The organism is Rhizobium sp. AC44/96 (assembly GCF_001692185.1).
Taxonomy (GTDB): Bacteria; Pseudomonadota; Alphaproteobacteria; order Rhizobiales; family Rhizobiaceae; genus Rhizobium.
Window position 1 is genome coordinate 56,628 of sequence record NZ_LXKO01000008.1, and the last position, 55,935, is coordinate 112,562.

The window sequence follows — 55,935 nt, forward strand, 5'->3', positions numbered from 1 at the left end:
TCTAGTGTGCCTTCGTGCCCATCAACCGGTGGCGCAACGCGTTCGAGGCCATGTCGAAGAGGAAGACGACAATCAGGATCAGCAGCACCATGTAGGCGACGTTTTCCCAGTTGGCGTTGGTGCGCATTGCTTCCCACAGCTTCAGACCAATACCGCCGGCGCCGACAGCACCGATGATGGTGGCGCCGCGAACATTCGATTCCCACTGGTAGAGAGTCTGGCTGACGAACACAGGGACGATCTGCGGGATGATACCGTAGCGATGGGTGAGTACGGTGGACGCACCCGTCGACTTGATGCCTTCGCGCGGCTTGTTATCGACGTTTTCCAGGCCTTCGGAATAGAGCTTGCCGAGCGTGCCGGTTTCCGTGAGGAAGATCGCGCCGGAGCCAGCCAGGGGGCCCGGGCCGAAGGCGCGCGTCAGGAAGAGCGCCCAGATCAGCATGTCCACCGAGCGCAGGAAGTCAAAGAAGCGCTTCAGAACCTGATTGAGCACCTTGTTGGGCGTGATGTTGCGCGCGGCCAGAAAGGCCAGCGGGAAAGCGAGCAATGCACCGAGCAACGTTCCCAGGAAGGCCATGACGATGGTCTGGAACAGCTTGGTCCAGACGTCGCCATGCTGCCAGGCGCTGTTGTGCCAGATGTTGTCGAAGGCGAGCGACAGGTTGGACTGGCCAGGCTTCAGCTCCGGTCCCGAAACGATCAGGCTGATGACCTCGCTCGCCGGCTTATCGAAGAACGGCGACTGTGTGTCGAAGACGAAATTCGCCCAGCCGAGGAAACGCTTGCGGACCTTCACGCGATCGACCGAGATGCTGACATCGCCGGCAAAACCGAGATCGGCAAGAACGTTGTCGTCATAGACGGTCATCCAGGCGGGAACCGGGCCGACGACCTTCGGAGCGCCGCTCGATACGTCCACCGGCACGCTGATGCCGTGAGCGGTGACCACCGTTTCCTTGCTGGAGACAGTGACCGTGCGGCTTGTGCCCCTGACGGAGGCCGTGACGCTGCCATCGGCATTGCTGATGACCCAGTCGGGATGGGGATCGTCGCCCAGCGGCGAGAAGCGCGGATACTTGACGGTGATCTCGCCGGTGTCGCCGATGCGGAACTCCGGCTGCACGTCGTAGCTCACCCACTGACTGAGATAGAGGCCAACGCGCTCCCAGTGAGCGTCCGCCAGCAGCTTCGGGAGGTCGAAGAACCAGGAGGCGTAGATGGCGTAGACAAGCGCGCCGATCACGATCATCAGGCCGCCGAAGCGCTGCTTGAAGGAACGTTTGAAATATTCCGGGTAGCGCTGCTCGATCTCGTGCATCCGGTTGGCGTCGATCACCGTCATGGCGGACCTCAATGCTGCAAAAGGAAGGCGTGCTCGCCGACGAGGCGGCGGCGCAGCCATGCGGAGAACTGGTCGACCGCAACGATGGTGATGAAAAGCAGGAGAACGAGCGCCACCGTCTTGGCGCCGAAACCACGCGAGATGGAGAGCTTCAGCTCCTCGCCGATACCGCCGCCGCCGACGGCACCGATGATGGTGGAGGCGCGGACGTTAATCTCGAGACGTAGCAGCGCATAGGAGACGAAGTTCGGCATGACCTGCGGCAGGGCGGCGAAGCGGACACGCTCCGACCAGCTGGCGCCGACGGCCTTCATGCCTTCGTCCGGCTTCATGTCGATGTTTTCGACGACTTCGTAGAAGAGTTTGCCGAGCGCGCCGATGGTGTGCAGGCTGACGGCAATGATCGCGGCAACCGGACCGATCGACAGTATGGCCGAAAACAGGCCGGCAATGACGATCTCGGGAAAGGCGCGCAGGAACTCGGTCAGACGCTTGGCGACAATCCGCAGCGGATTGGACGGCGCCAGATTGCGGGCCACGAGGAAGCTCAGCGGCACGGCGAAGATAAAGCCGATCAGGGTGGAGACGAGCGCCACGTTGATCGTGATGATCATCAGCTCGAAATATTCGGGGATATAGAAACCGCCCCAGACATAGACCCGGCCCTCGGCGAAGTTGTACTCCTCGCCGGTCTTCTGGATCGGGCTTGCGATATCGAACAGGGCACGCCAGACGTCATTCCAATCCTTGGGAATGAGCCAGCTCAGAAAATCGAAGAGATGCGGCAGGCGGTCGAAGAAGTGGCCGGCGTTGCTTTCGTCCGCGAACCGTACCGACGCAACAAAGGCAGCCAGCAGGATCACCAGCCCGAGACCAGTATAGAGGCGGCGGCGAGCCACCATCTTGCTCCAGGCATCACCGATTTCTTGGGCGCTTTGCGGCGCAGCCGGCGCGTGGGCGTTGGGATCGGCAAAAGTCATGAACGATGTCCGCTTTCTTCGCAGGAAAAAGGGCGGCTTGTTACGGCCGCCCTCCAACTATCAGGATCGATCAACCGCCGATGGCAGCCTTGCGAGCGTCGATAATGGCGTTGTAGAAATCGGCCTGAACCTTGGTGTAGCCGTGGTAGTCGCCGCCTTCGATGGCTGCGAAGCACTTGGCGTCGGTCTCAGGCAGCTTCATGAAGAAGTCGGTGAGCTTTGCCTGCCACTCGGTGCCGAGTTCGTTGCGAACAACCAGCGGGCCGTTCGGGATCAGCGGCGAGCGCCAGACTTCAACCAGCTTGTTCGGGTCAACGGTGCCCTTGTCGACAGCCTTGCGGAAGGTGCCGGAGGTGTAGCCGTCCTTGAAATCGCCGATGCCCGAGGAGTCGTCAACAGCGATGTCGACCTTGCCGTCGTAGGCAGCGAGCAGGTTGTTTTCGTGGCCGCCGTTGAACTGCGTGGAAGCGAAGTACTGGTCATTCGGCATGCCAGTGTCCTTCGGAATCTGCGTCAGCGGAATGAGGTAGCCCGAGGTGGAGTCCGGATCAGCGTAACCGAGCTTCTTGCCCTTGGCGTCCTTGATGTCCTTGATGCCGGAGGACTTCAGGGCGAGACCGATCGAGTGGTAACCGGTCGAACCGTCCTTCTGAACGGTCGTCAGGATCGGGGTAACGGCCTTCTCGTCCTTGATGGCGATAGCAGCGTAGCCGGAAGCGCCGAGTTCGGCGAAGTCGAGCGTGCCGCCGAGGAGACCCTGGATAACGCCGTCATAGTCAGCAGCCGGGAAGAGCGAAACCTTCTCGAAGCCGAATTCGGTCTTCAGGTGGTCAGCCAGGCAAGCGTAGTTGCGCAGGCGGTCGGCTTCGTTTTCGCCGCCGAGAATACCAACGCGGAATTCCTTGAGGTCTGCAGCATGCGAGACGCCGGCCAGCGCAAACAGCGCCGTCGCGGCAAAGAGTGCTTTCTTCAACATGGTTCTCTCCTGATTGACCGGTGTCCCCGGCGATCTTTGCTTAAAGAAGAAGTGCGCCCATAACGCGGGCTTACGATCCGAGGCCGCCCCTCTCAGAGACCGGCCAGCGCCAGCGGTTGCAAGCCGGCGGATTGATTGGCGGCAACAGCCGCGGGAATGTTGATCGAGGTCGAGGTCATCGTCTCGTCGATGCCGGCGCCGTCCTTGTCGGTGCCGTAGATCTGCTTGACGGCATCGGCGGTCAGTTCGGACGGCTTGCCATCGAACACCACCCGACCGGCGGCCATGCCGACAATACGTTCGCAATAGTTGCGCGCCGTATCGAGCGTATGAAGGTTGGTGATGACGGTGATGCCTTCGCGCTCGTTGATGTCGCGCAGCGCGTCCATGACGATCTTGGCGTTGAGCGGGTCGAGCGAGGCGATCGGCTCGTCGGCAAGCACCATCTTCGGGGTCTGCATCAGGGCGCGGGCAATCGCCACGCGCTGCTGCTGGCCACCCGACAGCGTGCCGGCCATCTGCAAAGCCGTCTGTTCGATGCCGAGGCGCTCAAGGGCGGCAATCGCGTGGATGCGCTCTTCGCGGGTGAAAAGGCCGAGCAGGCTCATCGTGGTCGAGCGATGATTGAGGCGGCCGAGCATCACGTTGGTCAGCACGTCGAGGCGCGGAACGAGATTGAACTGCTGGAAGATCATGGCGCAATCGCGCTGCCAGTTGCGCAGCGCCTGACCGCGCAGCCTCGAGACTTCGACGCCGGCGAAATGGATCGAGCCCGATGTCGGCTCCTGCAGGCGGTTGATCATACGCAGAAGCGTGGACTTGCCGGCGCCGGAACGGCCGATGATGCCGACCATCTGGCCCTGAGGAATGTCGAGCGTCACGGAATCAACGGCTGTCTTCTTTCCGAAACGGCGGGTGACATTCTTCAGTTCGAACATCATGCTCTTCCTCATAGTCCAGATGCGATATGAGGGAGTGCATTAGTCCTGCTTCATGAAGCTCCAATGTCAGTTTTGTGTAACCTCTGTCACAATCGGGCTGGGTCAAATTTCATTTGTGACAGCGCACAGATGCCCTTTGTATCGCGCCGACGAGACAGTTCCGATCTATAGGAGACGCTGGAACTTGGTGTAGTGTCATGCAACGACCACAACGGACATCGAAATGGCTTCGCTTACGCCCCCACCCAAGATCGAACTTTCGAGATTGCGCGACATTGGCTGGTCTATTTGGGACCCTATCGGGCTTTTGCCTAAAGGAAGCAAATGGGACGAAGGCGACAACCGATCATTCGCGGACGAATACGACGACTATCTGATCGAAGCTGCGGGACGATTGCGACGGGGTGCATCGGATATCGACGTCATCGGCTACCTTATGAGCATCGAAGCCGATCACATGGGTTTGGGAGCGCAGTCCGACGCCCATGCCAGGGCTCGGTCGCTCGTCACCGCTATCCGTGCAGATGCAGAGCTTTGGACGTACGAGAAGTAAGTCCTGTGCCGGTGTGCACCAAAGATCACATCGGGGGTGTTGCGCCATCGAGGCCGACGGCGAGGCGATCGGCGGCGAGCGCATTGTCTCCGCTGCTCGTTCCCTGGGCGGAGACGGCGGCGCCGGGCTTGAGGTCGTCCCGTGTGGCCGGCGCAAGCGCCACGATCTTGGTGCCGGCCGGGATATTGATCTTCCGTTCGCCACCCTTGTAAGCCAGCGTCACGGTTTGTCCGTTGACGTCCTTGACGGCGTTGGCCACCGTTGCGTTGGTCATGGAACCGTTCGGCTTCACGCTCCAGGGCCGGTCGCCTTCGCCGGTTCCCTTCATCGAAGCCGGGAAGATCACGACCTGGACCGCGCCATTGATGCCGCTGGCGGTCGGCTCGGAGCCGATACCGACGAAATCGCCGGTTTTTATATCGGCGGCGGCTGCGTTCTTGACACCGAGCACCGTCAAGCCAGACGCCATGGTCACGGCGATGTCGTGGCCATCCGGCCCCTTTATCTTCAGTGTGTCGCCATCGAGATTTTCGACGGTGCCGTGAACGCGAACCCTGTCGGCCGCATTGGCGCCATGCAGCGCCGACAGCCCGATCGCGGCGCCGGCGGCAAGCGAAAGAACGATCTTCGTGAGGTGATTGCGCGTCATGGTGCTCTCCCTGGGACTGCCGCTCGGCACGCAACTGGCGAAAATGCTGCCGAAGGGATGCGATCTTCGATTGGCCGCGACTTTATCGCCGGTGCGCGACAGCGGCCAATCAAAGAACGGTGAGAAACCCCGACTGGCAGGGGACATAGTGCTGCATGGCGATGCTTGAGATCGACGCCTCGCCTGCCCTCAGCGCTTCTTCTGAAGGATCTTGTTGCCGCGCGGTCCGGTCATCTGCGGCGTGTTCTTGCGGTTTTCCGCAAGCAGGGTGCGCCAGCGCGCCAGACGCTCGGCCGGCAAGGCGCCGGCGTCGACAGCCGCCTGCACAGCGCAGCCGGGCTCGTGGTCATGGGTGCAATCGCGAAAACGACACTGCGGGGCGAGCTCGGTGATCTCCGAGAACACCAGATCGATACCCTCGGCCACATCGCTGACATGCAGCGTGCGCATTCCCGGCGTGTCGATGACCCAGCCGCCGCCGGCCATGGCATGCAGCGAGCGCGCCGTGGTGGTGTGGCGTCCCTTGGCATCGCGCTCACGGATGCCGCCGGTTTCCTGCGAGCCCTCGCCCGACAATCCTGCGAGCGTGTTGACCAAAGTCGATTTCCCGACGCCGGAGGAGCCGATCAGCGCGATGGTCTGGCCGAACTGGCACCAGGGCGCCAGTGCGGCCACGGCATCCTCATTCTTGGCGTTGAGCACGACCACCGGAAGGTCTCGCTGCAACGCCTTTGCCTGATCCTCGTATGTCTCGGCGTCAGACACCAGATCAGCCTTGGTCAGCACGATGACCGGCGCCGTCCCCGCCTGATTGGCGAGCGCCATGTAGCGCTCCAACCGGGCCACGTTGAAATCGGCATTGCAGGAGGTGACGATCAGCAGCGTATCGACATTGGCGGCGCCGAGTTGTTGGTGCTGTCGACCTTCGGTGCGGCGCTGCAGCAGCGTCCTGCGTTCAAGCCGGCGAACGAGGGCATGATCATGCGGCTTGGCGAGCACCCAGTCGCCGACCGCGAACTCGCCGGTGTTGACCTGATGCGAAATACCAAGCCGGATCAGGCCGGTCGGCGATGCGACGCTGAGGCGGCTGCGATGCACCTCGGCAATGCGCCGCGGCACGAGATCTTCTTCGCCTGGCTGCAGCTGCTCAGCAAAGAACTCCGACCACCCCAGAGATTCCAAGAATGCCGCTTCGGTCGCTGTTGTCAAAGGGTCACCAAGGCGTACGGCGTTTCGTTCACTGTCTTTTCTCCATCCAGGAATGGTCATGCGTTTGCGGCGGACAATGACATTATCTGCAGATAAGCGGAACCTTGGAATTTGAGATATTCGCGTTGTTGGGCGTCTCGAACACCAGTCGTTCACGTCAGAATCCCGGAAAGGCGGGTTGAGATGGCACCCGGCAACGGCTATCAGGTCGCCAATCGAAGCGGATCCCACCGCGAGCAACGAGGCGCCTAGCTGCATGATCCCAGATTTTCTCGTCACCCATTCCGGTGGCTTCCATGCCGATGAACTGTTGTCCAGCGTCATCCTCACCCGGCTTTTCCCGCAGGCACGGCTGGTGCGCAGCAGGGCGCCGGAGTGGATCACGGCAGGCGCAGACCGCATCATCTACGACGTCGGCGGCGGGTATGACGCTGCCGCACAGATATTCGATCACCATCAGCGCGGCGCGCCGCTACGCGAAGACGGCCAGCCGTACAGCTCGTTCGGATTGATCTGGAAGCACTATGGCCGTGACTATCTGGCCGCCTCCAATCTTCCGGAAGCGGATATCGAGGCGGTCCATGCCGGCTTCGATGCCGGTTTCGTGCTGCCGATCGATCTGGTGGACAATGGGGCGCTGAGCCCGTCCGGCCCGTTGGCGGCGTTGACGCTGCCGGCCTTGCTGGAGACGCTGAAGCCCGCATTCGACGAGACCGATCCGGACGCCGACGACCGCGCCTTCCACGCCGCGCTGGCGGTCGCCCGCAGCTTCGTCGAGGCGAGTATCGGCAAGCGCGCCGCAAAGCTGCGTGCCGAAGCGCTTGTGCTCCGTGCCATTGAGGAAACCGGCGAAGGCCGCGTTCTCGAGTTGCCGATGGGAATGCCCTTCCGGCCCGCCATCGTGAAGGCAGGCGCCGATCACTTGCTGTTTGTTGTCCATCCCCGCGACAAGGACTGGTGCCTGACCGGTATCCGCCGTGGCGACGAAGGGTTCGAGTTGCGGGCGGATCTTCCTGCCGCCTGGGCCGGTTTGACCAATGGGGATCTGGAAGCGGTTTGCGGCGTCGCGGGTGCGAGCTTCTGCCACAACGGCCGCTTCATCGCCGCCGCCAAGACCCGCGAGGCTGCGCTCGCCATGGCCGAGCTGGCGGTCACAGAGGCTACCGCCGCCTAGGTCTATCGAGCGCAAGAAACGGGTTGAATTCGAAACGCGGGCGTAGGAGTCTTGAGGTCGGTCGAACATGGAGACCAGCCTCATGGCCCAGACGGTACACCAGTATCTCATCTTCGAAACCGCTGCCGGCTTTTGCGGCATTGCGTGGAACGATGTCGGGATCACGCGCTTTCAATTGCCCACCAAGGCAGCGGACGCCACCGAGCGCCTGCTGGTTCGCCGCATCCCTGGCGCTGAGAGCGGCAACCCGCCACCCGATGTCGCCGACGCGATCCTTGCTGTGAAGCACTATTTTGACGGCGAAGAGACCGATTTCACCGGGATTACGCTCGATCTTGAAGAGCAGGACGCGTTTTTCAGGCGGATCTACGACGCCGCCCGCAAGATCGGATGGGGCCATACCACCACCTACGGAGCGCTCGCGAAGGAGCTCGGCGCCGGCCCGGAAGCGGCGCGTGATGTCGGGCAGGCGATGGCGAAAAATCCGGTCGCGCTGATCATTCCCTGCCATCGCGTGTTGGCCGCTGGCGGCAAGATCGGCGGCTTTTCGGCCCCAGGCGGATCGACGTCCAAGGCGCGGATGCTGGAACTCGAAGGCGTTCACCTTGCGCCGCCGGCGCCTGCACAGCAATCCCTTGATTTCTGATAGGTCGTCAGAGGCTCGCCGCACCGCGTGCGGCCTGGTCATATTGACCTGAGAGGACGCGCATGAGTCCTGCAAGCCGGCTAATATCCGCCTCGTCGAGATGCAATGTCCTCGCGTCGGCGATGAGCAACGCTTCGCGCATTTCGCCATAGCGGCGGCAAGCGGCCGCGCCCTTCTCGGTCACCTTCAGGGTCTTTTCCTTGCCACGCCGGCCGGTCATGATCAGCCCGTTGCCCTGCAGCTTCTTGGCCGCGTAGGTGACGATGTGGGTGTCCTCGATGTTGAGCATCACGCAGAGGTCCGACAGCGATTTTTCACGCTGGCGATGGTTGGTCGCATGCAGGATGAGCACCTCCATGTGACCAAGGCCAGGATAGCCCGCGGCCGTCATGCATCGAACAATCCAGCTGTGAAAGGCATTGCCCATCACCGTCAGCGCGAATTCGAGTTCGGACAATGCCGGCATTGCACCTTCGGCAAGGTGCGACGACGAAACGATCGGGCCGATTGAAAGCTGCGGGTCCTTCATGACATCCTTCACTGACAGAATATCGATAATTTATTGACATAATGACCGCAAAAGCCGCCTATGTCATCCGAGCATCGGATTTTAAAAACAGGATGGCTGAGATGAGCGGCAAGTGGGACTTCTGGATCGATCGCGGCGGAACCTTCACGGATGTCATCGGCCGCGCCCCAGATGGGGCGCTGCATCCGGTCAAGCTGCTGTCCGAGAATCCTGAGGTCTACCGGGACGCGGCAATCCAGGGCATTCGCACGCTCATGGGGCTCCAGACCGGCGAACCGATCCCCGCCGGCCGCATCGGCGACGTCAAGATGGGCACCACGGTCGCCACCAACGCCCTGCTGGAGCGCAAGGGCGATCGCGTTCTGCTGCTCATCACCCGGGGTTTTCGCGATGCGCTTCGCATTGCCTATCAGGCACGCCCGGACATTTTTGCCAAGGAGATCATTCTCCCCGAGCAGCTCTACGACCGCGTCATTGAGGTGGACGAGCGGGTTTGCGCGGACGGCCGCATCGAACGGCCGCTCGACCTCGCCTCGGTCGAGGCCGAAGTGGCCCGGGCGAAGGCCGACGGCATCGACGCGGTGGCGATTGTCTTCATGCACGCCTGGAAATTTCCAGAGCACGAATTGCAGATGGCGGCCCTCTGCCGCAACGCCGGCTTCGGACAGGTGTCCGTGAGCCACGAGGTTTCGCCGCTGGTCAAGCTCGTCGGCCGGGGAGATACGACTGTTGTCGATGCCTATCTCTCGCCGATCCTCGGCCGCTACGTGCGACGGGTGGCCGAGGAACTGGGCGTCGATGTCGAGCGGCTGGATGGCGACGGCGAAACGTCGCCGCGCCTGATGTTCATGATGTCCTCCGGAGGACTGACGGCGGCCGAGCTGTTCAAGGGCAAGGATGCACTGCTATCCGGGCCCGCGGGCGGTGTGGTCGGCATGGTGGAAACGGCAAAGCTTGCCGGCTATCAACGCGTCATCGGCTTCGACATGGGCGGGACGTCGACCGACGTGGCGCATTATGATGGCGAGTACGAGCGCGCCTTCGACACCGAGGTCGCGGGTGTTCGCGTCCGCGCGCCGATGATGCGCATTCATACGGTTGCGGCGGGCGGCGGCTCCATCCTTCATTTCGAGGCGGGGCGTTTTCGCGCCGGGCCGGATTCGGCGGGCGCCAATCCGGGACCTGCCTGCTATCGTCGCGGCGGCCCCTTGGCCGTCACCGACGCTAACGTCATGCTCGGAAAGCTGCAACCGGATCTTTTTCCGGCGATTTTCGGTCCGGAGCAGGACGAACGGCTCGACATTCAAGTCGTGCGCGACAGGTTCGAAGCCCTGGCAGACGAGATCGGCGATGGCCGCAGCCCTGAAAGCGTAGCGGAGGGCTACATCACCGTCGCGGTCGAGAACATGGCGAATGCCATCAAGAAGATCTCGGTTCAGCGCGGCTACGATGTCACGGAGTACCTGTTGAACTGCTTCGGCGGAGCAGGTGGCCAGCACGCCTGCCTGGTCGCCGATGCGCTCGGCATGGAGGCGGTGCTGGTTCATCCGTTCTCGGGCCTGCTTTCAGCTTATGGGATCGGCTTGTCCTCGGTCTTCGCGACGCGCCAGCAGGCGTTGATAAAGCCGCTCGTGCCGGAGACACTGACGGCGATCGAGGTATTGATTGGCGAATTGCGCGAGAACGTCCACGCGGAGCTCGCGAGCCAGGGTGTGCCGGAAGCCGAGACGCGCACCCGCCCGATCCTGCACCTGCGCTATGACGGAACCGATACCGCGCTTCCGGTCGGCTTCGAGAGCGGCTCTCTGAAACAGGCGCGTCTCGACTTCGAGGCAGTCCACAAGGCGCAATTCGGCTTCATCTACGACGACAAGGCGATGATCGTCGAACTGGTGGCCGTCGAGGGGCAGGACAGTCGCGAGCGAGGCTTGAGTGAACGCGATGCGCCGATCGAGGATATCGAGGCAGCGGCTTCAGAAACGCGGCCGCTCTTCACCGAGGGCGCCTGGCATCAGGCTGGCATCTTCATGCGCGGTTCCCTTCGGCCCGGACATCGCCTCAACGGCCCGGCGCTTATCGTCGAGAAGAACCAGACCATCGTGGTCGAGCCCGGCTGGCAGGCTAAGATCAGCGCCAAAGACCACGTCGTCATGCGGCGGGTGGAAAAGAAGCGCAGACAGGCCGCCCTCGGCACCGAGGCCGATCCCGTCATGCTCGAGGTATTCAACAATCTCTTTATGTCGATCGCCGAGCAGATGGGCGTGACGCTGCAGAACACCGCCTATTCGGTCAACATCAAGGAACGGCTCGACTTCTCCTGTGCTGTCTTCGACCATACCGGCGCGCTGGTGGCCAATGCACCGCACATGCCCGTCCACCTCGGTTCGATGGACCGGTCGGTCGAGACGATCATCCGTCTGAACGCGGGCAATATCCGACCGGGCGACGTATTCGCGCTCAATGCGCCGTACAATGGCGGCACGCATCTTCCTGACATCACGGTCGTCACTCCGGTTTTCGACGACGCCGACAAGGACATCCTGTTCTACGTTGCCTCACGTGGACATCACGCCGATATCGGCGGCACTGCGCCCGGCTCGATGACGCCGCTGGCGACGACGGTCAATGAGGAGGGTGTGCTGTTCGACAATTTCCAGCTGGTCGAACAGGGCAAATTCCGCGAAGCCGAGCTTCGCCACCTGCTACAGGATCATCCGTTTCCAGCGCGCAACCCGCACCAGAACGTTGCGGATCTGAAAGCGCAGATTGCCGCCAACGAGAAGGGCGTTGCCGAGCTGCGCAAGGTGGTCTCGCACTTCGGCCTGGATGTCGTGCAGGCCTATATGGGTCATGTTCAGGACAACGCCGCCGAGAGCGTGCGGCGGGTCCTGTCGCTGTTGCCCGACGAAAGCGAATGCGAATACCCGACTGACACGGGACAGGTGATCAAGGTGAAGATCACCGTCGATCGCCAGAAACGCGAGGCGACAGTCGACTTCACCGGTACCTCGCCGGTGATGAAGAACAACTTCAATGCGCCGGAGCCGGTCGCGCGCGCCGCCGTTCTCTACGCCTTCCGCGTCATGGTCGAAGACATGATCCCGATGAACGCCGGTTGCCTGCGCCCGATCAACATCATCATACCCGATGGCTGCATGCTGAAGCCGGCCTACCCGGCGGCTGTGGTCGCGGGCAACGTCGAGACCTCGCAGCACGTTACGAATGCCTTGTTTTCGGCACTGGGCTCACTCGCCAATGCGCAAGGCACGATGAACAACCTCACCTTCGGCAACGAGAAGTACCAATATTATGAAACGATCTGCTCCGGATCGCCTGCGGGCCGCACGAATGCCGGGCGCGGGTTCGCGGGAACGTCGGGCGTCCATACGCACATGACCAATTCACGGCTTACCGATCCTGAGATTCTCGAACTCCGCTTCCCCGTGCTGCTCGAGGACTTTCACATCCGGCAGGGTTCGGGCGGCAAAGGCCGCTGGTCAGCGGGCGACGGCACCAGCCGAACGATCCGCTTCCTGAAAAAGATGGAGTGCGCCATCCTGTCGTCACACCGCTCACACCCACCACGCGGGCTGGACGGTGGCGAGGATGGTCAAACGGGGAGCACGGCAGTTCGCCGTGCGGACGGACAGGTGGAAATGCTGAAGGCTTGCGACCAGACGGTCCTTGAGGCCGGCGACGCGGTGATCGTGACAACGCCGACACCGGGCGGATACGGCAAGCGTTAGCGCGCGCGCCCGTGCGGGCGGGGCTGTCAACGCTTCATCAGGTACCTTTGCTGCGCAACGACAGGCGGCCGCGCTCGGCGAGTTCGTCGGCTCGCTCGTTGCCGGCAAGGCCCGAATGGCCCTTGCACCAGGCGATGGTCAGCAGGCGATTGCGAGACAGCTGACCGTCGATCGCCTTCCAGAGATCCGGATTTGCGATGGTTCGGCTTCGGACCTTTGTGTTGGCGCTTATCTTCTTCCAGCCGTTGTTCTTCCAGATGTGGCGCCACTGATTGCAGCCTCTGACGGCGTAAGCCGAATCGGACCAGACAATGGCTGTTTCCTCCGTGGCGTTGGCGTTGATCCACCTAACGGCTTCGAGCAGGGCGATCAGTTCGGTCGCATTGTTGGCAGTAACCTTGACGCCGCCAAAACCGGAGGCGACTTCCGCATCGTCGCGATAGACCACGAAGGCCCAGCCGCCTTCCCCGGATGCTGGTTCGTAGCAACCATCGGCGAAGACGTGGAGATCGTGCCCGGTCGCGATGCTTTCAGGAAACAGGATAGGGTCGGTGTTATCGGTCATTTGCGCCTTTTGACGTCCATCCGCCAGGGATGGATCGCGGGGGGCTCGGTCTTACACCGAACCACCGGGAACGCCAGACCTATTCGGCAGCAGCCAGAAACACCGTATTCTCAGAGGTAGATGCAAGAGCGCGAACCCTGGCTTCCGTCTTGGCGATCAACCGATAGAACTCTTCTTGCGCGTCGACATCGAGCTGGATGACGGCATTTACCTCGTCCGGGGTATCGCAGACGCAGGCGACTGCCGATATCGGACAGATGCCGCCCGGATAGCGCTTGCCGGTTCCCGTGTAGGCGCGACGGCCCCACTGTTCGGAATAGACTGTTTCCTCACGATCCAGCTCCAGGATCGTGCCCTTGCAGGCCGTCACGATCGCAGCCTTGCCGTAAGCGAACCAATGATAGTTCAGTTTGCGCAGAATATACTTGCCAGTGATATCTTCGCCGGCCAATTCCGCCGGATCTTCAATCATTCTGATCATGATGACTTCCTCAAGATCAGTCTAATATCCATGAAGTAGGTTTACGAGACAAGTCGGAAAAGGGTAGCTTTTGTAAATACTTAGTCACAATGTGTTTCCGATTCTTACAGAAATTGGCATTCGCGTAAGCTCATTCGCGGCCAAGACCCGTGGTTAACCTTGCGGCAAACAGGGGTCATCTCCTGTTCTTTCCTAGCAGAGACAGACGCGACTATTGTGACAATGGGGTGCGCCGATGCTTCGTCGGCTGCAAGTTTTTAGCTCCCGGGCGAGCCTCGAGTAACGGCGGTCGGCCGGCCGATTTTGAATGGCCAAGCTCCGGGGCGGGATGAGCGCCCCGTCCGGGACGCCCGATCATGCTTCGTAGCGGGCGAGGAAATCTTCGGCGCTCAGCGCCCGGAAGTCGGCCAGGGCGACGCGCAGGCGGTCGTGCTCCCAATCCCACCAGGCGAGCTTGTCCATGCGTTCGCCGACGTCCTTGGGGAAGCGTTCACGGATCAGCTTGGCAGGGACGCCGCCGACGATCGTGTAGGGGGCGACATCCTTGGAGACGACGGCGCCGGCGCCGATAACCGCACCGTTGCCGACCGTGACGCCGGGCAGGATGGTGACGCCGTGACCGATCCAGACGTCGTGGCCGATGACGACACGGTTGGAGCGGCGCCATTCGAAGAAGTCGGTCTCCATATCGGCATCCGGCCAGTAGTCGGCGGCGCGATAGGTGAAGTGGTGCAGCGTTGCGCGCCAGGTCGGGTGGTTGGTGGCGTTGATGCGCACCGAGGCGGCGATGTTGACGAACTTGCCGATCGTCGCGCACCAGATGGCGCCATCCTGCATGACATAGGAATAGTCGCCGAACTCGACTTCCTCGATGCGGCAACGCTCCGAGACCTCTGTGAAGCGGCCGAAGGTGGCGTTCTTCACGGATGCCGTTTCATGGAAATAGGGTTCGAGGCCAATCTTGCGGCTCATGCTGCGATTGCCTTTCGCGGCGAAAACTTCTGGACGTCGAGAATGCGGTCGGCGACGGCCTCGCGCACTTCCTCATCGTGGAAGATGCCGAGAAGCGCGACACCCGCCTTCTTCTTTTCCTCGATCATGCCGACGACGACGGCGCGGTTCCTGGCGTCGAGCGAGGCGGTCGGCTCGTCGAGCAGCAGGACCGTGTGATCGGTGATGAAGCCGCGGGCGATGTTGACGCGCTGCTGCTCGCCGCCCGAAAAGGTGGCCGGCGGAAGCTGCCAGAGTGCTTCCGGCAGGTTCAGCTTCGAGAGAAGGTCTGCGGCCTTCTCGCGCGCCGTTTCCGCCTTCTCGCCACGGGCGACCAGCGGCTCGGCAACAACGTCGATCGCCGCGACGCGCGGAACGGTGCGCAGGAACTGGCTGACATAGCCAAGCGTATCGCGGCGCACGGCGATGACCGTGCGCGGGTCGGCCGTTGCCAGATCGACGATCTTGTCGTGATGCTTGATGAGGATCTGGCCGCTATCGACGGCATAATTGCCGTAGATCATCTTCAGCAGCGAGCTCTTGCCGATGCCCGACGGACCGCCGAGGACGACGCATTCCCCTGAAGCCACGGAAAAGGACACATCCGAAACGACCGGCAGCTTGATGCCGTCGCGCAGGTGCATGGTGAAGCTCTTGACGACTTCAGAAACAACGAGTGGCGTTGCCATGATTTCTTTCCTTAGTTTCGCTTGCCACGGACACCGGTAGCCGGAGTCAGAATGGCATTCGCGATCAGACCTGCAGGATGGAGGAAACGAGGAGCTGCGTGTACGGCTCGCGCGGATCGTCGAGCACGCGATCGGTCAGCCCCTGCTCGATGACATGGCCATCCTTCATCACCATCATGCGGTGCGACAACAGGCGCGCGACGGCGAGGTCGTGGGTGACGATGATCGCGGCCAGGCCGAGATCGTTGACGAGGCCGCGAACGAGATCGAGCAGGCGGGCCTGCACCGACACATCGAGGCCGCCGGTCGGCTCGTCCATGAACACCAGACGCGGGCCGGTCACCAGATTGCGGGCGATCTGCAGGCGCTGCCGCATGCCGCCGGAGAAGGCGCGCGGCTGGTCGTCGATACGGCCTTCGTCGATCTCGACGCGCTGCAGCCAGTCGATGGCGGTGGAGCGGATATTGCCGTAGTGGCGGTCACCGATTGCCATCAGGCGTTCGCCGACGTTGGCACCGGCCGAGACCGTCATGCGCAGGCCGTCAGCCGGATTCTGATGCACGAAACCCCAGTCGGTGCGCATCAGGAAGCGGCGCTCCGCCTCGTTCATGCGGTAGAGGTCGCGATAGGCGCCGTCGCGCATGTGGTATTCGACGCTGCCGGTGGTCGGCATCAGACGGGTCGAGATGCAGTTGAGCAGCGTCGTCTTGCCTGAGCCGGATTCACCGACGATGGCGAGCACTTCGCCGGGCCAGAGCTCGAAGGAGACATTGCGGCAGCCAATGCGGTTGCCATAGAACTTCGAGACGTCATTGACTTTGAGAAGCGGGGTGTCGCTCATTCGGCGGCCTCCTGATTGGGTGCCAACATCTCGCCGGCATGCCCGTGGGCGCGGCGGTCTTCGCAATGGTCGGTATCGGAGCAAACGAACATGCGCCCGCCCTTGTCATCGAGGATGACTTCGTCGAGATAGACCTCTTCGGCGCCGCAGAGCGCGCAGGGCTTGCCGAAGCGCTGGATCTCGAAGGGGTAGTCGTCGAAATCGAGGCTGACGACTTCGGTATAGGGCGGAACGGCATAGATGCGCTTCTCGCGCCCTGCCCCGAAGAGCTGCAGCGCGTCCGACATGTGCATTTTCGGATTGTCGAACTTTGGCGTCGGCGACGGATCCATGACGTAGCGGCCGGCAACCTTGACCGGATAAGCATAGGTCTTCGAGATGCGGCCGTTGTGCGCGATGTCCTCGTAGAGCTTCACATGCATGAGGCCATATTCCTCAAGCGCGTGCATCTTGCGGGTTTCGGTCTCGCGCGGTTCGAGGAAGCGGAGCGGCTCGGGGATCGGCACCTGATAGACCAGCACCTGGTTCACCCCAAGCTTTTCTTCCGGGATGCGGTGGCGGGTCTGGATGATCGTTGCATCCTTGGTGTGCGTCGTCACCGCGACATTGGCAACCTTCTGGAAGAAGGCGCGGATGGAAACCGCGTTGGTCGTATCGTCGGCGCCCTGGTCGATGACCTTGAGTACATCATCCGGCCCGATGATCGAAGCCGTCACCTGGACGCCGCCGGTGCCCCAGCCATATGGCATCGGCATTTCGCGGGAGGCGAAGGGCACCTGATAGCCGGGGATGGCGATCGCCTTCAGGATCGCGCGGCGGATCATGCGCTTCGTCTGTTCGTCGAGATAGGCGAAATTGTACGTGGCCAGATCGGTCATTCCGCAGCCTCCTTGATGGTATCGTCGCCGCCGATGCGGTTGGCTTCGAATTCGTTGCGCATGCGACGGACCAGATCGAGTTCCGCCTGGAAGTCAACGTAATGCGGCAGCTTCAGGTGCTCGACGAAGCCGGTCGACTGAACGTTGTCGGCATGCGAGATGACGAATTCCTCGTCCTGCGCCGGGGCGGTGATGTCCTCGCCGAGTTCTTCGGCGCGCAGTGCACGGTCGACGAGCGACATGGACATAGCCTTGCGCTCGCTCTGGCCGAAGACCAGCCCGTAGCCACGGGTGAACTGCGGCGGCGCCTTGGACGAACCCTTGAACTGGTTGACCATCTGGCATTCGGTGACCTGGATGAGCCCAAGCGAAACGGCGAAGCCGAGTTCGGGAACATCGAATTCGACCTCGACCTCACCGATGCGGATTTCGCCGGTGAAGGGATGGTTGCGGCCGTAACCGCGCTGCGTGGAATAGCCGAGCGCCAGCAGGAAGCCTTCGTCGCCGCGGGCCAGCGCCTGCAGGCGCAGATCGCGGGTCATCGGGAATTCCATCGGCTCGCGCGTCAGGTCGCCGATCTCGTGATCTTCTGGCATTTCGCCATCGCCCTCGATCAGGCCTTCCTGCGCGAGGATTTCCGAAACGCGCATGACGCGACCGGATTCGGCGTCGCGGAGCGTCGGCTCCTCGACCGCTTCATCGGTAAGGAGCGACGGGTCGAGGAGGCGATGCGTATAGTCGAAGGTCGGGCCGAGCAGCTGGCCGCCGGGCAGATCCTTATAAGTGGCGGAGACGCGGCGCTCGATCTTCATGCGCACCGTGTCGATCGGCTGGCTATAGCCGAAGCGCGGCAGCGTCGTGCGGTAGGCGCGAAGCAGGAAGATCGCTTCGATCATGTCGCCACGCGACTGGCGGACGGCGAGAGCAGCAAGCGTGCGATCGTAAAGCGAGGCTTCGGCCATGACGCGATCGACGGCCAGCGCCAGCTGGGCCACGATCTGGTCGATACCGATAGCCGGCAACGAACGGTCGCCGCGACGGCGATCCGCCAGCAGGCGATGGGCGTTGGCAATGGCGGCCTCGCCCCCTTTGACAGCAACATACATGGGTCACATCTCCGTTGCGGTGATCTTGGTGGTGCGCGGCAGGCAGACGAACCGGCTGCCAGAGGTCAGCACGATGTCGATGCCGCGCGGGAAAAGGGCGCGGTTCTCCGTCCAGAGGCGCAGGAAGGTATCGGGCAGGCCAAGCGGCGCGATATCGGTCACCGTCTTGATGCCGGGGCCCATCAGCGCCAGCTTGCGGCCTGCCTCGAGATCCGCCAGTTCGATGACAAGCGTCGTCGAACGGTCCGGATATTCCTGGGTTCCGGCGGCAAAGAGACCGAAGGACGACAGCGGCGTTCCGGCTTCGACGAAGGCAAAGCGGGCTTCGGCCTTCTCGGGCGTGACCGGCGCACCGGTGTGGAAACCGAGCCATTGCGGCACGGCGGACTTTGCGAGCCCTGACGACAGCCAGACCGGGGTGTCATGATCGCAGAGCGTCAGCGCGATCGCGCCGGCAGCAACGCCGAGGGGTGCCGGCGGCAGGGCGTCGGGAGCGACCGTCTGGATCGTGCCTGGACGCGCCATCGCATCCATCATCAGCTTGAAGACGCTCTGGGCGTGGAAGACCGGCTCGGCAAAGCCGCCGGCCAACGCATCATTCTTGGGGGCTTCCGTCTTGAGGCTCATCAGTCGTCTCCGCGAACCATGGTGAAGAAATCAACGCGGGTTGCCGCAGTCTCATCGGCCTTGCGGCGATCGGCATCCGCCACACGTGCGGCGATCGGCTGCAGAAGCGCCTGCTCGACGAAGGATTGCGTCGCCTGCTCCTGCCAGAGTGCGTCGAAGATGGCGGAAAGCCGGGCCTTCTCGCGATCCGTGCCGAGCGCCTGGGCGTGACCGACGGTGCCCGATGCCAGGCGCACGGTGGCGCGGGTGACCGTCACCTCACCGAGGTTGAACGGCGCACCGCCGCCGCCCATGCGGCCCCGAACCATGACGAGGCCGGTTTCCGGTCCGCGCACCGGCTGGGCCGCGGGCTTTTCCGCCAGCTTGTCCCACGCCTCGACCAGCTCCTGCCGATCCGCACGCGCAAGCAGGTCGACGACGCGCTTGCGCCCTCCTGCCCCCGGCTCATTCTTTTCCGCTAAGGTCATCGCCACATCCTTTAAATGTCTATTGATATAGACAACTATACAAGATATGGTTACGCTTAAATCGGCGACATGACAAGCGTGTGACATCAAGGGGTAAAATGGCTGGGCAGGTACAAAGACAGACGGGCGTGGCGCTGTGGCGGCAGATCGCCGACCGCATTCGCCAGGCGATCAGCGCCGGCGCCTATGACGAGACCGGCATGGTGCCGCCGGAGACGGTGCTGGCGCTGCAGTTCGGCGTCAACCGGCATACGGTCAGAAGCGCGATCGCGGCGCTTGCCCAGGAAGGCATCGTACGCGCCGTGCAGGGACGCGGCACGCTGATCGAACGCAAGGAGCGGCTGAACTTTCCGATCACCAAACGCACCCGCTTTACATCAGGGATCGGCGAGCAGGCGCGCGAGATGCGCGGGCTACTGCTTTCCTATTCGGAAGAGAAGGCCGACGCGGAAGTGGCACGCGGGCTGAAGATCCGGCCGGGCGATCCGGTCATCCGCATGGAAACGGTTCGCAAGGCGGATGGCCGCCCGGTCTCCTGCGCGACGGCGTGGTTTCCGGCCGCGCGCTTCGGCGGCATGCCGGACGCCTACAAGCGGACCGAATCCATCACCAAGGCCTTTGCCGAGCTTGGACTATCAGACTACGTGCGCTCGACCACCGAGATCACCGCCGTCCATGCCGACGAGGCGGATACCGCAGCACTCGAACTGGCCCCCGGCGCGATCCTGCTGATCACCAAGGCCGTCAACACCGACCTCGAGGGCGTGCCAGTGCAATATGCGATCAGCCGGTTTGCGGCGGATCGGGTGCAGTTCACGATCGAGAACTAGGTCAGGCCGATGCCGGGAAAGGTCTCCGGCATCGATGACAGGGCCGGTCGTTATTTCCCGGCTTCCCACGGAAACTTTCCGGCACCGGCGCCGGGCTCGAAGTCTGTGGAAACACTGAGGTCGCGCCAAGCGGCATGCTCGCTGGCCCGTGCCGCGTCGTTCTGCTCGACGCCACGCACTGCATCGCTGCCGAGCAGCAGGCGTAGCGGCGGCTCAGCCACACCGGCGACATGGATGATCGCAGCGGCCGCCTTTGCGGGATCCCCCGGCTGTTTGCCGCTGTAGTCGCGCTGGTAGCGGGCCATCTTGCCGACCGTGCCTTCATATTCCGGGCGCCCTTCGCGGAGCGTGGTGGAGGCGCCGGCAAAATCGGTGCGGAAGCCGCCGGGCTCGATGATCGTCACCTTGATGCCGAGCGGGCCGACTTCCCGGGAGAGAGCCTCCGAGAAGCCTTCGACGCCCCACTTCGCCGCCGCATAAGGCGCGCGGCCGGCGGGGCCGATGCGGCCGCCGACAGAGGAAACCTGGATGATGTGGCCGGAGCCGTGCTCGCGCATCAGCGGCAGTGCGGCCTTGGTGACGATGATGGTTCCGAACAGGTTCGTTTCGATCTGGGCGCGGAAATCGGCAAGGGTGGTGTCCTCGATCGATCCGACATCGCCATAGCCTGCATTGTTGACCAGTACATCAAGGCGTCCGAACGTCTCCACGGCTGCCTTTACTGCATCGGCGGCCGATTGCTCGTCGGTCACGTCAAGAGGAATCGTCAAGACATTGCCGGCATAGCGCTGCTTGATGTCCTCGAGCTGCGAAGGATCGCGCGCGGTCGCGACCAGCTTGTACCCCGCGGCCAGCACCGCTTCCGCGAGCGCCCTGCCGAGGCCGCGCGAGGTGCCTGTAATCAACCAAACCTGTGACATCCGAAATCTCCTTGATCCGTCGCAAGACCATATAGGCAAGATGGTTTCATCTTGAAAGAAGGCACCCAAAGGAGCTATACATACCTAATGGTAACGTACATCGACGATGGTACATTCGATTTTTGCGAGACGCTGACCGACGCGCAGGATGCGCTGGCCCGCGAGATGCTGGAACGCGCCAGCGCCAAATGGCCGCTGCGAGTGATGCACATCCTGGCGGAGGCCAAGGGTCCCTTGCGCTTTTCGCGGGTTCTGGAGCGGGTCGAGGGGATCAGCCAGAAGGTGCTGACGCAGACGCTTCGGACGCTCGAAAGCGACGGCCTGGTGACGCGGACGCTCTATCCGCAGGTGCCCCCACGGGTCGAATATGAACTGACGCCGCTCGGCGGCGAGCTTCTCGTGGAGGTGGTGACGCTCTGGCAATGGATCGCCAATCGCCTGCCTGACTTCGAGGCGGCGCGGAAGAGGGCGCCTCAGGCTACTGACACGTCAAAAGGCTGAAAAGCCAATACCGTCAGGTTGGAAAAGCGCCGCGCAGCAAACGATGCGCGGCGCAATCGATGTTTAGTGCGCGCCTGACATGTCGCCGAGCACTTCCTTGGAAGCAACGGTGGAGTCGGCGTTGAGCTTGTAGACCATCGGAACGCCGGTCGCGAGGTTGACACCGAGGATCTGTTCCTTGGTGAGCTTGTCGAGGACCATGACCAGCGAGCGCAGCGAGTTGCCGTGGGCGGCGACCAGCACCTTTTCGCCACGCAGGACGCGGGGCAGGATTTCAGTCAGGTAGTACGGCCAGACGCGAGCGCCGGTGTCACGCAGGCTTTCACCACCAGGAGGCGGTACATCGTAGGAACGGCGCCAGATATGGACCTGCTCCTCGCCCCACTTGGCGCGGGCGTCGTCCTTGTTGAGGCCGGAGAGATCGCCGTAGTCGCGCTCGTTCAGGGCCTGATCCTTGATCGTCTGAAGGCCCGGCTGACCGACGTTGTCGAGGATAATCTTCAACGTGTCCTGGGCGCGCTTCAGATCGGAGGTGAAGGCGATGTCGAACTTGATGCCGTAATCTGCCAGCGCCTTGCCGCCGGTGTTGGCTTCCTGAACGCCGAGCTCGGTCAGTTCGGGGTTCTTCCAGCCGGTGAAAAGGTTCTTGAGGTTCCAGTCGCTCTGGCCGTGGCGAACGAGGACGAGGGTACCGCTCATGAAAGATGCCTCCAAAATAGATCAGTGTTGGGAAAGCCCGAGTACGTCGAGCATGGAATAGAGACCGGGTTTCTTGTCGCGCGCCCAAAGGGCGGCCTTGATGGCGCCGCGCGCAAAGATCGAACGATCGCCCGCGCTGTGCGACATGGTGACCAGCTCGCCTTCGCCGGCGAAAACGACCGAATGTTCGCCGATGACCGAGCCGCCGCGCAGCGTGGCAAAACCGATCGTGCCAGCTTCGCGCGGGCCTGTGTGGCCATCGCGGACGCGTACGGAATGGGTGGCGAGATCGATGCCGCGCCCCTTGGCAGCCGCTTCACCCAGAAGCAGCGCGGTGCCCGAGGGGGCATCGACCTTGCGCTTGTGGTGCATTTCGAGAACTTCGATATCCCAATCGGCGGGATCGAGCGCGCGCGCGGCCTGTTCGACCAGGACGCTCAAGAGATTGACGCCGAGGCCCATGTTGCCCGACTTGACGATGCGGGCGTGGCGTGCGGCAGCTGCGATCTTCGCCTCGTCCTCGGTCGAGCAGCCTGTCGTGCCGATGATATGGACGATGCGGGCCTGAGCCGCGAGTGCTGCAAATTCGTTGGTCGTTGCCGGCGTGGTGAAATCGAGAACACCGTCTGCATGCAGGAAAGCCGCCAGCGGATCGTCGCCAATGATGATGCCGTTCGGGCCGAGGCCCGCGATTTCGCCGGCATCCTTGCCGACGAAAGCCGAGCCCGGGCGGGCGACGGCGGCATGCAGCGTCACGCCATCGATCTCGTGGACCAACCGAATGAGCGCCTGCCCCATGCGACCTGCTGCACCAACCACCACCAGCTTCATCGCAGCATCGCTCATCTCAGGCTGTCCTAAATTTCTATCAGTTCGTATCCGAGGCCGCGGGCCTCTGCAGATTGTTGAGGCGAGCGTAGAGACCGTCACGGCGCTGCGCAAGCGCCTCATGATTGCCCTCTTCGACCACGCGGCCCTGCTGCATCACGACGATCTTGTCGGCGCGCACCACTGTCGACAGCCGGTGGGCGATGACGACCACGGTGCGGCCGGTCATGGCTTCGTCAAGCGCCTTCTGCACCGCCGCTTCCGATTCCGTATCGAGCGCCGAGGTGGCTTCGTCGAGCAGCAGGATCGGCGCATTGCGCACCAGCGCACGCGCGATTGACAGGCGCTGGCGCTGGCCGCCCGAGAGCGTCACGCCGTTCTCGCCGACCGGCGTGTCATAGCCTTCCGGCTGGGCGAGAATGAAATCATGCGCATAGGCGAGGCGTGCAGCCTCCTCGATTTCTGCGTCGGTCGCCGTCGGGCGGCCGTAGCGGATGTTGTCACGGATCGAGCCTTCGAACAGGTACGGCTGCTGCGAGACATAGGCCAGTTGCTCGCGTAGCGACTGCTTGGTCACATGCGCGATATCCTGACCGTCGATCATGATTTGCCCGGACTTCGGATCGTAGAAGCGCGGAATGAGATTGATGATCGTCGACTTGCCCGCACCAGACGGGCCGACCAGCGCGGTCGTCTTGCCGCCCTCGGCGACAAAATTGACGCCGTTCAGAACGTCGTCGTTGCCATAGGCAAAAGCCACGTCGCGCAGCTCGATCCGGGCTTCCGTCACCACCAGCGGCTTGGCATCCGGCAGGTCGCGCTGGCGTGGCTGCATGTCGAGGAGCTCGTAGATCATGCGCGCGTTGACAGCGGCGCGCTCCATCTGCACCTGCAGTTTCGCCAAGCGGCGGGCCGGGTCATAGGCAAGCAGCAGCGCCGTGACGAAGGAGAAGAACGCGCCCGGCGGCACGTTGTTATAGATCGCTCGGTACGCTGCATAAGCAAGCACGCTGGCGACGGCGAGGCCGGCAAAGCTCTCGGTCATCGGCGCGTTGCGCTCCGAAAGGCGCGCGATCTTGTTGGAGCGGCCTTCGGCAGCCGCGATGATCTTGTTGATCTTGCGTTCCAGCTCGGCTTCCATCGTAAACGCCTTGACGATGGAGATCCCCTGAATTGTCTCTTGCATCGCGCCAAGCACGTGGCTGTTCAGGTGGATCGACTCCTTGGTGACCTGACGCAGGCGCTTCGAAAGGTAGCGCAGTGCCAGCAACAGGGGCGGCGCAAGGACCAGCACGGCACAACTGAGCAACGGATCCTGGTAAACCATCACGCCGAGCAACGAGACGAAAGTCAACATGTCACGCGCGGTCGACGTGACTGTCAGGTTGAGGACGTCGCGGATACCGCTGACATTCTGGCTGACCTGTGCCGCGATCCGCGCCGATCTCGCTTCGGTAAAAAAACCGACGGATAGTGTCATCAGATGCGCATAGAGGCGCCGCTGGTAGCGCGCAACGATGTTGTTGCCGATCTTCGAAAGCGTCACCGCCTGGATGTAGCCAGCAAAGCCGCGCAGCACGAAGGCGACGAAGATCGACAGACAGATGATCCAGACGACATCGGCGCGGCGATTGGCGAAGGCTTCGTCAATAACCGACTTCATGATCCAGGCTGTAAACGACGTCGATAGCGCGACAATCACCAGGCAGACAATAGCGATCGCATAGCCCCAGATGTGGTCGCGGCCATTTTCAGCGATGACGCGTTTCAGAACAGCCGTGACCGTACTGCTATCAATATGGCTCGGCGAGGTGTCGGGTGAAGGCAAAAATCTGGCTTCCTGTCTCGGACAAGCAAGCCGCAATGCGGCCTGCGCTCGTGCGGCTCTATAGAGAATTGGCGCCGGTTTGGCTAGAGTAGCCTAGCGCTGCCAGCGGCGGCCGTCGGTTGATACACCAAAGCTCTCCGGTTTGCGGGCATAGGAAGACAAGCCGGCCAGCGCCGCGAGAGGATGGGTAACGACGTAGGTCGGGATGGTCGACAGTAGAGCGGAATGCGGCGCCTTGTCTTCGAAGGCGGCCCGGAACTCGGGCTTCATCAAGGCCGGCAAGATCTTCTGGGAGATGCCACCGGAGAGGAACACGCCGCCCCGCGCCATGAAAATCATGGCCATGTCGCCAGCGACACGGCCGAGATAGGTCGAAAACAGCGCGATCGTCTCAATGGCCACGTGATCGGTTCCGGCCAGCGCGTGTGACGTTATGTCTGCCGGATCGGTGTAAACCGGATCGATGCCATCGGCAATGCAGATGGCGCGATAGAGGTTGACGATACCGCGGCCGGAGAGGATCTGCTCGGCAGACACGCGACCCTCGATCGTCTCGACATGCGGAAATATCTGCAGATCGCGCCTGGTGCGCGGCCCCAGATCAACGTGCCCACCTTCCCCAGGAACAGGAATCCAGGTGTTTCGCGCGTGAATGAGGCTGCCGACCCCCAGGCCGGTGCCGGGCCCAAGCACGACGCGGGAGGCCACCATCTCGCCTGATGCATTGCCGAGACGCTGCCGGTTCTCGTCCGAGAGATCGGCGATCGCCAGGGCCTGAGCCTCGAAATCGTTGACAACAAGAACGTCCTCGAAGCCGAGGCCCTCGATCATCGTCTTAGGGCGAACGATCCAGTCACAGTTCGTCAGGGGAATTTCGTCATCGCTGATCGGGCCCGCGACTGCCAGAATGGCCGAGCGCGGCTTGACCGCGCTCTTTTCGAGAATGGTTACGCGGATGGCATCATCGATCGTTTCGAACTCGGCCGTGCGGACATTCGGGAAGTTGACCTGTTCCGCGCCAGCATCTGCAATGATGGCAAAGCGGGCGTTGGTCCCGCCGATATCGCCGATCAGGATCGGGAAAGGCATAGAGGCTTCGCTTTTGTCGAGCTGGTGCATGGCAGGTTCCGTTGATGCGCGCCGGTTAAGCGTGAAGATTTGCGATCAGCCTGTCGGCCGTCGCTTCGTTGAGTGCCATTGGAATATCATAGACGATGGCAAGTCGCATTAGCGCCTTGACGTCGACATCGTGGGGCATCGGGGTCAAAGGATCGACGAAGAAAATCAGCGCATCGACCTCACCGGTCGAAATCAAGGCGCCAATCTGCTGGTCGCCGCCGAGCGGGCCGCTCTTCAAGCGTGTCACGTCGAGGTCTGGGGCGGCGTCCAAGACGCGGCCGCCGGTCGTGCCAGTGGCGACGATTTTCCAGTTCGTCGCCAGCGTCTCGCGATTGCGGCGAGCGAACTCGGCCATGTCGTCCTTCTTCTGGTCATGCGCAATCAATGCGAGGCATTTGCCACTGGCCATAAAAGGAGACCTCCATTCGAAAATTCAATCGATTTGAGCGCTTCTATACGAAGAGACTTGGCTTTGAAAGAGTACCCAAAGCCAAGATTTCAACCTTACGGCTTGTCATCCGGCACAGGGCCGATCGCGGGCAGTGCATCGTCCGATGCGGCTGCGGGTTCGGCGGCGGGAGCAACGGTCAGCGCTTCTGCCGCGGACGCACCACCGTACGTTGCGGCCCGAACCGACGCGACCGATGGCGCGGCCAAAACGGCGGCGCATGCGTTCGGCAGGTCCGAGACCATCACCTCACGCGGCTTGACGGGTTTAGTGCCGGGCTTGGGCGGCTTCGGAGCGGCCCAGGGCTCCTTGGTGAACCACCACGCCAGCGATTTATCGCAACCGTCACCGGCGGCAACCGGCGCCTGGGCCTTGCATCCAGCGACGCCGGGCGGGCACTTCAAGCGGATATGGAAATGCGAGTCATGCCCGTATTCGGGGCGAAGCTTGCCGAGATTGGTGCGATCGCCAGTCCAGGTGTCGCACATCTTCTTCTTGATGGCCGGATTGACGAAGATGCGCTCGACCTGCGGATAGCTCGCCGCGCGCATGAGTAGACGGGCGCGTGAGTCACTCCAGACGTTCGGATTGATCGTCAGGAAGGCCTCCTTCTGCAGCATGGTGGTGAATGGCAAGGTTTCGCGTTCGTCGGCGCTCATCCGGTGCGACGGCATCGGCGTAAGCCAGATGTCGGCATCAAGACCAATCTGGTGGGAGGCGTGGCCATTGAACATCGGTCCGCCGCGCGGTTGGGAGATGTCGCCGACAAGGAGACCCGGCCAGCCGTCATACCTTGCGGCGTCGCGCGAAAGCTGCTCCAGCAAGGCAATGGTCGCGGGGTTCCCCCAGCGCCGGTTGCGCGAGAGGCGCATCGCCTGCCAGTTGGGCCCATCGGTCGGCAACGCCACAGCGCCGGCCATGCAGCCTTTGGCATAAAAGCCGTAAGGCTGCGCCGGGCCCTGCGTCGGCAACGCAACACCGCCAAAGATGGCCTTGGCGCTGCCCGGGCTCGGCTGCTTCTGTTGGGCGGCGACATCGCCGGCGATCAGGCTTGCGCCTATCGTGCCGGCGAGCGCCAATTTACCGATTGCGTGGAAAGTCTGGGCGATGCGGAAAGCCATGCCATGTCCTGAACTGCTGTCGACCGGGGTCGAGTGATTTGCCTTGGAATCTATCGTGAAAAGCAACTTTGGTGAATCGATGTTTTCAACGACGATCTCGCGCCGACAGAGTCAGGCAGCAGCTAGGTTTCAGTTATTGGCCAGAATTTCGGCCGTCTTTCGGACGCGGGCAAGGCGCGGGAATATCCGCTCGCAAGCAAAGGCGTGCATTTCGGCCGAGAAGGTCGTCGTCGCATCTTCGACGGCCAAAACCGCATAGTTGTGCGCAAACGCATCGCGGATCGTGGCCTCGACACCGAAATTCGTGGCGATCCCGGTTAGAATGACCGTCTTTATGCCGCGACGGCGAAGCTGGAGATCAAGCTCGGTGCCATAGAACGCGCTCCACTGATGCTTGGTAATGCGAACATCAGGGGTTAGCGCCGCAATTTCCGGTGGCTCGCGAAGGGCTTCAGGCGGCAGGCCACCTTGCGGGAAGGCGATCGGCTCGTCGGTCGGCTGGTTGACAGCATCCGCATAGTCCGTTGAGAATCCGATCGTGACGAAAATGGTCGTTCCGCCAGCAGCCTTGAGGGCCTTGGCGATCTCGGCTGTGTTGTCGATGACTTGCTGAGAGGAATGGGGCGCAACGGGTCTGGTGATGATAAAGCCCTGCAGATCGATAGAGATCAGGGCTGTTGTCTTGGGATCATAAAGGGACATGAAAGGCTCCGGGATAAACATGAGGATATCCTCACAATTGGAAATATGAGGATGCCCTCACAAAAATCAAGCGCTGACACTGCAAATCGTTCACCCAAACAGCAGAGGGGCCGTGAACGCGTGGCCATCCTGACGGAAGCCGCGGCCAAGGTCTTCGTCGAAAAAGGCTATGAAGCTGCGACGATGACGGAGATCGCCGCGGAGGCCAAGTCATCGATCGGCTCGCTCTATCAGTTCTTCCCGACCAAGGCGCTGCTGGCCGAAGCACTTCATATCGAACGGCTGCGCCAGCTCAACACGATCCTGCTGGACCTGCAGCACGATGTCGCCGGCAAGCGTGCGGCCGAGATCGGCGAAGAGATTTTCGCGCGGCTGGGCAATTTCCTCGGCGAGTTTCCGGAGTTCCCGGTGCTTGCAGCGCGCCGGGATATCCCCAAGGACCGCAAGGCCAAGTCGCGCGCCGAGCTCCGCGCCAACATTGCCGCGCTCCTCAGGACTGCGGTGCCATCGATCGAACAGGACGTGGATCTCCTGGCCGCCCTCGTGCTTGAACTTTTGCGCATTATCGTCACGGCGGCGTATGACCCCGATATCGCGGGCGACCCGCGCATGGTGACCGAGCTTCGCGGAATGCTGCGCAAGAGGCTGGATGAAGCGACCCCTTGAGCCACGATCGCGGCGGTCCCTCAGTCACGATTTCGCGAACGGGATAAAAACCTGAGCCTCACCTGTTTTTCGCCAGCTTTTCGCCTATTCTCGGCGAAAGCAAAACAATTGGGGCTGGCGAATGGTGCGTGCGTTGTCGAAACTTGGTTTGGTCTTTTCTCTTTTCGGCGCGATCGCCCTGCCTCTGCAAGCAGCGGCCCAGGAGCCTGATTTCCGCATTGGCAGCTCTGTCATCAGTGAACTGAAGTACAAGCCGGGCTTCACGCATTTCGACTACGTCAATCCCGATGCGCCCAAGGGCGGCAATCTCAACCTGTCGACGACAGGCACCTTCGACACGTTCAACCCGCTGCTCAGCAAGGGCGAAACCGTGACGGGGCTGACGCTCGTCTTCGAAACCCTGATGAAATCCGCCGACGACGAGCTTCTCGCCTCGTATGGACTGCTAGCGGAAGGCCTCTCCTACCCCGATGACATATCGAGCGCGACGTTCCGGCTGCGCAAGGAAGCCAAGTGGGCCGACGGGAGCCCGGTGACGCCGGAGGACGTTGTATTCAGCTTCGAGAAATCGAAAGAGCTCAACCCGCTGCTATCCAACTATTACGGGCACGTGGTCAAAGCCGAGAAAACAGGCGAGCGCGACGTGACGTTCACGTTCGATGAAAAGGGCAACAAGGAGCTGCCGAATATTCTTGGCCAGCTGCAGGTCGTGCCGAAGGCGTGGTGGGAAGCCAACGGGCCGGACGGCAAGCCGCGCGACATCACCAAGACGACGCTGGAACCGGTGATGGGGTCGGGACCCTACAAGATCGGCGCCTTCTCCGCAGGCTCCAAGATCAGCTACGAACTGCGTGACGACTATTGGGGCAAGGACGTCAACGTCAATGTTGGCCAGAACAATTTCAAGACCATCGCCTACACCTATTTCGGCGACCGAGACGTCGAGTTCGAGGGCTTCCGCGCGGGCAACGTCGATTTCTGGCAGGAAAACCAGGCGAGCCGCTGGGCCACCGGCTACAACTTCCCGGCCGTCAAGGACGGTCGCATCAAGCGCGAGGAATTGCCGAACTCGCTGCGGGCGACCGGCATCATGCAGGCGATGGTGCCGAACATGCGCCGCGAGATCTTCAAGGACGAGCGGGTACGCGAAGCGCTGAACTATGCCTTCGACTTCGAGGAAATGAACCGCACGGTGTTCTTCGGCGCCTACAAGCGTGTCGACAGCTTCTTCTTCGGCACCGAACTCGCTTCCTCGGGCCTGCCCGAGGGACGCGAGCTTGAGATCCTGCAGGGCCTGAAGGACAAGGTGCCGCCGGAAATCTTCACCACGCCTTACTCCAACCCGGTCGGCGGCGATCCGCAGAAGAGCCGTGACAACCTGCGCAAGGCGATCGCGTTGCTCAAGGAGGCGGGATACTCGATCCAGGGCAACAAGATGGTCAACACCAAGACGGGCAAGCCATTGTCCTTCGAGGTGCTCCTGAGCAGCCCGACCCTGGAACGCGTGGCCGTTCCCTACACCCAGGCGCTGCGCAAGATCGGCATCGACGCGCGCGTGCGCACCGTCGATCCCTCGCAATACACCAACCGCGTCCGCAGCTTCGACTACGACATGATCTGGAATGTCTGGGCCGAGACGATGAACCCCGGCAACGAGCAGGCCGATTACTGGGGCTCGGCCTCGGCCAATCAGCAGGGTTCGCGCAACTATGCCGGTATCGCCGATCCCGCCGTCGATGCCCTGATCAAGATGATCATCTTCGCGCCGAGCCGCGAGGACCAGATCGCGGCGATCAAGGCGATGGATCGCGTGATGCTGGCAAGGCACTATGTCGTGCCGCTCTATTATCGCTCCGACATCCCGATCGCCTATTGGGACAAGTTCGACAGGCCCGCCGAACTCCCGACCTACTCGACCGGTTTCCCCGACGTCTGGTGGTCGAAGACGGCAAAATGAGCGGGCTTGCATTGGCCTAATGGCTGGGCTCCAAATGAGCGATCCGAATCACTTCGGGACGAGATTGCAGAGCCGGGCGAACCGGCAAAGGAAGGCTGGCGGATTGAGCGGCGATAGACTGGACGGACGACACATGAACTCCCTGGAGGCCGCTCGCTGATGGGAGCCTATATTCTTCGCCGCCTGCTTTTGATGATCCCGACCATTATCGGCATCATGGCCATTTCCTTCACGGTCATCCAGTTCGCTCCGGGTGGCCCGGTCGAACAGGTGATCGCGCAGCTGACCGGCGATGCGCAAGGTGCGGACGCCCGGCTTTCCGGCGGTGGCGGCGACCTCATGGGCGGTGGCGGACTTGACGAAGGCGGCTCGAAATATCGTGGCGCCCAGGGGCTCGATCCGGAGCTGATCAAGAAGCTTGAGAAGCAGTTCGGTTTCGACAAGCCACCGCTGACGCGCTTCGGCGAGATGATGTGGAACTATATCCGCTTCGATTTCGGTGAGAGCTTCTTCCGCAACACCACCGTGCTTGCCCTGATCAAGGACAAGTTGCCGGTATCGGCGTCGCTTGGCGTCTGGATCATGATCTTCTCTTACGGGATCTCGATCCCGCTCGGCATCCGCAAGGCTGTGAAGGACGGCTCGACATTCGATGTTTGGACCTCGGGCATCATCATCATCGGTTACGCGGTTCCGAGCTTCCTGTTCGGCATCCTGTTGATCGTGCTCTTTGCCGGTGGATCGTTCTATGACTGGTTCCCGCTGCGCGGCCTCGTCTCCGACAATTTCGACCAGCTCGCCTGGTGGCAAAAGCCGCTCGACTATTTCTGGCACCTGGCACTGCCGCTGATCTCGCTGTCACTGGCCGCCTTCGCGACAACGACGTTGCTGACCAAGAACTCCTTCATCGAGGAGATCAAGAAGCAGTACGTCGTGACGGCGCGGGCGAAGGGGCTGAACGAGCGGCAGGTGCTCTATGGCCATGTCTTCCGCAACGCCATGCTGATCATCATTGCCGGCTTCCCCGGCGCCTTCATCTCCGCCTTCTTCACCGGTTCGCTGCTGATCGAGAACATCTTCTCGCTCGACGGTCTGGGGCGGCTTGGCTACCTCTCGGTGGTCAACCGCGACTATCCGATCGTGTTCGCGACGCTCTACATCTTCTCGCTGCTCGGCCTGTTCGTCAGCCTGATCTCCGACCTGATCTACACATGGATCGATCCGCGCATCGACTTCGAGCGGAGGGACGTGTGATGGACACCGCCGCAAACCCGACGACCGCAACGCCGGTCAAGCCGCCGCGCAAGGGGCTGCTGTCGCCTACCAACGTGCGCCGCTGGAAGAACTTCAAGGCGAACAGGCGTGGCTACTGGTCGCTCTGGCTGTTTCTCGTCCTTTTCGTGCTCACCCTCTTCGCCGAGTTCATTGCCAACGACCGACCGATCGTTGCCTCCTACAAGGGCGAGATCCTGTTTCCGGTGCTGGTCAACTATCCCGAGGAGAAGTTCGGCGGCTTCCTGGCCGAGACCGACTATCGCTCCGACGTGATATCGGACGAGATCAAGGCCAACGGCTGGATGATCTGGCCGCCGATCCGCTACTCCTACCGCTCGGTCAACTCCAACATCCCGCACTCGGCGCCGACCGCGCCTTTCTGGATGATGAGCAAGGAGAAGCGCTGCTCCGGCTATCCGCAAGGTGTCAACGATCCCGGCTGCAGCCTCAGCAATCTCAACTGGCTGGGCACGGACGACCAGGCACGCGATGTGCTTGCCCGCGTGATCTACGGCTTCCGCATTTCGGTGCTGTTCGGGCTGGTGCTGACGATCTGCTCGGCGGTCGTCGGCGTCACGGCTGGTGCGATCCAGGGATACTTCGGCGGCTGGACGGACCTCTTGCTGCAGCGCTTCATCGAGATCTGGTCGTCAATGCCAGTGCTCTACATCCTCTTGATCATCGCCGCGATCCTGCCGCCGGGCTTCTTCGTGCTGCTCGGGATCATGCTGCTCTTCTCATGGGTCGGCTTCGTCGGCGTCGTGCGTGCCGAATTCCTGCGGGCGCGCAATTTCGAATATGTCAGGGCGGCGCGGGCGCTCGGCGTCGGCAACCGCACGATCATGTGGCGGCACCTGCTTCCCAATGCGATGGTGGCGACACTGACCTTCCTGCCTTTCATCCTCTCCGGCTCGATCACCACGCTGACCTCGCTCGATTTCCTCGGCTTCGGCATGCCGCCCGGCTCGCCGTCGCTCGGTGAGATGATCGCCCAGGGCAAGGCCAACCTGCAGGCGCCGTGGCTGGGCCTCACGGCCTTCTTCACCATGTCGATCATGCTGTCGTTGCTGATCTTCATCGGCGAAGCCGTGCGTGATGCCTTCGACCCAAGGAAGACGTTTCAATGAGCGACAAGTCGGAACCATTGCTGTCCGTTCGCGATCTTTCGGTCGCCTTCCATCAGGGCGGAGAAACATCGCTGGCTGTCGATCACGTCTCCTTCGACATTCACAAGGGCGAAGTGGTCGCGCTGGTCGGAGAATCCGGATCGGGGAAATCCGTTTCGGCCAATTCGATCCTGCGTCTGCTCCCCTACCCCTCGGCGAGCCATCCATCGGGTGAGATCTTCTTCAAGGGCAAGGACCTTCTCAAGGCATCCGACAAGGCGTTGCGCGACGTGCGCGGCAACGACATCACGATGATCTTCCAGGAGCCAATGACCTCGCTCAATCCGCTGCACAGCATCGAGAAGCAGATCACCGAAATTCTGGAACTGCACCAGGGAGTGAGTGGTCAGGCGGCGCGAAAGCGGGTGCTCGAACTGCTGAACCAGGTCGGAATCCGCGAGCCGGAAAAGCGCCTGAAGGCCTACCCGCATGAACTATCCGGCGGGCAGCGGCAGCGTGTGATGATCGCCATGGCGCTTGCCAACCGCCCGGAACTTCTCATCGCCGACGAACCGACGACGGCGCTCGACGTAACGGTGCAGGCACAGATCCTCGAATTGCTGCGGCAGCTGAAGGGGCAGCATGGCATGTCCATGCTGTTCATCACCCACGATCTCGGCATCGTTCGGAAATTCGCGGACCGCGTCTGCGTGATGACCAAGGGGAAGATCGTCGAGAACGGATCGGTCGAAGCCGTCTTCAGCAACCCGCAACATGAATACACCCGCCATCTGCTGGCCTCGGAACCCCGCGGCGAACCGCCGCTCGCCGACGACACGAAACCGATCGTCATGCAGGGATCGGACATTCGCGTCTGGTTCCCGATCAAGGCTGGCCTGATGCGCAAGGTCGTCGACCATGTGAAGGCCGTGGACGGTATCGATCTTTCGTTGCGCGCAGGGCAAACGCTCGGCGTCGTCGGCGAATCCGGCTCCGGCAAGACGACGTTGGGGCTGGCGCTCACACGGCTCATTTCGTCCCAGGGACGGATCAGCTTCGTCGGCAAGGATATAAACAGCTATTCGTTCAGCGAGATGCGCCCCCTGCGCAACCAGCTGCAGGTCGTGTTCCAGGATCCCTATGGCTCCCTCAGCCCGCGCATGTCCGTCGGCGACATCATCGCCGAGGGCCTCAAGGTGCATGAGCGATCACTCTCCTACGAAGAGCGCGACCAGCGCGTCTGCTGGGCACTGGAAGAGGTTGGCCTCGATCCTCTCACCCGCTGGCGCTATCCGCACGAATTCTCTGGGGGCCAGCGCCAGCGTATTGCGATCGCGCGCGCGATGGTTCTGAAACCGCGCTTTGTCATGCTGGACGAGCCGACATCGGCGCTGGACATGAGCGTGCAGGCCCAGGTGGTCGATCTCCTGCGTGATCTGCAAAGGAAGCACGACCTCGCCTATCTCTTCATCAGCCACGATCTCAAGGTGGTGAAGGCGCTCGCCAACGACGTCATTGTCATGCGCGCCGGCAAGGTGGTGGAGCAGGGAACGTCCGCCGAAATCTTCCGTGCTCCCAGGGAAGACTATACGAAAGCCCTGATGGCCGCAGCCTTCCACATCGAAGCCGTACCGACCCCCGCGATTCATCAATAAAGAAGATCATGTCCGCAAAACTTCCCGTTCTCGTCGACCTCAAGTTCAATGCCGACGGCGTCGCCCGCATTCTGAAGACCGCGTTCGCGGATCGTGGCAGCATCAACATCGCAGATCCCGCGACGAAGAGGCGTGACCTGAGCGGGCTGGACTACGCGCTGCTGTGGAAGCCCGATGCCGATCTTTTCGAGCGCGCGCCCAATCTCAAGGTCATCTTCTCGGGCGGGGCCGGCGTCGACAGCTTCATGAACCTGCCGGGTCTTCCCGATGTGCCGATCGTCCGTTTCGTCGACCGCAGCCTGACGACGCGCATGAGCGAGTGGGTCGTCATGCAATGCCTGATGCACCTGCGGCAGCAGCACCAGCACGACAAGGATCAGCGCGCCCGCATCTGGGGCAAGCTTATCCCTCCGGAAGCTGCCGAAATTACCGTCGGCATCATGGGACTGGGCGTGCTTGGCCAGGATGCCCTGCACAAATTGAAGATGATGGGATTCAACGTCATCGGCTGGTCGCGCACGGCCAAGCAGATCGACGGCGTCGAGACGTTCGACGCTGCGGGGCTCGATGCCTTCCTGGCAAAGACGGATTTCCTCGTCGGCCTCCTGCCCCTGACGCCGGATACGACTGCGTTCTACAATTCCCAACTGTTTGCCAAACTTCGCCAAGGCGGCGCGCTCGGCAAGCCGATCTTCATCAATGCCGGGCGCGGAAAAAGCCAGGTGCAGGCCGACATCGTTTCTGCGATCGAGACCGGCATCCTCGGCGGCGCATCGCTTGATGTATTCGAGGTGGAGCCGCTTCCCTCGGACCACCCGCTCTGGACCTGCGAGAATGTTTTCATCACGCCACACGACGCGGCAGTCTCAGAAGAGACTGCGCTTTTCCGTCACGTCGAAAAGCAGATTTCGCGTTTTGAGCGCGGAGAAACCCTGCAATTTGTCGTGGACCGCGAGGCAGGCTACTAAACATCCCCTGCCCGAGGTTTCGGATGGCGGTTGATTTGCACTAGACATTATCAACCGTTTTTTCGATAAGAAGGCAAACGAGCCGGTTGCCGTTCGCCGGTTGCCGGCGCACCCCCAATCGGTTTGGGGATGGGTGGAGTTCATGGCAAAGACGGATATTGCACGGCGCGTTTACAATCATGCCTGGAAGCTTGATCCGATCGTCCGTAGCCTGATCGACACCGACTTCTACAAATTGCTGATGCTGCAGATGATCTGGAAGCTCTATCCCGACGTGGATGCGACCTTCACGGTGATCAATCGCACCAAACGCGTGCTTCTCGCCGAAGAGATCGACGAAGGCGAACTGCGCGAACAGCTCGATCACGCGCGCACGCTCAAGCTCTCCAAGAAAGAAACGATCTGGCTGGCGGGTAACAGCTTCTACGGGCGCGCGCAGATTTTCGAGCCGGAGTTTCTCGCCTGGTTCTCGCACTTCCAGCTGCCGGAATACGAACTGTCCAAGCGGGACGGACAGTATGTCCTGGATTTTCACGGCTCGTGGAAAGAGACCACGATGTGGGAGATCCCGGCGCTCGCCATCATCAATGAACTGCGGTCTCGTTCCGCGATGCGCGCCCTTGGCCCCTTCACGCTTGATGTGCTCTACGCCCGCGCCAAGGCGAAGATGTGGGAGAAGGTCGAGCGTCTGCGCGAGCTTCCCGGGCTGCGGATTTCCGATTTCGGTACGCGGCGCCGCCATAGCTTCCTATGGCAGCGCTGGTGCGTGGAAGCGCTGAAGGAAGGGATCGGCCACGCCTTCACGGGCACCAGCAACGTGCTGCTGGCCATGGATTCCGATCTCGAAGCCGTCGGCACCAACGCTCACGAATTGCCGATGGTGGCCGCGGCCCTGGCGCAAACGGACGCGGAGCTTCGCAACGCCCCCTACAAGGTCCTGCGGGACTGGAACAAGCTTTACGGCGGCAATCTTCTGATTGTCCTGCCCGACGCCTTCGGCACGGCCGCATTCCTGCGCGACGCGCCGGAATGGGTGGCGGACTGGACCGGCTTCCGGCCCGATAGCGCTCCGCCGATCGAAGGCGGCGAGAAGATCATCGAATGGTGGAAGAAGATGGGCCGCGATCCCCGTCAAAAGCTTCTGATCTTCTCCGACGGCCTCGACGTCGATGCGATTATCGACACCTACAAGCATTTCGAAGGCCGGGCTCGCATGAGCTTCGGCTGGGGAACCAACCTGACCAACGATTTCGCCGGTTGCGCACCGACGGAGATTTCCGGCCTGAACCCGATTTCGATCGTCTGCAAGGTGAGCGACGCCAACGGCCGGCCGGCGGTCAAGCTTTCCGACAATCCACAGAAGGCCACAGGCGACTCAGCCGAAGTGCAGCGTTACCTGAAGTTCTTCGGCACCGAGGATCGGGTGGACCAGGACGTGCTCGTCTGAGCAGGCCTTCGTGGTGGCGGCCAAAAGGATAATATAATGAGTCGGATGGCAGCCTTGCGGGCAGTATATATTGTAGAATAACGTCCCTATAAAGTATTCGCCCGTATGGGGTCGCACATGCCTGGCCATGTTCTTGATTATTTCGAACGAATCTATGTCATCAACCTTCGATCGAGGCCCGACAGAAAACGCGATCTCATGCGCGAATTCACCGCGATCGGGTTCTCTGCACAGAATGTGAGATGGTTCGAAGCGATCAAGCCGGATGATCGCGGGCCTTTCATGAGCATCGGCGTGCGTGGCTGCTTTCTTAGCCACCTCGGCATTCTCAAGCTTGCGGAGGCAGAAGCCGTCGGCAGCGTTCTCATCCTGGAAGACGACGTGAGTTTCGTAAACGGGTTTTCAGAGCGTCTGACCGGCGTGGTGGAAACGCTTCAATCCGGCGACTGGGACGTTTTCTACGGCGGCGGCGGTACCGAAAGGCAGCATCCTGTTGCGCCCGGACTGGCGCTTGTCGAGCCGCAGGATGGCGTCGGGTGTGCCCACTTCATCGCGTTGCGCGGTTCGGCGATCGGCCCGGTTCGGCAGTACATCGCGGCACAGCTGGCTCGCCCTCACGGAGATCCGGCCGGTGGACCCATGCCTGTCGACGGTTCATACAGCTGGGCACGACGCGCACTCGGCTTGCGCACGCTGATCGCGGCGCCAGAACTTTGCTTCCAGCGTTCGTCCCGCAGCGACATCACCCCCCGTGCGTGGGACAGGATTGGCGGTCTGCGCAACCTGGCAACGCTTTGGCGAAACGTGAAGCAGCGGCTGGACTTGGGCGCCAGAAAGCGCATTGTCTGAGCGGCAGGGCAACGCCCATCCGTGGCCGTTGCGTGTCTGCAGCCTTGGACAAGGCTATATCTGAGGGCATTTCGGCACTTACCCGGAGACAGGATTGCGTCGTGTAGCGTGGGCCATTGTGACTGTTGCCGTCGCACTCCTCATCGCCTTGGGAGTTGCCTGGGCGAGCCTCGCATTGTGGTATCGGCTGCCGGCCCCCGCATTCGGGCGAGGCGTCGCCGCCGGGCTGTTCGCCCTCTTCGGTGCCTTCACAATCACCGCACTCTTCGGCCCGTGGCGCTTCAAGGCGTTTCTCACATTCGCGGCGGTGTTCGGGCTGATTCTGGTCTGGTGGAACACTCTCAAGCCAGTAGAGGAAGCGGCGTGGGCGCCGGATGTCGCCCGTCAAGTGACGGGTGAGTTCAACGGCGACATGCTGACCCTGACCAATGTCCGGGACTTCGACTGGCGCAGCAAGACCGATTTCACCGAACGCTGGGCGACGCGGACCTACGACCTGAGGAAGCTCCGGACGCTCGACATGTTCATGTCCTATTGGGCCGGACCCGAGATGGCCCATGTCATCTTCAGCTTCGGCTTCGAAGACGGCACGCAACTGCCATGGTCGATCGAAGTCCGGCGGCGGGTCGGAGGTGCCTTCTCGCCGCTCGCTGACCTTTTCAAGAGCAACCCGCTGGTGATCATCGCCGCAGACGAGCGCGACGTCGTCGGCGTCCGCTCAAACTTCCGTGGCGAAGATGTTCAGCTCTATCGGCTCGCGGCAACGCCGGATCGGGCACGGGCGCTGCTGCGGGAGTACGTGTCTCAGGCCAACGAGCTTGCCAAGACGCCAAGGTTCTACAATTCGATCACCACCAACTGCACCACGACCGTCGTGAAGATGGCGCGCCTAGTCGGAGATGCCCTGCCGTTCGACTGGCGCCTGATCGTCAATGGCTACTTGCCGGACTACGCTTATGACCACGGCGCACTGGACACATCGGTACCGCTCTCCGCCCTGAAGGCCGCTGCTCATATCGACCAGCGCGCTCGTGACGACGGCCTTTCCGCGAACTTCTCGAAGGCGATACGCGTCGGTGTACCGTCGCCTCTGGCGCCTGAAGGGCCCTGAAATCCACGGGAGACACCCCACTGCCTCAAACGAGGTCCAGTGTGCCGCTGCACGCTATTTGGGAGTAGTCACGCATAAAATCCAACCGCTGGATTTAGGCCAACCCCTCGCCATGACCTCAGAAACGACCATAGGAGGCGCATTGCCGCTGCGACCTGCAATACCGCATTTGGGTTAATCCAAATATATAGTTTGCTAATGTATGATTAACTAAATAAAAAAGTGGACAGGTTTAGTACACATAATGTAGCGATCGCCCACGGATGAACAATCAAAATGCTCAAGCCGAAAGACGTTGCTGGAAAGACATGTGTTGTTGTCACCGACGCTAACCAGATGGCGGAATTAGAGTCGGAGTGGAACGAGTTGTGGCTGAAAGCCAAGGGCTCTTTCTATCAAAGCTACTCGACCGCCTATCACAGCTGGAACGAGATTGCCCGGCCGGCCGGCCGCTCGCTCTTCTGCATCGTTATTCGCGACAACGGCAGATTGACCCTTGTCTTTCCGCTGTTGAAATACCGCAAGGGGCCACTGTGGATGCTCCGTCCTCTTGGCCCCAACGCAGCGGAAGTAACAGACATCCTCGTCGATCCCGATTCCGATTTTCGCGGGAACGTCGGGCTTGCGTGGCAGACGATCGCGCGCGACTCAAAGGCCGACATAATCCATATGCCATTCGTCAAGATCGGATCGCCGCTTGATGAATTCGTCCACACAAGCCACAGCAGCGATGGCGAGATGGACATCGCACCTTTTGCCGACTTGCAGGACCATACGGAATGGGAGGCGTATACGAAAGAAATATTCAGCGCGAATTCCCGGCAACAACTCAAGCGCAAGCGCAAGAAGCTTTCCGAACTCGGCAATCTGGAGTTCGAGGCAGTGAACCCGGTAACCGATCCGGATCACGCGGTCGACTTGATGGACTGGATGTTCAGCCAAAAGAAAGTCTGGGCGGATACGGTCGGCAAGCACGGTGAGTGGCTGTCATCAGAGGCCTACCGGAATTTCATCGCGCGCTGGATTACGGATCCGAAAAACGTCCAAACGATGCGAATCTATGCCGTGCTGATCGACAAGAAGCCAGTGGCAATCACTCTATTTGCCCACGGCGTCTCTCATATGGAATTGATCATCGCCGGCTTCCACTCGGATCCTCAATTCGCCAAATACTCACCGGGGATCGTGCTCGACGAGTTCTGGATGAAGATCGCGTTCGAAAGGCGTCAGGACGTTGATTTCGGCGTGGGAAGCGAGCGGTACAAGCTGTTCTGGTCGCGAAATAACAAAGTTGACGTCGCCAGCTACCATATTCCGCAAACGCTGGTCGGAAACATAACCACGCAATTGTGGCACCTCAATCGTCGCGCCGCTCCCTATGTGGCGAGACATATGAGGCCCATTGTCGATCCAGGGAAAAATCCGTCGGCGCCTCCATCTTGATCCTTCAAGATCCGTGCATAAAACCTTATGCCGCGTTTGGGCGTGAGCCCTCCTAGACGGAGAACGCAGCACGGAAGGCTTCGAGCGCCGCCTCCGGATCGCCGGATGCGAAGGCTTCCATTCCTACCGGGCCGGCATAGCCCATGGCCTTCAACGCGGTCGCAATCCCTTGCCAATTGACCTCGCCTGTCCCTGGTTCCTTGCGCCCCGGAACGTCGGCAACCTGTATCTCGCCTATCCATGGAAGGCATTTCCGGCACAGTTCTATCAGGTTTCCCTCGCCGATCTGCGCGTGGTAGAGGTCGAGATTGAGCCGCAGGCGCTCATGGTCCACGCTGGAGACCAGGGCAAGCGTATCTTCGGCGCGCCCGAAGGGCACGCCCGGATGATCGACGGGCAGGTTGAGGTTCTCGAGAGTGAACGTGACATTCTCTTCGTCGGCCAATTCAACGATGCGGCACAGCGTCTCGCGCGCCTTCAGCCACATCGGCCCGGTGACCACTTCAACGGGCTGAACCGGCAGACCACCCTCGCCAAGACCCGTTCCATGGAGATTGAGGCGTTGGACACCCAGCCGCTTGCCGACCCGCGCCGTTTCGCGTGCCGTCTTCAGCAGTTGGGCGGCGCCTTCATCATCGGTGAGGCTGCCCTGGAGATACCCGTTCATGATCGTGAAGGTGGCGCCAGTTGCTTCCAGCTTCGCCAAGTCATGTTCCGGCCAGTTCCAGAGGCCGACGCCAAAGCCAAGCTCTTTCAGCCGGCTCGCGCGCCATTCGATCGGCCGATCGCGCCAGAGCATCTCGGCACAAGCGGCCAGTTGGAATGGCGAATTCATGGTGTCCTCCGCGTCAGGTCTCTCTTCGGCGCGCACCATAGCCTTGTCTTCGGAAACTGCGCAACATCGCCGCCACGCTCCTGCGTTGCTGCAAGGCGCGGATTGTCCGCGTCGCTTCGCGCAGTTCCCGATAGTCTTCCGATCAGTCGACTCGCGGCTTAACTATTTGACCACGAGCGTCGCCTTGCCCTTCACCCGATCGTAGAGGTCGATGACGTCCTGATTGAACATCCGCACACAGCCAGACGACGCATTCTTGCCGATCGTCTGCCACTCCGGCGATCCATGGATGCGATACAGCGTGTCCTGCCCGTCCTGGAAGATATAGAGAGCCCGCGCGCCCAAGGGGTTTTGCGGCCCGGAGGGCATGCCCTGCTTCCATTGCTCCAGCTTGGGATTGCGACCGATCATCGAAGGCGTCGGCGTCCAAGTCGGCCATTTCCGCTTCCATTGGATGATGGCGCGCCCCTTCCAGGCCCGGCCCTGCGCACCGAGACTGACACCATACCGGATCGCCCGACCATCCTTCAGAATGAAGTACAAGAATTTCGCCTCGGTATCGACCACGATCGAGCCGGCGGGCTCGTCGCTCTCATAGTCGACCTCCTGGCGAAGATAACGTGGATCGACCTTGGCATATTCGATCGACGGGAGACGATAATCGCTTTCATCTAGGCCAGCATAGATCAGCGGGTAGTCTGGCCTATCGACGGGGCGCTCGGGCTTGGACACGGCGGCCTCGGCAGCCGGCACCGCGGTTTCGACCGCGGGCGGCGTGGGCATGGCGACATCGATCGGCTGGTCGGGAAGTTGCGTACAGGACGCAAGAAGCGAAACGCCGACCGCTGCCATCAGCGGCCGAAGAATGGAATGCGAATGCAATTTTTAAGGTATCCGAATGAGAGAGGTAATCTGTGATCCTCCTCTGGCCGTTCATCGGTGACCAAATTGTGTTCACTGGAGGAAATACAGGGAAGCTTCCCGAGGGTTCAGCCCAAGCTGTTGATTGGGCGCAACAGCGGAAGCACATGACGAGCAAACGGCCACGGGAAGAACTCTGCAGCCGCTGAAGGCAGCGCCGGCATGACGAAAGATAATGGCTACTCTCTGGAGAAAGTGGCGGACAAGGTGGGATTCGAACCCACGGTACGCTTTCACGTACACACGCGTTCCAGGCGTGCGCCTTAAACCACTCGGCCACCTGTCCTGCTGCTTGATTTGACACCCTTGGGCGCAAATCGTTGGAACGGCGCGATATATACCGAGGAATTTTCAGGGATCAACCTAAATCTAACAGTTTTTTGACTTCTTCCGGTAAAAGTGCCGGGAAGGCCGCCATTGCGGTTCCACCGGTCTGTCGTTATCGTGCAGACAGGATGGAAAATGGCGCGGCTGACCGGACCTGGTCCGGTGCATTCTATGGCCGGAGAGATCGATGCGTTTCCTGTTGCGTTTGGCAAGTCTTGTTGCATTGGCCGTTGCCGTTATTGCCGGAACGATCGACTCCATCCAGTCCGTTGCAGCCTCTGCCGTGGTGATCACGCCGATGGGCGATGCGTGGGCGGATCTGAGCCCGTCTTCGCTGGATGCCCTTCAATCCTCCATTGCCTACTACATTCATCCGCGCTTCTACACGCTGGCTTTCCAATGGCTGATGCTGCAGCCCGCCTTTGCCGTATTTCTGATCCTGTCGCTGCTCTTGTGGATGGTCGGCTACAAGAAGCCTGCAGTGGCTGGGCGCTTCGCGGCGTAGCTATCCTTGCTCCTGCGAAGGGATCGGCACCGATGAAAAGCCGGTTGCATAGCTGGCCAGTTTCAGTGAACTCCGCATGGCCAAAAGCCACGATCTGACTAGAAAAATCGCAACCAAGCGATGATTTTGCGCAAAAATCAGCCCGCGTGAGCTGATTTTTGGCAATGGCAGCAAATTTTTACCAGCCGAAAAATTTCTCGTGAATTTTCTTTTGAGCCATGCAAGGATGCGCCAAGCCAGGCCTCCGGGGGGAGGTCGGTGGTTCCGCAGACATGCCTGAAAACAGGCTTGCGGGAGGACCCCAAACAATTAGAAACAATAGGGCTGCAACTCATGAAAAAATCCCTTCTGACTCTCCTTGCCGTGGCAGCAATGTCGACGACAGCGCTCGCTGCCGACGTTAAGCCTGCTCTCGTTTACGGCACCGGCGGGAAGTTCGATAAGTCATTCAACGAAGCAGCCTACAACGGCGCCGAAAAGTTCAAGAAGGAAACCGGGATCGCCTATCGCGATTTCGAACCGACCGGCGACACCCAGGGCGAACAGGCCATCCGCAACTTCGCAAGCCGCGGCTTCAACCCGGTTATCGCAGTCTCCTTCGCCTGGACCTCCGCTATCGAGAAGGTCGCAGCCGAATTCCCCGACACGAAGTTCGTGATCGTTGACGCCGTCGTCGACAAGCCGAACGTCCGCTCCGTCGTCTACAAGGAAGAAGAAGGCTCCTTCCTCGTCGGCACGCTGGCCGGACTCGCTTCGAAGACCGGCAAGGTTGGCTTCGTCGGCGGCATGGACATTCCGCTGATCCGCAAGTTCGAATGCGGCTACGAGCAGGGCGCTCGCGCTGCCAACGCCAAGATCGAAGTGTTCCAGAACATGACCGGCACGACCGGTGCTGCCTGGAATGACCCGGTTCGTGGTGGCGAGCTCACCAAGAACCAGATCGACCAGGGTGCGGATGTCATCTACGCGGCAGCTGGCGCAACCGGCCTCGGCGTTCTGCAGACGGCAGCCGACAACAAGAAGCTCTCCATCGGCGTCGACAGCAACCAGAACCACCTTCACCCGGGCTCGGTCCTGACCTCGATGGTCAAGCGCGTTGACCTCGCCGTCTACAACGGCTTCAGCGACGTCAAGGCAGACAAGTTCACCGGTGGTGTTCTGGCGCTCGGCGTCAAGGAAGACGGCGTTGCCGCTGCTATCGACGACAACAACAAGGCGCTGATCACGCCTGAGATGCAGGCTGCGCTCGAAAAGGCCAAGGAAGGCATCATCGCGGGCACCATCAAGATTCACGACTACACGACGGACAACGCTTGCCCGAAGTGATTCGCGACTGAGACGGGCGTATGGTGGAATCTTTTTCGCCATACGCCCTTTTCGTATTTGGAGCCTGCAGTGACAGACACGCCCGCTATCGAACTTGTGGGCATCGACAAAAAATTCGGTGCCGTTCACGCTAACAAGGACATCAACCTCACCGTCGCCAAAGGCACGATCCACGGCATCATCGGGGAAAACGGCGCCGGCAAATCGACGTTGATGTCGATCATCTACGGTTTTTACCACGCCGACCAAGGCGAGATCCGGGTCAACGGCCAAGCCGTAACGATCAAGGACAGCCAGGCGGCAATCGCCGCGGGCATCGGTATGGTGCACCAGCACTTCATGCTGGTCGACAATTTCACGGTGCTCGAGAACATCATGCTCGGTGCCGAGGGCGGAGCCCTGCTCGCCAAGGGCGTGGCATCGGCACGCGCCGAACTCAAGCGGCTGGAAAAGGAATACGGCCTGGAGGTCAACCCGGATGCGCTGATCGAGCAGCTCCCGGTCGGCCTGCAGCAGCGCGTCGAAATCCTCAAAGCCATGTATCGCGGCGCCGAGATCCTGATCCTCGACGAGCCGACCGGCGTTCTCACGCCCGCCGAAGCCGATCACCTGTTCCGCATCCTCAAGGTGCTGCGCGATCAGGGCAAGACAGTCATTCTCATCACCCACAAGCTGCGCGAGATCATGGCGATCACCGATACGGTGTCGGTCATGCGCCGCGGCGAGATGGTGGCTACCCGCAAGACGGCGGAGACGACGGTCGAGGAGCTGGCCGAACTGATGGTTGGCCGCCGTGTGCTGCTCCGCGTCCAGAAGGGCGAGGCCAATCCCGGCAAGGTCATCCTGTCGGTGCGCAATCTGACAGTGAAGGACAACCGCGGCGTCGTCATGGTCGACAACGTGTCCTTCGACGTGCGCGCCGGCGAGATCGTCGGTGTGGCGGGTGTCGCCGGCAACGGACAGTCCGAGTTGTTGGAAGCGATCGCGGGGATCCGCAAGCCGCATTCCGGCGAAATCCTGCTCGACGGCCAGCCGATCGACAAGGCCGATCCGGCGCGGCTACGCGAACTCGGCCTCGCGCATATTCCCGAAGACCGTCACCACATGGGTCTGGTGCTGAAGTTCGAGGAATACGAGAACTCGGTGCTCGGCTATCACCGCAAGCCGGCCTACAGCAAAGGCCCGCTGCTCGATCTCGAGGCAATCCGCAAGGACGCCATGGAGAAGATCGAGAAATACGATATCCGGCCGCCGAACCCACGGCTGAAGACCGCCAATTTCTCTGGCGGCAACCAGCAGAAGATCGTCGTTGCCCGCGAGATCGAGCGCGATCCGACGGCGCTCATCATCGGCCAGCCGACGCGCGGCGTCGATATCGGTGCCATCGAATTCATCCACCGCCGGATCATCGAGATGCGCGACGCGGGCAAGGCGATCCTGCTCGTCTCCGTCGAGCTCGATGAAATCCGCGCCCTTTCAGACCGTATCCTTGTCATGTTCGCCGGCCATATCGTCGGTGAGAAGACGCCCGATGCCGGTGAACAGACCCTCGGCCTGATGATGGCCGGCATTGCCGCGTGAGGCCTTAATGAGCACTGCATCCGTTCCACTACCAAACTGGATCAACTACGGCCTCATCCCGATCCTGAACCTGCTCGTCGCCTTCCTGATCTCGGGCTTCGTCGTCTGGCTGATCGGCGAGAGCCCGCTGGGCGCGCTGTCCCTGTTGATCGAAGGATCACTCGGCAGCGGCGAAGGCATCGGCTTCACGCTGTACTACGCCACAAGCTTCATCTTCACCGGTCTCTCGGTGGCGGTCGCAATCCATGCCGGCCTGTTCAACATCGGCTCGGAAGGTCAGGCCTATCTTGGCGGTCTCGGCTGCGCGCTGGTGGCGCTCGCCCTCGACAACTACGTGCCGTGGTATGTGACCATGCCGGTCGCCGTCGTCGGTGCCGGCCTCTTCGGTGCGGCCTGGGCGTTCATTCCTGCATTCCTGCAGGCCAAGCGCGGCAGCCACATCGTCATCACCACCATCATGTTCAACTATATCGGCGCAGCGCTGATGGTCTATCTCCTGGTGCACGTGCTGATCGTGCCTGGAAAGATGGCTCCGGAGACCCGCACCTTCCTGGAAGGCGGACAGCTGCCGAAGCTCGGCTGGCTGATGAACATGTTCGGGGCAAAGCTCGGTGCGGCGCCCTTCAACGTGTCCTTCATCATTGCGCTGGTCGCTTCCTATTTCGTCTGGCTGCTGATCTGGCGCACCAAACTCGGCTTCGAAATGCGCACGCTTGGCGTCAGCCCGAGTGCCGCAGCCTATGCCGGCATTCCCTATGCGCGCACCGTCATGATCGCCATGCTGCTTTCGGGCGCACTGGCCGGCATGATGGCGCTCAACCCCGTCATGGGCTCTTCAGCGCGCCTGCAGGTGGAGTTCGTTGGCGGCGCCGGTTTCGTCGGCATTGCCGTGTCGCTGATGGGTCGAAACCATCCCGTCGGGATCGTTCTGTCGGCAATCCTCTTCGGCATCCTTTATCAGGGTGGTGATTGGATCTCCTTCGAGATGCCGAACATCACCCGCGAGATGATCCTCGTCATCCAGGGTCTCGTCATCCTGTTTGCCGGTGCTCTCGAATACATGTTCCGTCCAGCGCTCGTGCGCGTCTACCAACAATTCAAACGCGCGTAAGGGGAGCGACCGATGGATTACTACGAAATCTTCATCAGCGTCCTGAGCTCGACCATACGCCTGTCGATCCCGCTGATCTTCACCGCCCTCGCCGGCTTGTTTTCCGAACGCGCCGGCGTGTTCGACATCGGTCTCGAAGGCAAGATGCTTGGCTCGGCCTTTGCCGCTGCCTGCATTGCCTATCTCACGGACTCGGCCTGGCTCGGCCTGGGCGCCGGCATCGTCTGCTCGGTCGCGCTCAGTATCGTGCATGGCTTTGCCTCGATCACCAATCGCGGCAACCAGATCATCTCGGGCGTTGCAATCAACTTCTTCGTCGCCGGTATTACCATCGTGCTCGGGCAGGCCTGGTTCGGCCAGGGCGGGCGTACGCCCCAACTGGCCGGCGAAGCGCGCTTCACGCCGATCACGCTGCCCGGCGCGGATGCCCTGCGCGAGGTACCGATTGTCGGGCCGCTCTATGCAAACGTGATCTCCGGCAACAACATCCTGACCTACCTTGCCTTCCTCGCCGTGCCGTTCTCGTGGTGGATCCTCTATCGGACACGCTTTGGCCTTCGCCTTCGCGCCGTCGGCGAAAACCCGGGGGCGGTCGACACCGCTGGGATCTCCGTCAGCTGGCTGCGCTACCGCGCCGTCATCTGTGCCGGTATCCTCTGCGGCTTCTCCGGCACCTATCTGGCGATCGCGCAGTCCGCGGCCTTCATCAAGGACATGTCGGCCGGTAAGGGCTATATCGCACTCGCCGCGCTCGTCTTCGCCAAGTGGAAGCCGGTGCCGGTCATGTTCGCCTGCCTGCTGTTCGGCTTCCTTGATGCACTCGGCAATTTCATGCAGGGCAAGCCTATCCCTGGCATCGGCGAAGTGCCGGTGCAGATCTTCCAGGCCCTGCCCTACATTCTGACCTGTGTGCTGCTCGCCGGCTTTATCGGCGTCGCCACTCCGCCGAAGGCCGGCGGTGTCCCCTACACGAAGGAGCGTTGAGAACATGTCCCACGACCTTTTCGAAGCCGCACGCGGCGCCATGGCCTTTGCCCATGCTCCCTATTCGAAATTCCCCGTCGGCGCGGCCATCCGCGCCGAGGACGGCAAGGTCTATGCCGGCGCCAACATCGAAAACCTGTCCTTCCCACAGGGCTGGTGCGCCGAACCGACCGCGATCAGCGCCATGATCATGGGCGGTGCGAAAAAGATCGTGGAGATGGCCGTAATCGCCGAGAAGCTGCCGCTCTGCCCGCCCTGCGGCGGCTGCCGGCAGAAGATCTCCGAATTTGCTTCCAAGGACACGAAGATCTACCTGTGTGACGAAGTCGGCGTGAAGAAAACGATGACGATGGACGAGCTGCTTCCCTTCAGCTTCGAAACCGAACTCGGATGACGACGGCGCTCGACCTGCTCACCGAAAAACTCGGTGGGCTCGCACCACGATACGGGATCGTCCTCGGTTCCGGTCTCGGTTCGCTCGTCGGCGAGCTGAGAGATCCGGTTCGCGTCGCCTATCACGATCTGCCCGGCTTCCCCGTCAGCGCCGTTTCCGGTCACGCCGGTGAAGTGGTTGCCGGCAAGCTCGGCGACACGCCTGTCATCATGCTCTCCGGCCGTGTTCATTTCTACGAGCACGGCAACGCCGGCGCGATGCGGCTGCCGATCGAGGTGCTGCAAGGACTGGGCGTGGACAAGCTCATCCTCACCAATTCCGCCGGATCGTTGCGACAGGACATGCCCCCCGGCTCGGTCATGCAGATCACCGACCACATCAATTATTCGGGCATGAACCCGCTGATCGGCGAGGAAAGCGACCGCCGTTTCGTGGGCCTCACGAACGCCTATGATGCGGAACTCGCCCAGGCAATGAACAAGGCTGCGCAAAAGGCGAACATCGCGCTGTCGCACGGCGTCTACATGTGGTTCTCCGGCCCAAGCTTCGAGACACCGGCGGAGATCCGCATGGCGCGCATTCTCGGTGCTGACGCGGTCGGGATGTCGACGGTGCCGGAGGTGATCATTGCCAGGATGCTGGGCATGAGGGTTGCAGCCGCCTCGGTAATCACCAACTATGGAGCGGGCATGACCGGCGCCGAGTTGAGCCACGACGAAACCAAGGACATGGCGCCCATCGGTGGCGCGCGGCTCGCCGCCGTTCTGAATGAAATGATCGCGGGAGAAGGAAAGCAACAATGACCATTCACTCTCTCAAAGAGACCGCTGCCGTTGCCCTGTCACTTCTCGATCTGACCAATCTCAAGGATGACTGCACCGAGGCGCAGATCGATGCGCTGTGCGCCCGCGCGCAGACGCCCTACGGCAACACCGCTGCCATCTGTATCTGGCCGCGTTTCGTGGCGCATGCGCGCGCATTGCTGGGCGCCGGTCACCCGGTTCGCATTGCCACCGTGGTCAATTTCCCGTCGGGCGACATGGAAGTTGCGGACGTGTGCGCCGAGACACGCGAAGCAATCGCCGATGGCGCCGACGAGATCGATCTCGTCATCCCCTATCACAGCTTCATGGCGGGCAGTGGAAAGGCCGTGACCGACATGGTTTCGGCCGTGCGCGCGGAGTGCAAGGAACCCGTTCTGCTCAAAGTCATCCTCGAGACGGGTGAGATCAAGGACACGGCGCTGATCCGCCGGGCGTCGGAACTCGCCATCGAAGCCGGCGCGGATTTCATCAAGACGTCGACCGGCAAGGTGGCGGTGAATGCCACCCTCGAAGCGGCCGACATCATGCTGCGCGTCATCCGGCATAGCGGCCGCAAGGTCGGCTTCAAGCCGGCCGGCGGCATTGGATCCGTCGCGGATGCCGCTCTCTATCTGAGCCTCGCCGAGACGATCATGGCGCCCGACTGGACGATGCCGTCGACGTTCCGCTTCGGCGCCTCGGGCCTACTGGATGATATTCTCGCCGTTCTTGGCGGCTCGCAATCGACGCCTGCGGCAGCCTCGAGCTACTAGGATGATCCCGCAGGAGATCATTCGTCAGAAGCGGAACGGCGGAACGCTCTCGGCGGAGGATATCCAGTCGTTCATCGCCGCATTGACGGCAGGGAAGCTCTCGGACGGTCAGATCGGCGCGTTTGCCATGGCGGTCTGGTTCAACGGCATGACGCGTGACGAAACCGTTGCGCTGACGCTGGCCATGGCGCGTTCCGGCGACAGGCTCGACTGGCACGACGTCGATCGACCGATAGCCGACAAGCACTCCACGGGCGGCGTTGGCGACAACGTCTCGCTGATGCTCGCCCCTATCGCCGCGGCATGCGGGCTGGCGGTGCCGATGATCTCAGGGCGCGGGCTGGGGCATACGGGCGGCACCCTCGACAAGCTCGAGTCCATTCCCGGCTATTCGATCACTCCTGACGCATCGCATTTTCGCAAGACCGTGCGGGAGGCCGGCTGCGCCATCATCGGCCAGACGAGCGCGCTCGCGCCGGCCGATGGCAAGCTCTATGCAATCAGGGACGTCACGGCCACCGTCGATTCCATCCCCCTCATCACGGCGTCGATCCTGTCGAAGAAACTTGCTGCCGGGCTGCAGACGCTGGTTCTCGACGTCAAGGTCGGCAATGGGGCATTCATGTCCGATCCCCACGATGCCGAGACGCTGGCACGCTCGCTGGTGGACGTCGCAAACGGCGCAGGCGTGCGGACGTCGGCGCTGATCACCGACATGAACCAACCGCTAGCCGACGCTGCCGGCAATGTCGTCGAACTCTGGAACTGCATCGATTTCCTGGCCGGAGAAAAGCATGGCACGCGGCTTGAAACAGTCGTCCTTGCCTTTGCGGCCGAGATGCTCGTCAAATCGGGTGTCGCGCCCACCCTTGAAGCCGGCGAAGCACGGGCGGCCGAGGCGCTTTCCTCGGGCCGAGCGGCCGAGACCTTTGCCCGCATGGTCCACCTTCTGGGCGGACCAGCCGATCTTCTGGAGAAGCCGGACAACTACCTGTCCAAGGCTCCGGTTACCAGGATCGTACCTGCGCCGCGAGCAGGCTGGCTTGGCGGTTGCGATGTGCGCGCGATCGGCATGGCTGTGATCGACCTTGGTGGCGGGCGGCGGCACCCTACCGACCGGATCGACCATCGTGTCGGTTTCTCCGATCTGCTGTCGCTTGGCACGCTCGTCGAGGCAGGAGATCCGATCGCGACGGTTCACGCCGCCACCGACGCCGCAGCGGAAGCCGCAGCTGTTGCCGTTACAGCAAGCTATGCGATCGAAGACAGCGCACCACCGTTGCCAGCGGTAATCTGCCAGCGAATCTAGGCGTTACTGCTTGAGGCTGAGTGATCCGTCGGCGACGGAATAGGAGGCGAGCTTCTGAAGAAAGCTCATGCCGACCAGCGTGGACGACAGTGCATCATCCTTCAGCACGAAGGCTTCGACTCCGCGAACGCGGATACCGCCGATTTCTACCCGATCCAGCGTGACATGCGCGGCCTTCGTCTGACCGTTGGCAGTGTTGACGGCATAGCGGAAATCAAGCTGATTGGCGGTATAGCCGAGACGTCGCGCGAGGCTCTCATTCAGAGCAACGTAAGTCGCGCCTGTATCGATCAGACCCTGAACTGCCTTTCCGTTGATCCTGAATTCGCCGGTGTAGTGGCCTTGTGCGTCGGCCTTCAAGCGCATTGCCCCGCCATTCATGGCGACTGCGGGCGTTTGGACTGGCTCGACTGAGCCGGAGACGAAATTCGCGGAGGCGGTGTTTCCGGGACGAAGCTGATTGCTTCCCAACATGGAAGGAATCTGAGAGGCAAACACCGCGGCGACGCTTGCGAATATGACGGTACGCACGAGCATGGAGACAGAAATCCTTCCTGTATAAACCACGCATCATGCGAGGCCATGATTTCAGGGCTACGCCGTATTTGCTGACAAGTTCCTAACGCCAAAACGCAAGCAGCCCGAAATGTGATTTCGGGCTGCGCGCTACCTCTTACATGGTAAACAAAGGCTAACTATTTCGTCCCGTACATGCGGTCGCCGGCATCGCCGAGACCGGGCACGATGTAGCCCTTCTCGTTCAGCTTTCTATCGATCGACGCGGTGAATACCGGCACATCGGGGTGCGCTTCGCGGAAATTCTTGATGCCTTCGGGCGCGGCCAGGAGGCAGAGGAAGCGGATGTTGTGAGCGCCGCGTTCCTTGAGTTTCTCGATCGCCGCAATGGAGGAGTTTCCAGTTGCGAGCATCGGATCAACGACGATGATCAGGCGCTCGGCAATATCCTCGGGCGCCTTGAAAAAGTATTCGACCGCCTGCAGCGTTTCATGGTCGCGATAGACGCCGATGTGCGACACGCGGGCCGAGGGAACGAGGTCGAGCATGCCTTCCAGCAGACCGTTGCCGGCACGCAGGATCGAAGCAAACACGAGCTTCTTTCCTTCGAGAATCGGCGACTCGATCGTCTCAAGCGGCGTATCGATCGTCTCCATGGTCAGTTCCAGATCGCGGGTGACCTCGTAGCAGAGCAGCGTCGAGATCTCGCGCAGCAGGCGACGGAAACTTCCGGTCGACGTTTCCTTGCGACGCATGATGGTGAGTTTGTGCTGTACAAGCGGATGATCGATGACAGTCACGCCGTCCATGGCCGAGCCCTTTCTTCATTGTTCTTATCGGATGTTTCTTTCATGGAAATCGCATCCGCTGCAAGTGTGGAGGATGATTTGCCGCTCTATCCCCAGCCTCCAAGGCCTAAATTCGAGCCAAGAGCGCCTGGCGTGTCTCCTCATCCACGAATGCGGCCTCGATGCCCGTCCGCGTCAGCTGGTCGATTTCGGCATCGCTGAAGCCAAAAGCGCTGGCGGCGAGATCGTACTCCCGCTTCAGGGAAGTATGGAAAAACGGCGGATCGTCGGAGCTGATCGTCACCCGCACTCCCGCCTCCTTGAGCTTGCGCAGCGGATGAGAGGCGAAATCCGGGAAGACCTTCAGGGCGATATTCGAGCCTGGGCAGACCTCCAGCACCGTGCCCAGATCGGCGAGGCGGCTGACGAGGTCGCTGTCTTCGATTGCGCGCACGCCGTGACCGATACGCGCCGGACGCACGACGTCGAGTGCATCCGCGACGCTGAAGGCGCCACATACCTCGCCGGCATGGATCGTCAGGCCAAGGCCGATATCGCGAGCAATGTCGAAGGCACGGGCATAATCGGCCACGCGGCCCATGCGCTCCTCGCCGGCAAGGTTGAAGCCCGTGATCAAGGGGTTCTGTGCCTTCGCAGCGTATTCGGCCGCGCCAACGACGCTATCGGGGCCGAAATGCCGCTCGCCGGTGACGATCAGCCGGGCTTCGATGCCGCTTGTTTCCCTGGCGCGACGAATCCCTTCGCAGACGCCGTCGATATAGGCATCCGCGCCGAGACCGATGCGCTTTCCGTGGTCCGGCGAAACGATCAGTTCGCTGTAGATGGTGCCTACATCGGCAAGCTCGGCAAGGTAGGTTTCGGTCAGCAGCGCGTAGTCTTCCGCTGACTTATAGACCTCGGAAATCTTGTCGTAGCATTCCAGGAAACTTGCGAAATCGTGCCAGACATATGTGCCGTCCTTCAGATATTCGCTGACGTCGATGTTATACTTTCTCGCCTGCGCCAGGGTCAGCGCCGGCGGCGCAGCGCCTTCGAGATGGCAATGCAGTTCGACCTTCTTCAAATGCGATGTCATAAAAAGCTTCTCCCGTGCGGGCCTGCGGGAATACGCAGATGCCGCGCTATCGTTTCGCCGATATCGGCGTAGGTGCTGCGAATACCGATGTCGATCGGCCGCAACCCCGGACCATAGGCAATGATCGGCACCCGCTCGCGAGTGTGATCGGTGCCGCGCCAGGTCGGATCGCAGCCGTGGTCGGCCGTCAGGATGACGAGATCGCCCGGCTTCAGCTTGCCGCCAACTTCTGGCAGTCGTGCGTCGAACGCTTCCAGCGCGGCGGCGTAACCCGGCACGTCGCGACGGTGACCGTAGACCATGTCGAAATCGACGAAGTTGGTGAATACGAGGTCGCCGTCCTCGGCGGTATCCATGGCGACGAGCGTGGCGTCCATGAGCGCCTGATTGCCGTTTGCCTTGATCACGCGCGACACGCCCTGATGGGCGAATATGTCACCGATCTTGCCGACAGCATGCACCGTGCGCCCCTCTTGAACGAGGCGATCCAGAAGCGTGGGCTCGGGCGGAGGAACCGAAAAGTCGCGACGATTTCCGGTGCGCGTGAAGCCGGACTTCGCATCGCCGACAAACGGTCGGGCAATTACGCGACCGATGTTGTACCGATCCAGCAGTGCACGGGCGATCGCGCAGAAGGTCATCAACCTGTCGAGACCGAAATAGATCTCGTGTGCCGCGACCTGGAAGACGGAATCCGAAGAGGTGTAGCAGATAGGCTTGCCCGACCGGGTATGCTCTTCGCCGTGGCACTTGATAATGTCGGTCCCGGAGGCATGACAGTTGCCCAGGACACCGGGCACTTCCGCGGCCCTGCAGAGCGCCTCCACGAATTCGGGAGGGAAGGCCTCACCTTCGGAAGGAAAATAGCCCCAGTCGAAGGCGACGGGGGATCCTGCAATTTCCCAATGGCCGGACGGCGTATCCTTGCCGCGAGAGACCTCGTTGGCGGAGCCGAAGGTTGCATACACCTTCTCGGGCACCGGCATCCCGGCAGGAAATGCGCCGGACGCGGCCTTTGCGAGGTGCAGCAGGCCAAGCGCCGACATGTTCGGCAGGGTCAACGGCCCGGAGCGCAGACCCTCGCGATCGCCGGCCCCGGCGGCGCAGAACTCCGCGATATGGCCAAGCGTATTGGAGCCTTCGTCGCCGTAGGTGGCTGCATCGGGCGCACCACCCACTCCGAAGGAATCGAGAACGAACAGAAAAGCACGCGGCATATATCACCTGACTGAAGCGAGCGACCCGCAGGCCGGCGATAAGCCATATAACGACGATTGGGGGTTGGCAAATTTCGCTGTGTTCGCGCGCGACTCAGCAGTCGCCGCAGAGAACGTTGTCGCCCTGGCGCTGGCGATAGAAATAGGTCCGGCTGATCGTGATCGTGCTGGAGTTCGGCATCAGATTCGGAGCGAACAGGAACAGCTGGTAGGGCACGGTCAACTCCGTGCGAATGAGGAAGCTGCTGGCCTTCTTCATGTCGGTCGGAACGGTCACGGCGGAATTGACCGTATAGGGACGAGAATTGTCCTGCGCCCAGGACCATGTGACGGTCGGATTGGACGATGCATCGATGGTAATGCCGGTAATTTTAACCGTCATGCCGGTCGTACCATAAGGGACGAACATGGCGCTCGCGACAGAAGGCATGTCCGCGAGCCAGGACTTCGTCACGTTCTTCTGTTGCGTTACGATATCGGCAATGGCACCGGCCGCGCGTGTCGCGCGCTTGCTCATGCTGAGGCCAATCGTGATCTCGAACGCGCCAACGTAAAGCATGACGAGAATCGGAAAGAGAATGGCG

Annotated in this window: 55 protein-coding genes, 1 tRNA gene and 1 pseudogene (1 of these 57 cut by a window edge); 25 read left to right on the forward strand and 32 right to left on the reverse strand. The window is 61.5% G+C overall.

Features of this window, described 5'->3' with window-relative positions; genetic code table 11:
- Position 1 precedes the first annotated feature (1 nt).
- The 4 genes from phnE (A6U87_RS09445) to phnC all read right to left on the reverse strand — a co-directional run bounded on the left by phnE (A6U87_RS09445) (position 2) and on the right by phnC (position 4,239).
- A complete protein-coding gene (phnE, locus tag A6U87_RS09445; RefSeq protein WP_065691004.1) occupies positions 2-1,345 on the reverse strand; it encodes a phosphonate ABC transporter, permease protein PhnE in 1,344 nt (447 codons plus the stop codon).
- 8 nt (positions 1,346-1,353) lie between these two features.
- Positions 1,354-2,325, reverse strand: coding sequence for a phosphonate ABC transporter, permease protein PhnE (phnE, locus tag A6U87_RS09450; protein ID WP_065691005.1), 972 nt, complete (start codon positions 2,323-2,325; stop codon positions 1,354-1,356).
- Between the two features lie 70 nt (positions 2,326-2,395).
- Positions 2,396-3,301 (reverse strand): phosphonate ABC transporter substrate-binding protein, encoded by a 906-nt coding sequence (gene phnD / locus A6U87_RS09455; RefSeq protein WP_065691006.1) that lies wholly within the window; start codon positions 3,299-3,301, stop codon positions 2,396-2,398.
- Between the two features lie 92 nt (positions 3,302-3,393).
- Positions 3,394-4,239 (reverse strand): phosphonate ABC transporter ATP-binding protein, encoded by an 846-nt coding sequence (phnC, locus tag A6U87_RS09460; RefSeq protein WP_065691007.1) that lies wholly within the window; start codon positions 4,237-4,239, stop codon positions 3,394-3,396.
- A 226-nt stretch (positions 4,240-4,465) separates the two neighbouring features.
- Here phnC and A6U87_RS09465 point away from each other — a divergent pair, with 226 nt between their 5' ends.
- Positions 4,466-4,795: a hypothetical protein gene (locus A6U87_RS09465; RefSeq protein ID WP_065691008.1), complete on the forward strand. Its 330-nt coding sequence runs from the start codon at positions 4,466-4,468 to the stop codon at positions 4,793-4,795.
- Between the two features lie 25 nt (positions 4,796-4,820).
- Here A6U87_RS09465 and A6U87_RS09470 read toward each other — a convergent pair whose 3' ends face one another.
- Entirely contained in the window at positions 4,821-5,444 is a 624-nt protein-coding gene (locus A6U87_RS09470; protein ID WP_065691009.1) for a hypothetical protein, read from the reverse strand.
- 189 nt (positions 5,445-5,633) lie between these two features.
- Positions 5,634-6,713, reverse strand: a complete 1,080-nt coding sequence (gene rsgA, locus A6U87_RS09475) for a ribosome small subunit-dependent GTPase A (RefSeq protein WP_065691010.1) — start codon at positions 6,711-6,713, stop codon at positions 5,634-5,636.
- Between the two features lie 196 nt (positions 6,714-6,909).
- Between rsgA and A6U87_RS09480 the strand changes: the two genes are divergently transcribed.
- Together A6U87_RS09480 and A6U87_RS09485 are read left to right on the forward strand one after the other, a co-directional pair.
- Positions 6,910-7,827 carry an MYG1 family protein gene (locus A6U87_RS09480; protein ID WP_065691011.1) on the forward strand — a complete coding sequence of 306 codons (918 nt, stop codon included), beginning with the start codon at positions 6,910-6,912 and terminating at the stop codon, positions 7,825-7,827.
- An 82-nt stretch (positions 7,828-7,909) separates the two neighbouring features.
- Positions 7,910-8,473: a methylated-DNA--[protein]-cysteine S-methyltransferase gene (locus A6U87_RS09485; protein WP_065691012.1), complete on the forward strand. Its 564-nt coding sequence runs from the start codon at positions 7,910-7,912 to the stop codon at positions 8,471-8,473.
- Between the two features lie 7 nt (positions 8,474-8,480).
- Here the strand turns inward: A6U87_RS09485 and A6U87_RS09490 are convergent, their stop codons facing one another.
- Positions 8,481-9,002 carry a winged helix DNA-binding protein gene (locus A6U87_RS09490; protein WP_065691013.1) on the reverse strand — a complete coding sequence of 174 codons (522 nt, stop codon included), beginning with the start codon at positions 9,000-9,002 and terminating at the stop codon, positions 8,481-8,483.
- 101 nt (positions 9,003-9,103) lie between these two features.
- Here A6U87_RS09490 and A6U87_RS09495 point away from each other — a divergent pair, with 101 nt between their 5' ends.
- Complete coding sequence (locus A6U87_RS09495) at positions 9,104-12,748, forward strand: hydantoinase B/oxoprolinase family protein (RefSeq protein ID WP_065691100.1); 3,645 nt, start codon at positions 9,104-9,106, stop codon at positions 12,746-12,748.
- Between the two features lie 37 nt (positions 12,749-12,785).
- Here A6U87_RS09495 and A6U87_RS09500 read toward each other — a convergent pair whose 3' ends face one another.
- From A6U87_RS09500 to phnG, 9 genes are all read right to left on the reverse strand, one after another.
- Positions 12,786-13,313 carry a ribonuclease H gene (locus tag A6U87_RS09500; protein ID WP_065691014.1) on the reverse strand — a complete coding sequence of 176 codons (528 nt, stop codon included), beginning with the start codon at positions 13,311-13,313 and terminating at the stop codon, positions 12,786-12,788.
- A gap of 79 nt (positions 13,314-13,392) precedes the next feature.
- Complete coding sequence (locus A6U87_RS09505) at positions 13,393-13,794, reverse strand: hypothetical protein (protein WP_065691015.1); 402 nt, start codon at positions 13,792-13,794, stop codon at positions 13,393-13,395.
- Between the two features lie 354 nt (positions 13,795-14,148).
- Positions 14,149-14,766: a DapH/DapD/GlmU-related protein gene (locus A6U87_RS09510; RefSeq protein ID WP_065691016.1), complete on the reverse strand. Its 618-nt coding sequence runs from the start codon at positions 14,764-14,766 to the stop codon at positions 14,149-14,151.
- Entirely contained in the window at positions 14,763-15,473 is a 711-nt protein-coding gene (gene phnL, locus A6U87_RS09515; protein WP_065691017.1) for a phosphonate C-P lyase system protein PhnL, read from the reverse strand. The genes A6U87_RS09510 and phnL overlap by 4 nt, the downstream gene beginning before the upstream one ends.
- Before the next feature lie 64 nt (positions 15,474-15,537).
- On the reverse strand, positions 15,538-16,314 hold the full coding sequence (gene phnK, locus A6U87_RS09520) for a phosphonate C-P lyase system protein PhnK (protein WP_065691018.1): 777 nt from the start codon (positions 16,312-16,314) through the stop codon (positions 15,538-15,540).
- Positions 16,311-17,192 carry an alpha-D-ribose 1-methylphosphonate 5-phosphate C-P-lyase PhnJ gene (locus A6U87_RS09525; RefSeq protein ID WP_065691019.1) on the reverse strand — a complete coding sequence of 294 codons (882 nt, stop codon included), beginning with the start codon at positions 17,190-17,192 and terminating at the stop codon, positions 16,311-16,313. The genes phnK and A6U87_RS09525 overlap by 4 nt, the downstream gene beginning before the upstream one ends.
- Positions 17,189-18,298 carry a carbon-phosphorus lyase complex subunit PhnI gene (locus A6U87_RS09530; RefSeq protein ID WP_065691020.1) on the reverse strand — a complete coding sequence of 370 codons (1,110 nt, stop codon included), beginning with the start codon at positions 18,296-18,298 and terminating at the stop codon, positions 17,189-17,191. The genes A6U87_RS09525 and A6U87_RS09530 overlap by 4 nt, the downstream gene beginning before the upstream one ends.
- Before the next feature lie 3 nt (positions 18,299-18,301).
- Entirely contained in the window at positions 18,302-18,925 is a 624-nt protein-coding gene (gene phnH / locus A6U87_RS09535; RefSeq protein ID WP_065691021.1) for a phosphonate C-P lyase system protein PhnH, read from the reverse strand.
- Entirely contained in the window at positions 18,925-19,392 is a 468-nt protein-coding gene (gene phnG / locus A6U87_RS09540) for a phosphonate C-P lyase system protein PhnG (protein WP_065691022.1), read from the reverse strand. Before phnG ends, phnH begins: the two co-directional genes overlap by 1 nt.
- 98 nt (positions 19,393-19,490) lie before the next feature.
- Between phnG and phnF the strand changes: the two genes are divergently transcribed.
- On the forward strand, positions 19,491-20,222 hold the full coding sequence (gene phnF / locus A6U87_RS09545; RefSeq protein ID WP_065691023.1) for a phosphonate metabolism transcriptional regulator PhnF: 732 nt from the start codon (positions 19,491-19,493) through the stop codon (positions 20,220-20,222).
- 50 nt (positions 20,223-20,272) lie between these two features.
- Here phnF and A6U87_RS09550 read toward each other — a convergent pair whose 3' ends face one another.
- On the reverse strand, positions 20,273-21,142 hold the full coding sequence (locus A6U87_RS09550) for an oxidoreductase (RefSeq protein ID WP_065691024.1): 870 nt from the start codon (positions 21,140-21,142) through the stop codon (positions 20,273-20,275).
- An 87-nt stretch (positions 21,143-21,229) separates the two neighbouring features.
- Between A6U87_RS09550 and A6U87_RS09555 the strand changes: the two genes are divergently transcribed.
- A complete protein-coding gene (locus A6U87_RS09555; RefSeq protein WP_065691025.1) occupies positions 21,230-21,643 on the forward strand; it encodes a helix-turn-helix domain-containing protein in 414 nt (137 codons plus the stop codon).
- Between the two features lie 63 nt (positions 21,644-21,706).
- Here A6U87_RS09555 and A6U87_RS09560 read toward each other — a convergent pair whose 3' ends face one another.
- The 7 genes from A6U87_RS09560 to A6U87_RS09590 all read right to left on the reverse strand — a co-directional run bounded on the left by A6U87_RS09560 (position 21,707) and on the right by A6U87_RS09590 (position 28,388).
- Positions 21,707-22,342, reverse strand: coding sequence for a 2,3-bisphosphoglycerate-dependent phosphoglycerate mutase (locus tag A6U87_RS09560; RefSeq protein WP_065691026.1), 636 nt, complete (start codon positions 22,340-22,342; stop codon positions 21,707-21,709).
- 21 nt (positions 22,343-22,363) lie between these two features.
- A complete protein-coding gene (gene dapB / locus A6U87_RS09565) occupies positions 22,364-23,188 on the reverse strand; it encodes a 4-hydroxy-tetrahydrodipicolinate reductase (protein ID WP_065691027.1) in 825 nt (274 codons plus the stop codon).
- Positions 23,189-23,210: 22 nt separating this feature from the next.
- Positions 23,211-24,998 carry an ABC transporter ATP-binding protein gene (locus A6U87_RS09570; protein ID WP_065691028.1) on the reverse strand — a complete coding sequence of 596 codons (1,788 nt, stop codon included), beginning with the start codon at positions 24,996-24,998 and terminating at the stop codon, positions 23,211-23,213.
- A 93-nt stretch (positions 24,999-25,091) separates the two neighbouring features.
- Positions 25,092-26,117 carry a glucokinase gene (locus A6U87_RS09575; RefSeq protein WP_065691029.1) on the reverse strand — a complete coding sequence of 342 codons (1,026 nt, stop codon included), beginning with the start codon at positions 26,115-26,117 and terminating at the stop codon, positions 25,092-25,094.
- A gap of 25 nt (positions 26,118-26,142) precedes the next feature.
- Positions 26,143-26,526, reverse strand: coding sequence for a methylglyoxal synthase (locus A6U87_RS09580; protein WP_065691030.1), 384 nt, complete (start codon positions 26,524-26,526; stop codon positions 26,143-26,145).
- Between the two features lie 95 nt (positions 26,527-26,621).
- Positions 26,622-27,686 (reverse strand): penicillin-insensitive murein endopeptidase, encoded by a 1,065-nt coding sequence (gene mepA, locus A6U87_RS09585; RefSeq protein ID WP_065691031.1) that lies wholly within the window; start codon positions 27,684-27,686, stop codon positions 26,622-26,624.
- Positions 27,687-27,815: 129 nt separating this feature from the next.
- Complete coding sequence (locus A6U87_RS09590) at positions 27,816-28,388, reverse strand: hydrolase (RefSeq protein ID WP_065691101.1); 573 nt, start codon at positions 28,386-28,388, stop codon at positions 27,816-27,818.
- Positions 28,389-28,439: 51 nt separating this feature from the next.
- On the opposite strand from A6U87_RS09590, the gene A6U87_RS09595 reads away from it, so the two are divergent.
- The 10 genes from A6U87_RS09595 to A6U87_RS09640 all read left to right on the forward strand — a co-directional run bounded on the left by A6U87_RS09595 (position 28,440) and on the right by A6U87_RS09640 (position 40,865).
- Entirely contained in the window at positions 28,440-29,054 is a 615-nt protein-coding gene (locus tag A6U87_RS09595) for a TetR/AcrR family transcriptional regulator (RefSeq protein ID WP_065691032.1), read from the forward strand.
- 121 nt (positions 29,055-29,175) lie between these two features.
- Positions 29,176-31,011, forward strand: coding sequence for an extracellular solute-binding protein (locus A6U87_RS09600; RefSeq protein WP_065691033.1), 1,836 nt, complete (start codon positions 29,176-29,178; stop codon positions 31,009-31,011).
- A gap of 159 nt (positions 31,012-31,170) precedes the next feature.
- Positions 31,171-32,265: a microcin C ABC transporter permease YejB gene (locus A6U87_RS09605; protein WP_065691034.1), complete on the forward strand. Its 1,095-nt coding sequence runs from the start codon at positions 31,171-31,173 to the stop codon at positions 32,263-32,265.
- On the forward strand, positions 32,265-33,413 hold the full coding sequence (locus A6U87_RS09610) for an ABC transporter permease (protein WP_065691035.1): 1,149 nt from the start codon (positions 32,265-32,267) through the stop codon (positions 33,411-33,413). Before A6U87_RS09605 ends, A6U87_RS09610 begins: the two co-directional genes overlap by 1 nt.
- Positions 33,410-35,047 (forward strand): ABC transporter ATP-binding protein, encoded by a 1,638-nt coding sequence (locus A6U87_RS09615; protein WP_065691036.1) that lies wholly within the window; start codon positions 33,410-33,412, stop codon positions 35,045-35,047. The genes A6U87_RS09610 and A6U87_RS09615 overlap by 4 nt, the downstream gene beginning before the upstream one ends.
- Positions 35,048-35,055: 8 nt before the next feature.
- Positions 35,056-36,015, forward strand: coding sequence for a glyoxylate/hydroxypyruvate reductase A (locus tag A6U87_RS09620; protein WP_065691037.1), 960 nt, complete (start codon positions 35,056-35,058; stop codon positions 36,013-36,015).
- Positions 36,016-36,157: 142 nt separating this feature from the next.
- Positions 36,158-37,462 (forward strand): nicotinate phosphoribosyltransferase, encoded by a 1,305-nt coding sequence (pncB, locus tag A6U87_RS09625; RefSeq protein ID WP_065691038.1) that lies wholly within the window; start codon positions 36,158-36,160, stop codon positions 37,460-37,462.
- 198 nt (positions 37,463-37,660) lie between these two features.
- Positions 37,661-38,311 carry a glycosyltransferase family 25 protein gene (locus tag A6U87_RS09630; RefSeq protein ID WP_158007265.1) on the forward strand — a complete coding sequence of 217 codons (651 nt, stop codon included), beginning with the start codon at positions 37,661-37,663 and terminating at the stop codon, positions 38,309-38,311.
- Positions 38,312-38,405: 94 nt separating this feature from the next.
- On the forward strand, positions 38,406-39,422 hold the full coding sequence (locus A6U87_RS09635) for a DUF4105 domain-containing protein (protein ID WP_065691039.1): 1,017 nt from the start codon (positions 38,406-38,408) through the stop codon (positions 39,420-39,422).
- 276 nt (positions 39,423-39,698) lie between these two features.
- Positions 39,699-40,865, forward strand: a complete 1,167-nt coding sequence (locus A6U87_RS09640) for a GNAT family N-acetyltransferase (RefSeq protein ID WP_065691040.1) — start codon at positions 39,699-39,701, stop codon at positions 40,863-40,865.
- Positions 40,866-40,917: 52 nt separating this feature from the next.
- Here A6U87_RS09640 and A6U87_RS09645 read toward each other — a convergent pair whose 3' ends face one another.
- The 3 genes from A6U87_RS09645 to A6U87_RS09655 form a co-directional block, all read right to left on the reverse strand.
- Positions 40,918-41,700 carry a TIM barrel protein gene (locus tag A6U87_RS09645; protein WP_083199338.1) on the reverse strand — a complete coding sequence of 261 codons (783 nt, stop codon included), beginning with the start codon at positions 41,698-41,700 and terminating at the stop codon, positions 40,918-40,920.
- Between the two features lie 162 nt (positions 41,701-41,862).
- Positions 41,863-42,582, reverse strand: a complete 720-nt coding sequence (locus A6U87_RS09650) for a L,D-transpeptidase (protein ID WP_244499458.1) — start codon at positions 42,580-42,582, stop codon at positions 41,863-41,865.
- A 235-nt stretch (positions 42,583-42,817) separates the two neighbouring features.
- Positions 42,818-42,907 (reverse strand) — tRNA-Ser (locus A6U87_RS09655).
- A gap of 228 nt (positions 42,908-43,135) precedes the next feature.
- Here A6U87_RS09655 and A6U87_RS09660 point away from each other — a divergent pair.
- The 9 genes from A6U87_RS09660 to deoA all read left to right on the forward strand — a co-directional run bounded on the left by A6U87_RS09660 (position 43,136) and on the right by deoA (position 51,734).
- Complete coding sequence (locus tag A6U87_RS09660) at positions 43,136-43,453, forward strand: hypothetical protein (protein ID WP_065691042.1); 318 nt, start codon at positions 43,136-43,138, stop codon at positions 43,451-43,453.
- A 333-nt stretch (positions 43,454-43,786) separates the two neighbouring features.
- A complete protein-coding gene (locus A6U87_RS09665) occupies positions 43,787-44,779 on the forward strand; it encodes a BMP family protein (protein WP_065691043.1) in 993 nt (330 codons plus the stop codon).
- 69 nt (positions 44,780-44,848) lie between these two features.
- Positions 44,849-46,360 carry an ABC transporter ATP-binding protein gene (locus A6U87_RS09670; RefSeq protein ID WP_065691044.1) on the forward strand — a complete coding sequence of 504 codons (1,512 nt, stop codon included), beginning with the start codon at positions 44,849-44,851 and terminating at the stop codon, positions 46,358-46,360.
- A 7-nt stretch (positions 46,361-46,367) separates the two neighbouring features.
- Positions 46,368-47,471: an ABC transporter permease gene (locus tag A6U87_RS09675; RefSeq protein ID WP_065691045.1), complete on the forward strand. Its 1,104-nt coding sequence runs from the start codon at positions 46,368-46,370 to the stop codon at positions 47,469-47,471.
- A gap of 12 nt (positions 47,472-47,483) precedes the next feature.
- Positions 47,484-48,455, forward strand: a complete 972-nt coding sequence (locus A6U87_RS09680; RefSeq protein WP_065691046.1) for an ABC transporter permease — start codon at positions 47,484-47,486, stop codon at positions 48,453-48,455.
- Between the two features lie 4 nt (positions 48,456-48,459).
- Positions 48,460-48,849 carry a cytidine deaminase gene (locus A6U87_RS09685; RefSeq protein WP_065691047.1) on the forward strand — a complete coding sequence of 130 codons (390 nt, stop codon included), beginning with the start codon at positions 48,460-48,462 and terminating at the stop codon, positions 48,847-48,849.
- Positions 48,846-49,652, forward strand: a complete 807-nt coding sequence (locus tag A6U87_RS09690) for a purine-nucleoside phosphorylase (protein ID WP_065691048.1) — start codon at positions 48,846-48,848, stop codon at positions 49,650-49,652. The genes A6U87_RS09685 and A6U87_RS09690 overlap by 4 nt, the downstream gene beginning before the upstream one ends.
- Positions 49,649-50,425: a deoxyribose-phosphate aldolase gene (gene deoC, locus A6U87_RS09695; RefSeq protein ID WP_065691049.1), complete on the forward strand. Its 777-nt coding sequence runs from the start codon at positions 49,649-49,651 to the stop codon at positions 50,423-50,425. The genes A6U87_RS09690 and deoC overlap by 4 nt, the downstream gene beginning before the upstream one ends.
- Position 50,426: 1 nt before the next feature.
- A complete protein-coding gene (gene deoA, locus A6U87_RS09700) occupies positions 50,427-51,734 on the forward strand; it encodes a thymidine phosphorylase (RefSeq protein ID WP_065691050.1) in 1,308 nt (435 codons plus the stop codon).
- A gap of 3 nt (positions 51,735-51,737) precedes the next feature.
- Here the strand turns inward: deoA and A6U87_RS09705 are convergent.
- The 5 genes and pseudogenes from A6U87_RS09705 to A6U87_RS09725 form a co-directional block, all read right to left on the reverse strand.
- Positions 51,738-52,308 (reverse strand): annotated as a pseudogene (locus A6U87_RS09705) (TIGR02281 family clan AA aspartic protease).
- Between the two features lie 121 nt (positions 52,309-52,429).
- Positions 52,430-53,059, reverse strand: coding sequence for a uracil phosphoribosyltransferase (upp, locus tag A6U87_RS09710; protein WP_065691052.1), 630 nt, complete (start codon positions 53,057-53,059; stop codon positions 52,430-52,432).
- Between the two features lie 106 nt (positions 53,060-53,165).
- Positions 53,166-54,134, reverse strand: coding sequence for an adenosine deaminase (locus A6U87_RS09715; RefSeq protein ID WP_065691053.1), 969 nt, complete (start codon positions 54,132-54,134; stop codon positions 53,166-53,168).
- Positions 54,131-55,351, reverse strand: a complete 1,221-nt coding sequence (locus tag A6U87_RS09720; RefSeq protein ID WP_065691054.1) for a phosphopentomutase — start codon at positions 55,349-55,351, stop codon at positions 54,131-54,133. The genes A6U87_RS09715 and A6U87_RS09720 overlap by 4 nt, the downstream gene beginning before the upstream one ends.
- Positions 55,352-55,445: 94 nt before the next feature.
- Positions 55,446-55,935, reverse strand: the 3' portion of a protein-coding gene (locus A6U87_RS09725; protein WP_065691055.1) for a TadE/TadG family type IV pilus assembly protein. 86 nt of this gene lie beyond the right edge of the window; only the last 490 of its 576 coding nucleotides appear in the window; the start codon falls outside the window, past its right edge; the stop codon is at positions 55,446-55,448.

Excerpts from the sequence above, each read along its gene's own strand:
- A6U87_RS09630 (WP_158007265.1), top strand. The coding sequence starts at position 37,661 with ATGCGCGAATTCACCGCGATCGGGTTCTCTGCACAGAATGTGAGATGG.
- A6U87_RS09510 (WP_065691016.1), bottom strand. The coding sequence starts at position 14,766 with ATGAGCCGCAAGATTGGCCTCGAACCCTATTTCCATGAAACGGCATCC.
- A6U87_RS09525 (WP_065691019.1), bottom strand. The coding sequence starts at position 17,192 with ATGACCGATCTGGCCACGTACAATTTCGCCTATCTCGACGAACAGACG.
- A6U87_RS09660 (WP_065691042.1), top strand. The coding sequence starts at position 43,136 with ATGCGTTTCCTGTTGCGTTTGGCAAGTCTTGTTGCATTGGCCGTTGCC.
- A6U87_RS09615 (WP_065691036.1), top strand. The coding sequence starts at position 33,410 with ATGAGCGACAAGTCGGAACCATTGCTGTCCGTTCGCGATCTTTCGGTC.
- A6U87_RS09600 (WP_065691033.1), top strand. The coding sequence starts at position 29,176 with ATGGTGCGTGCGTTGTCGAAACTTGGTTTGGTCTTTTCTCTTTTCGGC.
- A6U87_RS09465 (WP_065691008.1), top strand. The coding sequence starts at position 4,466 with ATGGCTTCGCTTACGCCCCCACCCAAGATCGAACTTTCGAGATTGCGC.
- A6U87_RS09685 (WP_065691047.1), top strand. The coding sequence starts at position 48,460 with ATGTCCCACGACCTTTTCGAAGCCGCACGCGGCGCCATGGCCTTTGCC.
- phnL (WP_065691017.1), bottom strand. The coding sequence starts at position 15,473 with ATGGCAACGCCACTCGTTGTTTCTGAAGTCGTCAAGAGCTTCACCATG.
- rsgA (WP_065691010.1), bottom strand. The coding sequence starts at position 6,713 with ATGACCATTCCTGGATGGAGAAAAGACAGTGAACGAAACGCCGTACGC.
- A6U87_RS09485 (WP_065691012.1), top strand. The coding sequence starts at position 7,910 with ATGGCCCAGACGGTACACCAGTATCTCATCTTCGAAACCGCTGCCGGC.
- phnC (WP_065691007.1), bottom strand. The coding sequence starts at position 4,239 with ATGTTCGAACTGAAGAATGTCACCCGCCGTTTCGGAAAGAAGACAGCC.
- A6U87_RS09575 (WP_065691029.1), bottom strand. The coding sequence starts at position 26,117 with ATGCACCAGCTCGACAAAAGCGAAGCCTCTATGCCTTTCCCGATCCTG.
- A6U87_RS09640 (WP_065691040.1), top strand. The coding sequence starts at position 39,699 with ATGCTCAAGCCGAAAGACGTTGCTGGAAAGACATGTGTTGTTGTCACC.
- A6U87_RS09690 (WP_065691048.1), top strand. The coding sequence starts at position 48,846 with ATGACGACGGCGCTCGACCTGCTCACCGAAAAACTCGGTGGGCTCGCA.
- A6U87_RS09680 (WP_065691046.1), top strand. The coding sequence starts at position 47,484 with ATGGATTACTACGAAATCTTCATCAGCGTCCTGAGCTCGACCATACGC.
- A6U87_RS09595 (WP_065691032.1), top strand. The coding sequence starts at position 28,440 with ATGCCCTCACAAAAATCAAGCGCTGACACTGCAAATCGTTCACCCAAA.
- phnK (WP_065691018.1), bottom strand. The coding sequence starts at position 16,314 with ATGAGCGACACCCCGCTTCTCAAAGTCAATGACGTCTCGAAGTTCTAT.
- mepA (WP_065691031.1), bottom strand. The coding sequence starts at position 27,686 with ATGGCTTTCCGCATCGCCCAGACTTTCCACGCAATCGGTAAATTGGCG.
- A6U87_RS09720 (WP_065691054.1), bottom strand. The coding sequence starts at position 55,351 with ATGCCGCGTGCTTTTCTGTTCGTTCTCGATTCCTTCGGAGTGGGTGGT.
- A6U87_RS09555 (WP_065691025.1), top strand. The coding sequence starts at position 21,230 with ATGGTAACGTACATCGACGATGGTACATTCGATTTTTGCGAGACGCTG.
- A6U87_RS09605 (WP_065691034.1), top strand. The coding sequence starts at position 31,171 with ATGGGAGCCTATATTCTTCGCCGCCTGCTTTTGATGATCCCGACCATT.
- A6U87_RS09675 (WP_065691045.1), top strand. The coding sequence starts at position 46,368 with ATGAGCACTGCATCCGTTCCACTACCAAACTGGATCAACTACGGCCTC.
- phnF (WP_065691023.1), top strand. The coding sequence starts at position 19,491 with ATGGCTGGGCAGGTACAAAGACAGACGGGCGTGGCGCTGTGGCGGCAG.
- A6U87_RS09560 (WP_065691026.1), bottom strand. The coding sequence starts at position 22,342 with ATGAGCGGTACCCTCGTCCTCGTTCGCCACGGCCAGAGCGACTGGAAC.
- A6U87_RS09665 (WP_065691043.1), top strand. The coding sequence starts at position 43,787 with ATGAAAAAATCCCTTCTGACTCTCCTTGCCGTGGCAGCAATGTCGACG.
- upp (WP_065691052.1), bottom strand. The coding sequence starts at position 53,059 with ATGGACGGCGTGACTGTCATCGATCATCCGCTTGTACAGCACAAACTC.
- A6U87_RS09550 (WP_065691024.1), bottom strand. The coding sequence starts at position 21,142 with ATGTCACAGGTTTGGTTGATTACAGGCACCTCGCGCGGCCTCGGCAGG.
- A6U87_RS09620 (WP_065691037.1), top strand. The coding sequence starts at position 35,056 with ATGTCCGCAAAACTTCCCGTTCTCGTCGACCTCAAGTTCAATGCCGAC.
- A6U87_RS09645 (WP_083199338.1), bottom strand. The coding sequence starts at position 41,700 with ATGAATTCGCCATTCCAACTGGCCGCTTGTGCCGAGATGCTCTGGCGC.
- A6U87_RS09500 (WP_065691014.1), bottom strand. The coding sequence starts at position 13,313 with ATGACCGATAACACCGACCCTATCCTGTTTCCTGAAAGCATCGCGACC.
- A6U87_RS09505 (WP_065691015.1), bottom strand. The coding sequence starts at position 13,794 with ATGATCAGAATGATTGAAGATCCGGCGGAATTGGCCGGCGAAGATATC.
- A6U87_RS09715 (WP_065691053.1), bottom strand. The coding sequence starts at position 54,134 with ATGACATCGCATTTGAAGAAGGTCGAACTGCATTGCCATCTCGAAGGC.
- phnE (WP_065691005.1), bottom strand. The coding sequence starts at position 2,325 with ATGACTTTTGCCGATCCCAACGCCCACGCGCCGGCTGCGCCGCAAAGC.
- phnG (WP_065691022.1), bottom strand. The coding sequence starts at position 19,392 with ATGACCTTAGCGGAAAAGAATGAGCCGGGGGCAGGAGGGCGCAAGCGC.
- A6U87_RS09590 (WP_065691101.1), bottom strand. The coding sequence starts at position 28,388 with ATGTCCCTTTATGATCCCAAGACAACAGCCCTGATCTCTATCGATCTG.
- deoA (WP_065691050.1), top strand. The coding sequence starts at position 50,427 with ATGATCCCGCAGGAGATCATTCGTCAGAAGCGGAACGGCGGAACGCTC.
- phnH (WP_065691021.1), bottom strand. The coding sequence starts at position 18,925 with ATGAGCCTCAAGACGGAAGCCCCCAAGAATGATGCGTTGGCCGGCGGC.
- A6U87_RS09610 (WP_065691035.1), top strand. The coding sequence starts at position 32,265 with ATGGACACCGCCGCAAACCCGACGACCGCAACGCCGGTCAAGCCGCCG.
- A6U87_RS09495 (WP_065691100.1), top strand. The coding sequence starts at position 9,104 with ATGAGCGGCAAGTGGGACTTCTGGATCGATCGCGGCGGAACCTTCACG.
- deoC (WP_065691049.1), top strand. The coding sequence starts at position 49,649 with ATGACCATTCACTCTCTCAAAGAGACCGCTGCCGTTGCCCTGTCACTT.
- phnE (WP_065691004.1), bottom strand. The coding sequence starts at position 1,345 with ATGACGGTGATCGACGCCAACCGGATGCACGAGATCGAGCAGCGCTAC.
- pncB (WP_065691038.1), top strand. The coding sequence starts at position 36,158 with ATGGCAAAGACGGATATTGCACGGCGCGTTTACAATCATGCCTGGAAG.
- A6U87_RS09480 (WP_065691011.1), top strand. The coding sequence starts at position 6,910 with ATGATCCCAGATTTTCTCGTCACCCATTCCGGTGGCTTCCATGCCGAT.
- A6U87_RS09580 (WP_065691030.1), bottom strand. The coding sequence starts at position 26,526 with ATGGCCAGTGGCAAATGCCTCGCATTGATTGCGCATGACCAGAAGAAG.
- dapB (WP_065691027.1), bottom strand. The coding sequence starts at position 23,188 with ATGAGCGATGCTGCGATGAAGCTGGTGGTGGTTGGTGCAGCAGGTCGC.
- A6U87_RS09490 (WP_065691013.1), bottom strand. The coding sequence starts at position 9,002 with ATGAAGGACCCGCAGCTTTCAATCGGCCCGATCGTTTCGTCGTCGCAC.
- A6U87_RS09530 (WP_065691020.1), bottom strand. The coding sequence starts at position 18,298 with ATGTATGTTGCTGTCAAAGGGGGCGAGGCCGCCATTGCCAACGCCCAT.
- phnD (WP_065691006.1), bottom strand. The coding sequence starts at position 3,301 with ATGTTGAAGAAAGCACTCTTTGCCGCGACGGCGCTGTTTGCGCTGGCC.
- A6U87_RS09470 (WP_065691009.1), bottom strand. The coding sequence starts at position 5,444 with ATGACGCGCAATCACCTCACGAAGATCGTTCTTTCGCTTGCCGCCGGC.